General features: G+C 71.5%; 55 protein-coding genes (2 of these 55 only partly in view). 28 read left to right on the top strand and 27 right to left on the bottom strand.

Translation table 11 applies throughout. The features are described from left to right. On the top strand, window positions 1-350 hold the 3' portion of the coding sequence (locus H577_RS0102830; protein ID WP_029144668.1) for a YbaK/EbsC family protein. 127 nt of this gene lie to the left of the window's left edge; the window shows 350 of its 477 coding nt (coding positions 128-477); its start codon lies beyond the left edge, outside the window; its stop codon occupies window positions 348-350. 205 nt (window positions 351-555) lie between these two features. Here the strand turns inward: H577_RS0102830 and H577_RS0102825 are convergent, their stop codons facing one another. Then, on the bottom strand, window positions 556-1,311 hold the full coding sequence (locus H577_RS0102825; RefSeq protein WP_036283324.1) for an IclR family transcriptional regulator: 756 nt from the start codon (window positions 1,309-1,311) through the stop codon (window positions 556-558). A 71-nt stretch (window positions 1,312-1,382) separates the two neighbouring features. Between H577_RS0102825 and hutH the strand changes: the two genes are divergently transcribed. From hutH to hutI, 3 genes are read left to right on the top strand one after another with little or no spacing between them, the layout of a single operon-like run. Continuing rightward, a complete protein-coding gene (gene hutH, locus H577_RS0102820) occupies window positions 1,383-2,921 on the top strand; it encodes a histidine ammonia-lyase (protein WP_029144666.1) in 1,539 nt (512 codons plus the stop codon). After that, the gene (gene hutU, locus H577_RS0102815) at window positions 2,921-4,570 is read left to right on the top strand and encodes a urocanate hydratase (RefSeq protein WP_029144665.1); all 1,650 of its coding nucleotides are present in this window, start codon (window positions 2,921-2,923) and stop codon (window positions 4,568-4,570) included. Before hutH ends, hutU begins: the two co-directional genes overlap by 1 nt. Next, window positions 4,567-5,739, top strand: coding sequence for an imidazolonepropionase (gene hutI / locus H577_RS0102810; protein ID WP_029144664.1), 1,173 nt, complete (start codon window positions 4,567-4,569; stop codon window positions 5,737-5,739). The genes hutU and hutI overlap by 4 nt, the downstream gene beginning before the upstream one ends. Here hutI and H577_RS0102805 read toward each other — a convergent pair. From H577_RS0102805 to H577_RS0102795, 3 genes are read right to left on the bottom strand one after another with little or no spacing between them, the layout of a single operon-like run. After that, window positions 5,726-6,355: a hypothetical protein gene (locus tag H577_RS0102805; RefSeq protein ID WP_029144663.1), complete on the bottom strand. Its 630-nt coding sequence runs from the start codon at window positions 6,353-6,355 to the stop codon at window positions 5,726-5,728. The genes hutI and H577_RS0102805 overlap by 14 nt on opposite strands. Continuing rightward, window positions 6,352-7,236 carry an agmatinase family protein gene (locus H577_RS0102800; RefSeq protein ID WP_029144662.1) on the bottom strand — a complete coding sequence of 295 codons (885 nt, stop codon included), beginning with the start codon at window positions 7,234-7,236 and terminating at the stop codon, window positions 6,352-6,354. Before H577_RS0102800 ends, H577_RS0102805 begins: the two co-directional genes overlap by 4 nt. A 14-nt stretch (window positions 7,237-7,250) precedes the next feature. Beyond that, window positions 7,251-8,522 carry a DUF445 domain-containing protein gene (locus tag H577_RS0102795; RefSeq protein WP_029144661.1) on the bottom strand — a complete coding sequence of 424 codons (1,272 nt, stop codon included), beginning with the start codon at window positions 8,520-8,522 and terminating at the stop codon, window positions 7,251-7,253. A 47-nt stretch (window positions 8,523-8,569) separates the two neighbouring features. Between H577_RS0102795 and H577_RS0102790 the strand changes: the two genes are divergently transcribed. Next, complete coding sequence (locus H577_RS0102790; RefSeq protein WP_029144660.1) at window positions 8,570-8,842, top strand: metal-sensitive transcriptional regulator; 273 nt, start codon at window positions 8,570-8,572, stop codon at window positions 8,840-8,842. A 15-nt stretch (window positions 8,843-8,857) separates the two neighbouring features. On the opposite strand, the gene H577_RS0102785 is transcribed toward H577_RS0102790, so the two are convergent. Beyond that, entirely contained in the window at window positions 8,858-10,066 is a 1,209-nt protein-coding gene (locus tag H577_RS0102785) for an MFS transporter (RefSeq protein WP_029144659.1), read from the bottom strand. Window positions 10,067-10,533: 467 nt separating this feature from the next. Between H577_RS0102785 and nrdH the strand changes: the two genes are divergently transcribed. Genes nrdH through nrdF form a run of 4 tightly spaced genes read left to right on the top strand, consistent with a single transcriptional unit; the run spans window position 10,534 to window position 14,395 of the window. Next, window positions 10,534-10,767, top strand: coding sequence for a glutaredoxin-like protein NrdH (gene nrdH, locus H577_RS0102780; RefSeq protein WP_029144658.1), 234 nt, complete (start codon window positions 10,534-10,536; stop codon window positions 10,765-10,767). Between the two features lie 33 nt (window positions 10,768-10,800). After that, window positions 10,801-11,244, top strand: coding sequence for a class Ib ribonucleoside-diphosphate reductase assembly flavoprotein NrdI (gene nrdI, locus H577_RS0102775; protein ID WP_029144657.1), 444 nt, complete (start codon window positions 10,801-10,803; stop codon window positions 11,242-11,244). Continuing rightward, window positions 11,226-13,385 carry a class 1b ribonucleoside-diphosphate reductase subunit alpha gene (gene nrdE, locus H577_RS0102770; protein WP_029144656.1) on the top strand — a complete coding sequence of 720 codons (2,160 nt, stop codon included), beginning with the start codon at window positions 11,226-11,228 and terminating at the stop codon, window positions 13,383-13,385. The genes nrdI and nrdE overlap by 19 nt, the downstream gene beginning before the upstream one ends. A 32-nt stretch (window positions 13,386-13,417) precedes the next feature. Continuing rightward, window positions 13,418-14,395 (top strand): class 1b ribonucleoside-diphosphate reductase subunit beta, encoded by a 978-nt coding sequence (nrdF, locus tag H577_RS0102765; RefSeq protein WP_029144655.1) that lies wholly within the window; start codon window positions 13,418-13,420, stop codon window positions 14,393-14,395. Between the two features lie 290 nt (window positions 14,396-14,685). Here nrdF and H577_RS0102760 read toward each other — a convergent pair whose 3' ends face one another. After that, a complete protein-coding gene (locus H577_RS0102760) occupies window positions 14,686-15,198 on the bottom strand; it encodes a DUF2087 domain-containing protein (RefSeq protein WP_029144654.1) in 513 nt (170 codons plus the stop codon). An 89-nt stretch (window positions 15,199-15,287) separates the two neighbouring features. On the opposite strand from H577_RS0102760, the gene H577_RS0102755 reads away from it, so the two are divergent. Together H577_RS0102755 and H577_RS0102750 are read left to right on the top strand one after the other, a co-directional pair. Further along, on the top strand, window positions 15,288-15,716 hold the full coding sequence (locus H577_RS0102755; RefSeq protein ID WP_029144653.1) for a MarR family winged helix-turn-helix transcriptional regulator: 429 nt from the start codon (window positions 15,288-15,290) through the stop codon (window positions 15,714-15,716). A 24-nt stretch (window positions 15,717-15,740) separates the two neighbouring features. After that, on the top strand, window positions 15,741-16,205 hold the full coding sequence (locus tag H577_RS0102750; RefSeq protein WP_029144652.1) for a DUF3817 domain-containing protein: 465 nt from the start codon (window positions 15,741-15,743) through the stop codon (window positions 16,203-16,205). Here the strand turns inward: H577_RS0102750 and H577_RS14855 are convergent, their stop codons facing one another. Then, window positions 16,206-17,294 (bottom strand): tellurite resistance/C4-dicarboxylate transporter family protein, encoded by a 1,089-nt coding sequence (locus H577_RS14855; RefSeq protein ID WP_036283546.1) that lies wholly within the window; start codon window positions 17,292-17,294, stop codon window positions 16,206-16,208. 55 nt (window positions 17,295-17,349) lie between these two features. Here H577_RS14855 and H577_RS14850 point away from each other — a divergent pair, with 55 nt between their 5' ends. Together H577_RS14850 and H577_RS0102735 are read left to right on the top strand one after the other, a co-directional pair. After that, the gene (locus tag H577_RS14850) at window positions 17,350-18,195 is read left to right on the top strand and encodes a hypothetical protein (RefSeq protein WP_036283319.1); all 846 of its coding nucleotides are present in this window, start codon (window positions 17,350-17,352) and stop codon (window positions 18,193-18,195) included. Window positions 18,196-18,378: 183 nt separating this feature from the next. Next, window positions 18,379-20,946 (top strand): ATP-dependent Clp protease ATP-binding subunit, encoded by a 2,568-nt coding sequence (locus H577_RS0102735; RefSeq protein WP_029144651.1) that lies wholly within the window; start codon window positions 18,379-18,381, stop codon window positions 20,944-20,946. Between the two features lie 6 nt (window positions 20,947-20,952). Here the strand turns inward: H577_RS0102735 and H577_RS0102730 are convergent, their stop codons facing one another. From H577_RS0102730 to H577_RS14845, 3 genes are read right to left on the bottom strand one after another with little or no spacing between them, the layout of a single operon-like run. Continuing rightward, window positions 20,953-21,711, bottom strand: coding sequence for a carbon-nitrogen hydrolase family protein (locus tag H577_RS0102730; protein ID WP_029144650.1), 759 nt, complete (start codon window positions 21,709-21,711; stop codon window positions 20,953-20,955). Between the two features lie 51 nt (window positions 21,712-21,762). Continuing rightward, window positions 21,763-23,133 (bottom strand): APC family permease, encoded by a 1,371-nt coding sequence (locus H577_RS0102725; protein WP_029144649.1) that lies wholly within the window; start codon window positions 23,131-23,133, stop codon window positions 21,763-21,765. 11 nt (window positions 23,134-23,144) lie between these two features. Continuing rightward, window positions 23,145-24,038, bottom strand: coding sequence for a carbon-nitrogen hydrolase family protein (locus H577_RS14845; protein ID WP_245570312.1), 894 nt, complete (start codon window positions 24,036-24,038; stop codon window positions 23,145-23,147). A gap of 100 nt (window positions 24,039-24,138) precedes the next feature. On the opposite strand from H577_RS14845, the gene H577_RS14840 reads away from it, so the two are divergent. From H577_RS14840 to H577_RS0102695, 5 genes are read left to right on the top strand one after another with little or no spacing between them, the layout of a single operon-like run. Further along, entirely contained in the window at window positions 24,139-24,897 is a 759-nt protein-coding gene (locus H577_RS14840) for a FadR/GntR family transcriptional regulator (RefSeq protein WP_211217876.1), read from the top strand. A gap of 4 nt (window positions 24,898-24,901) precedes the next feature. Further along, window positions 24,902-25,672, top strand: coding sequence for an LLM class flavin-dependent oxidoreductase (locus H577_RS0102710; RefSeq protein ID WP_029144648.1), 771 nt, complete (start codon window positions 24,902-24,904; stop codon window positions 25,670-25,672). Window positions 25,673-25,707: 35 nt separating this feature from the next. After that, entirely contained in the window at window positions 25,708-25,956 is a 249-nt protein-coding gene (locus H577_RS0102705) for a type II toxin-antitoxin system Phd/YefM family antitoxin (protein WP_029144647.1), read from the top strand. Between the two features lie 23 nt (window positions 25,957-25,979). Then, entirely contained in the window at window positions 25,980-26,333 is a 354-nt protein-coding gene (locus H577_RS0102700; RefSeq protein WP_245570311.1) for a type II toxin-antitoxin system VapC family toxin, read from the top strand. A gap of 14 nt (window positions 26,334-26,347) precedes the next feature. Beyond that, on the top strand, window positions 26,348-27,331 hold the full coding sequence (locus tag H577_RS0102695; RefSeq protein ID WP_029144645.1) for an epimerase: 984 nt from the start codon (window positions 26,348-26,350) through the stop codon (window positions 27,329-27,331). A 21-nt stretch (window positions 27,332-27,352) separates the two neighbouring features. Here H577_RS0102695 and H577_RS14835 read toward each other — a convergent pair whose 3' ends face one another. After that, a complete protein-coding gene (locus tag H577_RS14835) occupies window positions 27,353-28,762 on the bottom strand; it encodes an MFS transporter (protein WP_051191630.1) in 1,410 nt (469 codons plus the stop codon). A 63-nt stretch (window positions 28,763-28,825) separates the two neighbouring features. Further along, a complete protein-coding gene (locus H577_RS0102685) occupies window positions 28,826-29,695 on the bottom strand; it encodes an NYN domain-containing protein (protein ID WP_036283315.1) in 870 nt (289 codons plus the stop codon). 37 nt (window positions 29,696-29,732) lie between these two features. On the opposite strand from H577_RS0102685, the gene H577_RS0102680 reads away from it, so the two are divergent. Further along, window positions 29,733-30,098: a PLDc N-terminal domain-containing protein gene (locus tag H577_RS0102680; protein ID WP_029144643.1), complete on the top strand. Its 366-nt coding sequence runs from the start codon at window positions 29,733-29,735 to the stop codon at window positions 30,096-30,098. Here H577_RS0102680 and H577_RS0102675 read toward each other — a convergent pair. Together H577_RS0102675 and H577_RS0102670 are read right to left on the bottom strand one after the other, a co-directional pair. Continuing rightward, window positions 30,083-31,075, bottom strand: coding sequence for a Gfo/Idh/MocA family protein (locus H577_RS0102675; protein ID WP_029144642.1), 993 nt, complete (start codon window positions 31,073-31,075; stop codon window positions 30,083-30,085). The two genes, H577_RS0102680 and H577_RS0102675, sit on opposite strands and share 16 nt — an antisense overlap. A gap of 10 nt (window positions 31,076-31,085) precedes the next feature. Then, window positions 31,086-32,423, bottom strand: a complete 1,338-nt coding sequence (locus H577_RS0102670) for an O-acetylhomoserine aminocarboxypropyltransferase/cysteine synthase family protein (RefSeq protein ID WP_029144641.1) — start codon at window positions 32,421-32,423, stop codon at window positions 31,086-31,088. Between the two features lie 79 nt (window positions 32,424-32,502). On the opposite strand from H577_RS0102670, the gene H577_RS0102665 reads away from it, so the two are divergent. After that, window positions 32,503-33,354: a sulfurtransferase gene (locus tag H577_RS0102665; RefSeq protein ID WP_029144640.1), complete on the top strand. Its 852-nt coding sequence runs from the start codon at window positions 32,503-32,505 to the stop codon at window positions 33,352-33,354. Here the strand turns inward: H577_RS0102665 and H577_RS0102660 are convergent. The 6 genes from H577_RS0102660 to H577_RS17515 all read right to left on the bottom strand — a co-directional run bounded on the left by H577_RS0102660 (window position 33,338) and on the right by H577_RS17515 (window position 41,156). Then, on the bottom strand, window positions 33,338-34,279 hold the full coding sequence (locus H577_RS0102660; protein ID WP_029144639.1) for a quinone oxidoreductase family protein: 942 nt from the start codon (window positions 34,277-34,279) through the stop codon (window positions 33,338-33,340). The genes H577_RS0102665 and H577_RS0102660 overlap by 17 nt on opposite strands. A 12-nt stretch (window positions 34,280-34,291) precedes the next feature. After that, the gene (gene mctP, locus H577_RS14830) at window positions 34,292-35,989 is read right to left on the bottom strand and encodes a monocarboxylate uptake permease MctP (RefSeq protein WP_051191629.1); all 1,698 of its coding nucleotides are present in this window, start codon (window positions 35,987-35,989) and stop codon (window positions 34,292-34,294) included. Continuing rightward, window positions 35,989-36,258 (bottom strand): DUF3311 domain-containing protein, encoded by a 270-nt coding sequence (locus H577_RS0102650; protein ID WP_029144638.1) that lies wholly within the window; start codon window positions 36,256-36,258, stop codon window positions 35,989-35,991. Before H577_RS0102650 ends, mctP begins: the two co-directional genes overlap by 1 nt. A gap of 85 nt (window positions 36,259-36,343) precedes the next feature. Next, window positions 36,344-40,303 (bottom strand): ATP-dependent RNA helicase HrpA, encoded by a 3,960-nt coding sequence (gene hrpA, locus H577_RS0102645; RefSeq protein ID WP_029144637.1) that lies wholly within the window; start codon window positions 40,301-40,303, stop codon window positions 36,344-36,346. Between the two features lie 59 nt (window positions 40,304-40,362). Beyond that, window positions 40,363-40,998 carry a vitamin K epoxide reductase family protein gene (locus H577_RS0102640; protein ID WP_029144636.1) on the bottom strand — a complete coding sequence of 212 codons (636 nt, stop codon included), beginning with the start codon at window positions 40,996-40,998 and terminating at the stop codon, window positions 40,363-40,365. 5 nt (window positions 40,999-41,003) lie between these two features. Beyond that, window positions 41,004-41,156 carry a hypothetical protein gene (locus H577_RS17515; RefSeq protein ID WP_156876528.1) on the bottom strand — a complete coding sequence of 51 codons (153 nt, stop codon included), beginning with the start codon at window positions 41,154-41,156 and terminating at the stop codon, window positions 41,004-41,006. A 132-nt stretch (window positions 41,157-41,288) separates the two neighbouring features. Here H577_RS17515 and H577_RS0102630 point away from each other — a divergent pair, with 132 nt between their 5' ends. Then, a complete protein-coding gene (locus H577_RS0102630) occupies window positions 41,289-42,125 on the top strand; it encodes an aldo/keto reductase (RefSeq protein ID WP_029144635.1) in 837 nt (278 codons plus the stop codon). A gap of 16 nt (window positions 42,126-42,141) precedes the next feature. Beyond that, window positions 42,142-43,971 (top strand): thioredoxin domain-containing protein, encoded by a 1,830-nt coding sequence (locus H577_RS0102625; RefSeq protein WP_029144634.1) that lies wholly within the window; start codon window positions 42,142-42,144, stop codon window positions 43,969-43,971. Here the strand turns inward: H577_RS0102625 and H577_RS0102620 are convergent. From H577_RS0102620 to H577_RS0102610, 3 genes are read right to left on the bottom strand one after another with little or no spacing between them, the layout of a single operon-like run. Beyond that, window positions 43,946-45,139, bottom strand: coding sequence for a cation:proton antiporter (locus tag H577_RS0102620; protein WP_029144633.1), 1,194 nt, complete (start codon window positions 45,137-45,139; stop codon window positions 43,946-43,948). The genes H577_RS0102625 and H577_RS0102620 overlap by 26 nt on opposite strands. Window positions 45,140-45,155: 16 nt before the next feature. Then, on the bottom strand, window positions 45,156-45,650 hold the full coding sequence (locus H577_RS0102615; RefSeq protein ID WP_029144632.1) for a cation:proton antiporter regulatory subunit: 495 nt from the start codon (window positions 45,648-45,650) through the stop codon (window positions 45,156-45,158). A gap of 17 nt (window positions 45,651-45,667) precedes the next feature. Then, a complete protein-coding gene (locus H577_RS0102610) occupies window positions 45,668-47,230 on the bottom strand; it encodes a dolichyl-phosphate-mannose--protein mannosyltransferase (protein WP_029144631.1) in 1,563 nt (520 codons plus the stop codon). Window positions 47,231-47,252: 22 nt separating this feature from the next. Between H577_RS0102610 and rsmI the strand changes: the two genes are divergently transcribed. Beyond that, a complete protein-coding gene (gene rsmI, locus H577_RS0102605; protein WP_029144630.1) occupies window positions 47,253-48,071 on the top strand; it encodes a 16S rRNA (cytidine(1402)-2'-O)-methyltransferase in 819 nt (272 codons plus the stop codon). Between the two features lie 95 nt (window positions 48,072-48,166). On the opposite strand, the gene H577_RS0102600 is transcribed toward rsmI, so the two are convergent. After that, window positions 48,167-48,922, bottom strand: a complete 756-nt coding sequence (locus H577_RS0102600) for an SDR family NAD(P)-dependent oxidoreductase (protein WP_029144629.1) — start codon at window positions 48,920-48,922, stop codon at window positions 48,167-48,169. 1 nt (window position 48,923) lies between these two features. Then, window positions 48,924-49,790, bottom strand: a complete 867-nt coding sequence (locus tag H577_RS0102595; protein ID WP_029144628.1) for a fumarylacetoacetate hydrolase family protein — start codon at window positions 49,788-49,790, stop codon at window positions 48,924-48,926. 136 nt (window positions 49,791-49,926) lie between these two features. Here H577_RS0102595 and H577_RS0102590 point away from each other — a divergent pair, with 136 nt between their 5' ends. The 5 genes from H577_RS0102590 to H577_RS0102570 all read left to right on the top strand — a co-directional run bounded on the left by H577_RS0102590 (window position 49,927) and on the right by H577_RS0102570 (window position 55,805). After that, window positions 49,927-51,234: an enolase C-terminal domain-like protein gene (locus tag H577_RS0102590; RefSeq protein WP_029144627.1), complete on the top strand. Its 1,308-nt coding sequence runs from the start codon at window positions 49,927-49,929 to the stop codon at window positions 51,232-51,234. Next, window positions 51,231-52,202, top strand: coding sequence for an aldo/keto reductase (locus H577_RS0102585; RefSeq protein ID WP_051191627.1), 972 nt, complete (start codon window positions 51,231-51,233; stop codon window positions 52,200-52,202). The genes H577_RS0102590 and H577_RS0102585 overlap by 4 nt, the downstream gene beginning before the upstream one ends. Further along, complete coding sequence (locus H577_RS0102580; RefSeq protein WP_029144625.1) at window positions 52,199-53,716, top strand: sugar ABC transporter ATP-binding protein; 1,518 nt, start codon at window positions 52,199-52,201, stop codon at window positions 53,714-53,716. Before H577_RS0102585 ends, H577_RS0102580 begins: the two co-directional genes overlap by 4 nt. Continuing rightward, the gene (locus tag H577_RS0102575; protein WP_029144624.1) at window positions 53,716-54,747 is read left to right on the top strand and encodes an ABC transporter permease; all 1,032 of its coding nucleotides are present in this window, start codon (window positions 53,716-53,718) and stop codon (window positions 54,745-54,747) included. Before H577_RS0102580 ends, H577_RS0102575 begins: the two co-directional genes overlap by 1 nt. A gap of 65 nt (window positions 54,748-54,812) precedes the next feature. Next, complete coding sequence (locus H577_RS0102570; protein ID WP_029144623.1) at window positions 54,813-55,805, top strand: ABC transporter substrate-binding protein; 993 nt, start codon at window positions 54,813-54,815, stop codon at window positions 55,803-55,805. A 100-nt stretch (window positions 55,806-55,905) separates the two neighbouring features. Here the strand turns inward: H577_RS0102570 and H577_RS14825 are convergent, their stop codons facing one another. Together H577_RS14825 and H577_RS0102560 are read right to left on the bottom strand one after the other, a co-directional pair. Next, entirely contained in the window at window positions 55,906-56,751 is an 846-nt protein-coding gene (locus H577_RS14825) for an amidohydrolase family protein (protein ID WP_051191626.1), read from the bottom strand. Next, window positions 56,748-56,777 carry the final stretch of an L-rhamnose mutarotase gene (locus H577_RS0102560; RefSeq protein WP_029144622.1) on the bottom strand. The gene runs 300 nt beyond the window's last position, so only the last 30 of its 330 coding nucleotides appear in the window; its start codon lies beyond the right edge, outside the window; its stop codon occupies window positions 56,748-56,750. Before H577_RS0102560 ends, H577_RS14825 begins: the two co-directional genes overlap by 4 nt.

Here is a 56,777-nt window from a genome sequence, read left to right as displayed (position 1 = left end):
GCGTCGAGGTCGGGGCGATCGCGAACAGCCTGGTGTTCTGGTGCGACGACGAGCCGCTGCTGGTGATGACCAGCGGCGCCCACCGGGTCGACACCGCCGCGCTCGCGCAGCGCCTGGGCCGCGGCACGATCCGGCGGGCCACCCCCGAGCAGGTGCGGGATGCGACCGGTCAGGCGATCGGCGGGGTCGCCCCGGCCGGCCACCCGCGGCCGCTGACCACCGTGGTCGATCCTGCGCTCGCCGAGTTCCCGCAGCTGTGGGCGGCCGGCGGCACCCCGCACACGGTGTTCCCGCTCACCTTCGCGGAACTCGTGCACCTCACCGGCGGCACCGTCGAAAAGGTTGATTGAGCGCCACCGCCACCGTGCCGCTCACCCCGCGCATCCGCCGCCCTCGCCGCGGCGCCCTCGCCCCGCGTGCCCCGCGCCCTCGCCCCGTGCGCCCGGCCCCTTGTCGCCGAGAGAACATCTGACCGCCGAGAATGCGGGTAATACCCGCTCTCTCGTCCGGCAGATGTTCTCTCGCGGGTTCGAGTGGGTGCGGGGGAGGGGGTGGTCACCGGCCCGAGATGCGCCGCGACAGTTCCGCGGCAGCGCCGGTCACCAGCGGGACGAGGGATGCCGCATCCCGCCCGGCCTCGTCGGGCCAGGTCACCGCGATGGCCGCGGCCGGCCAGCCGGCGTGGTCGGTGACGGCGACGCCGACCGACCGGGTGCCGAGCGTCACCTCGCCGTCCTCGGTGGCGTAGCCGGCCGCGCGCGCCTGCCGCAGCAGCTCCCGCAGCTCGGACGGCCGGGCAGGACCGCGCCCGGTGCGGTCGGCGAAGGCCGAGGCATCCGGATACAGCGCCCGCACCTGCTCGCGCGGCAGCGCTGCGAGCATCGCCCGGCCGGTCGCGGTCAGGTGCGCGGGCAGCCGCACGCCGACGTCGGTGACGAGCGCGGGGCGACGCGGCGCCCGCTCCTCGACGATGTACAGCACGTCGCGCCCGGTCATCACCGCCAGGTGCGCGCTCTCGCCGGCCCGGTCCACGAGCGCGGCCACCAGCGGGCGGCCCAGGCGCGCCAGCGGCTCCTGCCGGGCGTAGCCGCCCGCCAGCTCGAACGCCGCCGTGCCCAGCCCCCAGCGGTGCTCGCGCTCCAGGTGCACGGCGAACCCGTGCGCGGCCAGCGTCCGCAGCAGGAAGTACACCGTCGACCGCGGCAGCGAGAGCTGGTCGGCGATGGTGCGCGCGGCCACCGGTCCGCGCTGCCGGGCCAGGAACGCCAGCATCCGCAGCGTCTGGTCGGCCGCGGGCACCTGGCCACGCATGTCTGGGATCACAGACACAGGATGCCACGGCCGCCTCCCGCACGGAAGCGGGACGGTGTGGAATCGGGAGCATGAGCCACCCCGCATCCGTCGTCGTCGGCGCCGCCGCGCTGACCGCCGCCGAGGTCGTCGCCGTCGCCCGGCACGGCGCCCGCGTCGACATCGACCCCGCCGCACTGCAGGCCGTCGCCGCCTCCCGCGCCCTCATCGAGCGGCTCGCCGACGATCCGGTGCCGCACTACGGCGTCTCCACAGGGTTCGGGGCGCTCGCGACCACGTTCATCGCGCCCGACCGGCGCCGGCAGCTGCAGCAGAGCCTCATCCGCTCGCACGCGGCCGGAACCGGCGCCGAGGTCGAGGCCGAGGTGGTGCGCGCGCTGCAGGTGCTGCGGCTGCAGACCCTCGCCACCGGCCGCACCGGGGTGCGGCCCGAGGTCGTCGCCACCTACGCCGACCTGCTCAACGCCGGCATCGTGCCGATCGTGCGCGAGTACGGCTCGCTCGGCTGCTCGGGCGATCTCGCCCCGCTCGCCCACGTCGCGCTGGCCGCCATGGGCGAGGGCGAGGTGCGGGTGCACGGCGAGGCGATGGATGCCGCCGATGCCCTGGCCGCGGCATCCATCGCCCCGCTCGTGCTCGCCGAGAAGGAGGGGCTGGCCCTCATCAACGGCACCGACGGCATGCTGGGGATGCTGCTGCTGGCGCTGGCCGACCTCGAGGTGCTGCTGGATTCCGCCGATGCCGCCGCCGCACTGTCGATCGAGAGCCAGCTGGGCACCGACGCGGTGTTCGCCGCCGACCTGATGGCACTGCGCCCCCAGGTCGGGCAGGCCCGATCGGCCAAGAACCTGCGCGCTCTGCTGAACCCGTCGCCGATGGTCGCCAGCCACGCCGGACCCGAGGACGGCCGCGTGCAGGACGCCTACTCGCTGCGCTGCTCGCCGCAGGTGCACGGCGCCGCCCGCGACACCGCCGACCACGCCCGCACCGTCGCCGAGCGCGAACTGCAGGCCGCCGTCGACAACCCGGTGGTCACCGTGGACGGCCGGGTGGAGTCCAACGGCAACTTCCACGGCGCACCGGTCGGGTACGTGCTCGACTTCCTCGCGATCGCCGTCGCCGATCTCGCCTCGATCTCGGAGCGGCGCACCGACCGGGCGCTGGACCCGGCCCGCAGCCACGGGCTGCCGCCGTTCCTGGCCGACGAGGCCGGGGTCGATTCCGGGCTGATGATCGCCCAGTACGCGGCGGCCGGGATCGTCTCGGAACTCAAGCGCCTGGCGGTGCCGGCGTCGGTGGACTCGATCCCGTCGTCGGCCATGCAGGAGGACCACGTCTCGATGGGGTGGGCGGCCGCCCGCAAGCTGCGCCGCGCCGTCGACGGGCTGGCCCGGGTGCTCGCCGTGGAGGTCATCACCGGCACCCGCGCGCTCGACCTGCGGGCGCCGCTGCAGCCGGGGCCGGGCACCGGTGCGGTGCGCGACCTGCTGCGCGCGCACGGGGTCGCAGGCCCCGGCCACGACCGGTTCGTCAGCCCCGACATCGAGACCGTGACAGAACTGGTGATCAGCGGCGCCGTGCGTGCCGCCGCGTTCGAAGGAGGCAAGTGATGCAGGGAGCACGAGAGGTGCGCGCCCCACGGGGCCCCGAGCGCACCGCGAAGAGCTGGGGCGCCGAGGCCGCCAAGCGCATGCTCATGAACAACCTCGACCCCGAGGTCGCCGAGCACCCCGACGACCTGGTCGTCTACGGCGGCAGCGGCCGCGCCGCCCGCAGCTGGGAGGCGTACGACGCCATCGTGCGCACCCTCGACGAGCTCGAGCCCGACGAGACCCTGCTGGTGCAGTCGGGCAAGCCGGTGGGCGTGTTCCGCACCCACGAATGGGCGCCGCGGGTGCTGATCGCCAACTCGAACCTCGTGGGGGACTGGGCCACCTGGCCCGAGTTCCGCCGCCTCGAATCGCTCGGGCTGACCATGTACGGGCAGATGACCGCGGGATCGTGGATCTACATCGGCACGCAGGGCATCCTGCAGGGCACCTACGAGACCTTCGCCGAGGTCGCCCGCTCGCTCGGCCGTGACTCGCTGGCCGGCACCCTGACGCTGACGGCGGGATGCGGCGGCATGGGCGGCGCGCAGCCGCTGGCGGTCACCATGAACGACGGCGCCGTGCTCATCGTCGACGTCGACGAGTCGCGGCTGGCCCGCCGCGTCGAGCACGGCTACCTGGACGAGTACACCACCGACCTCGACGACGCCGTCGCCCGGGCCGTCTCCGCCAAGGTCGAGGGCCGGGCGCTCTCGGTCGGCGTCGTCGGCAACGCCGCCGAGGTGTTTCCCGAGCTGCTGCGCCGCGGCACCGAGATCGACATCGTCACCGACCAGACCAGCGCCCACGACCCGCTCGCGTACCTGCCGATCGGCGTGGCCTTCGCCGATTGGAAGGCCGAGGCATCCCGCGACCCGGAGGACTTCACCCGCCGCGCCCGCGAGTCGATGGCCGCGCACGTGGGCGCCATGGTCGGATTCCAGGATGCCGGTGCCGCGGTGTTCGACTACGGCAACTCCATCCGCGCCGAAGCGCAGCTGGGCGGCTGCGAGCGGGCGTTCGCGTTCCCCGGGTTCGTGCCCGCGTACATCCGGCCGCTGTTCTGCGAGGGCAAGGGACCGTTCCGCTGGGCGGCGCTGTCCGGCGACCCCGAAGACATCCGCAAGACCGACCGGGCGATCGCCGAGCTGTTCCCCGACGACGTCGCCCTGCACCGGTGGCTGGCCAAGGCCGGCGAGAAGGTCCACTTCGAGGGGCTGCCGGCGCGCATCTGCTGGCTGGGCTACCAGGAGCGTCACCTGGCCGGGCTGAAGTTCAACGAGATGGTCGCCTCGGGAGAACTGAGCGCGCCGATCGTGATCGGCCGCGACCACCTCGACGCCGGGTCGGTGGCCTCGCCGTACCGTGAGACCGAGGCGATGGCCGACGGGTCGGACGCCATCGCCGACTGGCCGCTGCTGAACGCGCTGCTGAACACCGCGTCGGGGGCGAGCTGGGTCTCGATCCACCACGGCGGCGGCGTCGGCATCGGCCGCTCGATCCACGCCGGGCAGGTGACCGTCGCTGACGGTTCGGACCTGGCCGCGCAGAAGATCGCGCGCGTGCTGGTGAACGACCCGGGCACCGGGGTGATGCGACATGTGGACGCCGGGTACGAGCGGGCCCGCGAGGTGGCCGTCGAGCGCGGCCTGACGGTGCCGATGCTGTGACCGCCGTGCTGCTGACGAACATCGGCGAGCTGACCACCAACGTCGGCACGCCCGATGATCCGTGCGGCACGCTGCACGACGCCGCGGTGCTGGTCGAGGGCGGCCGCATCGGCTGGGTCGGTCCGGCGTCGCGCGCGGCCGGCCACGCCGGTGCCTCGAGAGTCGACGTCGGCGGGCGCGCCGTGATCCCGGGGTTCGTCGACAGTCACACCCATCTGGTGTTCGGCGGCGATCGTGCCGACGAATTCGCCGCGCGCATGGCCGGGCAGCCGTATGCCGCCGGCGGCATACGCACCACGGTCACGGCGACCCGGGCCGCGAGCGACGACGCGTTGCGCCGCCGGCTCGCCGGGTTCGTCGCCGAGTGTCGCGCGCAGGGCACGACCACCCTCGAGATCAAGACCGGGTACGGGCTCACCGTGCACGACGAGGCACGTCTGGCGCGGCTGGCCGCCGAGGTCACGCCCGAGGTCACCTATCTGGGCGCGCACGTGGTGCCCGCCGAATACGCCGACCGCCGCGCCGAGTATGTCGAGCTCGTGTGCGGCGACATGCTGCGCGCGGTCGCGCCCCACGCGCGGTGGATCGACGTGTTCTGCGAGACCGGGGCGTTCACCCCCGACGAGGCCCGCCGGGTGCTCGAGGCCGGTGTGCGCCACGGCCTGGTGCCGCGGGTGCACGGCAACCAGCTCACGCCCGGCGAGGGCGTACGCCTCGCGGTCGCGCTGGGGGCGGCATCCGTCGACCACTGCACGTACCTGACCGATGACGACGTCGCCGCGCTCGCCGCATCCGACACGGTCGCGACCCTGCTGCCCGGTGTGGAGTTCTGCACCCGGCACCCGTATCCCGATGCGCGGCGGCTCATCGACGCGGGCGTGAGGGTGGCACTGGCCAGCGACTGCAACCCGGGCACGAGCTTCACGAGCTCGATGCCGTTCGTGATCGCGCTGGCCGTACGCGAGATGGGCATGACCGTCCCCGAGGCGGTGTGGGCGGCCACCGCCGGGGGTGCGGCGGCGTTGCGGCGCGACGACATCGGCCGACTGGCGCCCGGCGCCCGGGCCGACCTGGTGGTGCTCGACGCGCCCAGCCGCACGCACCTGGCGTACCGCCCGGGCGTACCGCTCGTGCACGCCGTCTACGCAGGCGGCGTCAGCTCAGGATGAGCGCCGCGGTCGAACGGTCCGGCCAGCGCACGTCGATGCGGTGACCGGCGCCGTACGGCGCGATCTCGACCTGGGGGATCGACGACCCGGTCTGCCAGATCCGGATCGGGCGGCCGTTCGCGTCCCGCGGCTTCTCGTCGACCTGCGGGATCGCCGGTGGTTCGGCCCCGCGGCGCACCGCCACCACGACCGGGTACCCCGCCGGCACGTCCCGCACGCTCGCCCGCGGCACCCCGGTGACCCGGCCCTCGTCGTCGCGGCTGCGCACCTCGTCGACGACCGCGTCGTAGGGGATGAGGATCCGCAGTTCGCTGTGGTCCTCGACGAACCCGTCGCCTTCGGGACGGGCCACGCATAGGTCGACGCCCTGCTCGAGCCGGGTCAGCAGCAACGGGTCGTGCGGCGCGGTGGTCACCGCCTGGCCGGTCAGGCGCAGACCGGGCAGTGTGCCCGAGTCGGCGCGCACGGCGCGCACCTGCCACGGGCCGTTCTCGACCACCCCGCACGACAACGCCTGCCCGTCCAGTTCGAGCGGTCCGGTGCCGATCGGGCCCCACGCCCGCGGTTCACCGAGCGCGTCGAGCACCGCGACGGCGTCGGGCATGGCGGCGGTCATGCGCCGCGCCCCGCGTAGCCGGCCAGCAGTTCCAACACGCACAGCGCCGCCAGCCGCACGGTGCGCCCGTCCGGGGCGTCGGCGGTGGCGTCGACCTCGGCGATGTCGGCCGAGGCCACCTGGCCGGCTGTCGCGATCCGCCGCACCAGCGCCCGCAGCTCCCAGGCGGCAAGGCCTCCGGGCACCGAGGCGGGGCAGCCGGGCGCGACCGAGCGGTCGCACACGTCCACGTCGATGTCCAGGTGCACCGGCCCGGTGCCTGAGACCTCGACCGCCTGCGCCACCACGTCGTCGATGCCGCGGCGGCGTACCTCGTCGACGGTGATCACGGTGATGCCGTACGAGAGGGCACGGCGCGCGTAGGCTGCGGAGTTCGCGAAGTCCGAGATGCCGATCTGCACGATGCGCCGCCCGTCCAGCCCGTCGTCGACCAGACGGCGCACGGGCGAGCCGTTCGACGCGCCGTCGCGCAGGTCGTAGTGCGCGTCGAGCGTGATCAGACCGCCCGCCAAGGCGCCCTGGGCCACCGGATAGGTGAGGGAGTTGTCGCCGCCCAGGGCCACGACGAGGCCCGTGGATGCCGCCAGCTCGCGCACCCGCGCACGGACACGCTTCTCGCCGTCCGGGCCGTCCGGGTCGGCCACGTCGCCGGCGTCGACGATGCGCAGCGCCGTGTCGAGGTCGACCGCCTCGCCCGAGACGAGGGTGGGGCTGAACCGGCGCAGCGCCTCGCGGACGGCGGCGGGTGTGGCATCCGCCCCCGTCGGCGACAGCGAGCTCAGATGCGTGGGAACGCCGATCAGGGCGACGTCGGAACGGGAGCCGTCGAACGCCGGCCAGGAGCCCGCGCGCGGCCAGAGGGGGTCGTGTGAAAGAGCCACCTTCGCACCGTATCTCACCCCAGCAGCAGCTGGGCGACGGTGTAGATGCCCAGGCCCGCCAGCGCGCCGATGACGGTGCCGTTCAGGCGGATGTACTGCAGGTCGCGGCCGACCATGAGCTCGATCTTCTCGGTGGTCTCGGCGCCATCCCAGCGGGCCACGGTGTCGGTGATGATCGAGGCGATGTCGTGCCGGTAGCGGTCCACGGCGAACACCGCCGCGTCGGTGACCCACGCGTCCACACGGTGCTGCAGCGCCGGTTCGTGCTGCAGCCGCTGACCGATCTCGGCCACCGCCGCCGCGGCGCGCCGGCGCAGCCCGCTGCCCGGGTCGGCGAGGGATGCCAACAGCCCCGCCTTGACGCCCTCCCAGGCGTGTGCGGCCAGCTCGCGCAGCCGCGGCGAGTCGAACACCGAGGCCTTGGCGTGTTCGAACCGGTCGATCATCGCCGGATCGTGCTGCAGCCGGTCGGCGAGACGCACGAGGTAGTCGTCGAGGGCGCGGCGGGCCGGATGCTGCGGGTCGGCCTGCACGGCCTGCACGAACTTCACCGCCTCGCTGTAGACGGTGTCGTCCACGAACCGGTGCGCGATGCGCGGCACCCATCCGGGCAGTCGCCTGGAGACCAGCCCCTCGAACGCGGCGTGGTTCGCATCCAGCCACCCGGCCAGGCTGTCGACGGCCAGGTCCACCGCGCCGGTGTGCGCCCCGGCATCCACCACCCGCGCCAGCCACGCGCCCGCCGGCGGGGCCCACGGCGGGGCGAGCAGATGCTCACGGGCCAGCGACTCGAGCACCTGCTGCACGTCGGCGTCTGAGAGGGCGCGCAGCACACCCGTCGCCGCCGCTGCGGCCTCGGCGCTCACCCGCTCGGCGTGGGCGGGCTGGGCCAGCCAGGCGCCTGCCCGGGCGGCGATCGCGGTGGACTGGAGTTTGGTGCGCACCACCGGTCCCGACAGGAACTCGGTCTCGACGAACTCGCCCAGGGTGCGGCCGATCTCGTCCTTGCGGGTCGGGATGATGGCGGTGTGCGGGATGGGGATGCCCAGCGGGTGGCGGAACAGCGCGGTCACGGCGAACCAGTCCGCGAGCGCGCCGACCATGCCGCCCTCGGCCGCGGCGCGCACGTACGACAGCCACGGCCGATCGTGCTCGAACACGAACGCCACCGCGAAGACGGCGGCCAGGGCCACGAGCGCACCCAGGGCGATGGCCTTCATGGTGCGAAGCGCCCGGCGGCGCTGCTGATCGGCCGGGCTGAGCAGGGCGGTCGGGGTGCGCACCATGCGCTCATCCTTCCACGCGCGCCCGGTCGGGCGGGTACCCTGGCCGCGTGATCGATGACATCAAGAAGCGCGCCCTGCACCGCACGGCGATCCTCGAGGGGCAGCTGCGCGGGCTCGCGAAGATGATCGAGAACGAGGACTACTGCATGGACATCCTCGGTCAGTCCCGTGCGATCCAGAAGGCGCTCGCCTCGCTCGACAAGCTGCTGTTGGAGAACCACCTGCGCACGCATGTGACGCACATGTTCGAGCACGGCGGCGACCAGCGCGAGCAGGCGGTGAGCGAGTTGCTCAAGGCCTACGACGTCGGCACCCGCTGACGGCGCCGGGTCGGTTCACGAGGTGATGGTCTGCACCGGCTCGGTGTCGGGCAGCGGGCTGGCGTCGCGGAACCGCAGGTCGGGGAAGCCCCGCACGAACAGCACCGCCACGAGCACCCCGACCACGGCGAACCCGGTGGCCGTCCAGTACGCGCCGGCCGGGCCGAGTCCGTCGATGAGGAACCCGGCGACCGCCGAGCCGGCGGCGGCGCCGATGAGCTGACCGGTGTTCAGCCAGCCGAACGCCTCGGCGGTGTCGCTGAACTTGACGCTGGCGGTGGTCATCGCGGCCATCACCGCGAACGCCGGCGCCACGCCGATGCCGGCCACCAGCAGCGACCCGCCGATCCACCACACCGACAGGAACAGGGTGCTCAGCACCAGTCCGATCGCGACGATCGCCATGCGGCGGGCCATGGCCCAACGGCTCATCGCGATGCGGCCCGACAGCAGACCCCCGGCCAGGCTGCCGAACGAGAAGACCGCCAGCACGAGCCCCGCCTCCAGGCCGCCCTCGCTGAAGGTGGCGACCACGCCCGCCTCGACGGCGGCACACGCGCCCACCAGCAGCAGGCCGGTGACGGTCGCCAGCACCACGGGCGGGCGGGCGAGCACCGTGCCCAGGCGCCGGCGGCTGCGCGGGATGCGCACCCGGCCGAGCTCCGGTGAGGCGATGAACCAGGTGCCGCCGCCCAGCAGGATCACCACGATCAACAGCAGCCCGACGACGGTGCTGATCTGGATGGACACGAACGTGACCACCACCGGCGCGAGGATCCAGATGATCTCCTGCAGTGAAGCGTCCAGCGAGAACAGCGGGGTCAGCTGGCGGGAGTTGACCATCTTCGGGTAGATGGTGCGCACCGCCGCCTGCACCGGCGGGGTGGACACCCCGGCGATCAGCCCGAGCACCATGTAGGCGGGCACCGGCAGCGTGAACAGGGCGATGCCGGTGACGGATGCCGCGCACACGAGCATCGTGAGGATCAGGACGCGACGCATGCCCCACATGCCCATCCACCGGCTGGTGACCGGGCCGGCCACGGCCTGGCCGATCGAGGCGGCGGCCAGCACGAGCCCGGCCGCCGAGTACATCCCGGTGGCGTGCTCGACATGCAGCAGGATCGCCAGGCTCGTCATGCCGGAGGGGAACCGCGCCGTCAGCTGTGCGGCGATGATGCGCCCGACTCCGGGCGTGCGCAGAAGGTCCCGGTATCCCGTCACGACTCCACGTTACCGACCCGCGCCCGGGCGCGGCGACCCGCCCGGGCCGGACAAGATCGTCCCGCCGTGCCGACAGGGCACGTGGACGCGTGGCCGACGTGTGCCCGGCACGTGGCCGACACGCTGTGGACACTCCGCGGACACTCCGCGACACGCCGACGGGCGTTCTCCACAGCGAATCCGATGTCGGAACCGGCTCGTATCGTCTCGGCTGTGGACAGCCGCGCGGGTGCGTGCCCGCGGGCCGCGTGTTCCGGCCGTTGCCGGGGTGTGCGACACGCCGGGAGGCTGTGGATGAAACGGTGGAGAACCTGTGTTGTACCAGGGGAGAGCGGTGGAAAACTACATCCGTGTAACTACTACCCCTTGTGGTGCTTCCCGATGTCGGCACCCATATGTAGTATTGGGTGACCGGCACGGGGGATGGCCGGACCCAGACGGATTCGAATGAGAGGGGAGTGGTCGAGATGGCGATCACGGTCTACACGAAGCCTTCCTGCGTGCAGTGCAACGCGACCTACCGGGCGCTGGACGCGAAGGGCATCGACTACGAGGTGCACGACCTCACCGAGGACCCGGCGGCCCTCGAGCAGGTGAAGGCCCTGGGCTACCTGCAGGCCCCGGTCGTGATCACCGACGAGGACCACTGGTCGGGCTTCCGTCCCGACAAGATCGACGAACTGGCCGCCCGCCTGGGCTGAGCCGCCGCTCGCGATCTGATCAGGGGGGCGATCATGCCGTTGGCAACCGCCGCGCCGCTGTTGGTGTACTTCTCCAGCGTGTCGGGCAACACCGCGCGCTTCGTCGAGAAGCTCGCGCTGCCGGCCGTGCGCATCCCGCTGCACAACGGGCCGCGCACCTCCGAACCGCCGTTGCGCATCGACGAGCCGTACGTGCTGGTCACCCCCACCTACGGGGGCGGCCAGGGCCGGGGTGAAGAGAAGGGTGCGGTCCCCAAGCAGGTCATCCGGTTCCTCAACGATGAGCAGAACCGCAGGTGGATCCGCGGAGTCATCTCTGCGGGGAACACGAACTTCGGCGAGGCGTTCTGCCTGGCCGGCGAGATCATCAGCCGCAAGTGCCACGTGCCGCACCTGTACCGGCTCGAACTGTTCGGCACGCCCGAGGACGTCGCCCGTGTGAGCGACGGATTGGAACAATGGTGGAAGCTGCACTGACCGACCAGGCGTCGTTCAAGACCGACTCTCGCTTCGACGGGATGGACTATCACGCGCTGAACGCGATGCTGAACCTGTACGGCCCGAACGGTGAGATCCAGTTCGACGCCGACAAGCGCGCCGCGCGCGAGTACTTCCTGCAGCACGTGAACCAGAACACGGTGTTCTTCCACTCGCTGCGCGAGCGCTTGGACTACCTGGTCGAGAAGCAGTACTACGAGCCCGAGGTGCTCGCGAAGTACCCGTTCGAGTTCATCCAGGAACTGAACGACCGCGCCTACGCGGCGAAGTTCCGGTTCTCCACGTTCCTGGGCGCGTTCAAGTACTACACCAGCTACACGCTGAAGACCTTCGACGGCAAGCGCTACCTCGAGCGCTTCGAAGACCGTGTGGTGATGACCGCGTTGGGCCTGGCCGACGGCGACCAGGACCTGGCCCGCAGCCTGGTCGACGAGATCATCTCGGGCCGGTTCCAGCCGGCGACCCCGACGTTCCTGAACACCGGCAAGGCGCAGCGCGGCGAGCTGGTCAGCTGCTTCCTGCTGCGCATCGAAGACAACATGGAGTCGATCGCGCGGGGCATCAACTCGGCGCTGCAGCTGTCCAAGCGCGGCGGCGGCGTGGCGCTGCTGCTGAGCAACATCCGTGAGGCGGGCGCCCCGATCAAGCAGATCGAGAACCAGTCCTCCGGCATCATCCCGGTGATGAAGCTGCTCGAGGACTCGTTCTCGTACGCCAACCAGCTGGGCGCGCGTCAGGGCGCCGGCGCGGTGTACCTGTCGGCGCACCACCCCGACATCATGCGGTTCCTCGACACCAAGCGTGAGAACGCCGACGAGAAGATCCGTATCAAGACGCTGTCGCTGGGCGTGGTCATCCCCGACATCACGTTCGAGCTTGCGCGGAACGACGAGGACATGTACCTGTTCTCGCCGTATGACGTGGAGCGGGTGTACGGCGTCCCGTTCGGCGATGTGTCGGTGACCGAGAAGTACCGCGAGATGGTCGACGACCCGCGCATCCACAAGACGAAGATCAACGCGCGCGAGTTCTTCCAGACCCTCGCCGAGATCCAGTTCGAGTCCGGCTACCCGTACATCATGTTCGAAGACACCGTGAACCGGGCCAACCCCATCAAGGGCCGGGTCAACATGTCGAACCTGTGCAGCGAGATCCTGCAGGTGAACACGCCGACCACGTACCACGACGACCTGTCGTACGACCGGATCGGCAAGGACATCTCGTGCAACCTCGGCTCGATGAACATCGCGCTGGCGATGGACGGGGGCGACCTCGGTGCCAGCGTCGAGACGGCGATCCGGGCGCTGACCGCGGTGAGCAACCAGAGCCACATCTCGTCGGTGCGCTCCATCGAGGACGGCAACGACCGCTCGCACGCGATCGGGCTCGGGCAGATGAACCTGCACGGCTTCCTCGCCCGTGAGCACGTGCACTACGGCTCCGAAGAGGCGCTGGACTTCACGAACATCTACTTCTACACCGTGCTGTACCACGCGCTGCGTGCGTCGAACCGGATCGCGATCGAGCGAGGGGAGACCTTCGACGGGTTCGAGGACTCGACGTATGCGAGCGGCGAGTTCTTCGACAAGTACATCGAGCAGGAGTGGGTGCCGACCACCGCGCGGGCCGCCGAGCTGTTCGCCGGTCACCACATCCCGACGCAGGACGACTGGCGGGCGCTGAAGGCGTCGATCCAAGAGCACGGCATCTACAACCAGAACCTGCAGGCCGTGCCGCCCACCGGGTCGATCTCGTACATCAACAACTCGACCAGCTCGATCCACCCGATCGTGTCGAAGATCGAGATCCGCAAGGAGGGCAAGCTCGGTCGCGTGTACTACCCGGCGCCGTTCATGACCAACGAGAACCTGGAGTACTACCAGGACGCGTACGAGATCGGCCCCGAGAAGATCATCGACACCTACGCGGTGGCCACCCAGCACGTGGACCAGGGGCTGAGCCTGACGTTGTTCTTCAAAGACACCGCCACCACCCGTGACGTCAACCGGGCGCAGATCTACGCCTGGCGCAAGGGCATCAAGACGCTGTACTACATCCGCGTGCGCCAGATGGCGCTGGAGGGCACGGAGCTCGAGGGCTGCGTCAGCTGCATGCTCTGACCCCGGCATCCATTCGAACAGGACCAAAGGACATGACACCCGAATCGCTCAAACTCCTGCACCAGGTGCAGGCCATCAACTGGAACCGCATCGAGGACGAGAAGGACCTCGAGGTGTGGCACCGGCTCACCGGCAACTTCTGGCTGCCTGAGAAGGTGCCGCTGTCCAACGACATCCAGTCGTGGAACACGCTCACCCGTGACGAACAGGTGCTCACCATGCGGGTGTTCACCGGCCTGACGCTGCTGGACACGATCCAGGGAACCGTCGGGGCGGTGTCGCTGATCCCGGATGCGGTCACGCCGCACGAAGAGGCGGTGTACACCAACATCGCGTTCATGGAGTCGGTGCACGCCAAGAGCTACTCGTCGATCTTCTCGACGCTGTGCTCGACCAAAGACATCGACGACGCGTTCCGGTGGTCGACCGAGAACGAGAACCTGCAGCGCAAGGCCCAGATCGTCCTGGACTACTACTGCGGCGACGAGCCCCTGAAGCGCAAGGTGGCGTCGACGCTGCTGGAATCGTTCCTGTTCTACTCGGGCTTCTACCTGCCGATGCACTGGTCGAGCCGAGCCAAGCTCACCAACACCGCCGACCTGATCCGGCTGATCATCCGCGACGAGGCCGTGCACGGGTACTACATCGGGTACAAGTACCAGAAGGGTCTCGAGAAGCTCGACCAGTCGCGGCGTGACGAGCTGAAGGACTACACGTTCTCGCTGCTGTACGAGCTGTACGACAACGAGGTGCAGTACACGCAGGACCTCTACGACGCGGTCGGGCTGACCGAGGACGTCAAGAAGTTCCTGCACTACAACGCGAACAAGGCGCTGATGAACCTCGGCTACGAGGCGATGTTCCCGGCGACGGTCACCGACGTGAACCCGGCGATCCTGTCGGCCCTGTCGCCCAACGCCGACGAGAACCACGACTTCTTCAGCGGGTCGGGCTCGTCGTACGTGATGGGCAAGGCCGAGGCCACCGAAGACGAGGACTGGGCCTTCTGAGAAGATGATGGCGAGCAAGAGGGCATCACGCCCCCTACCGTTCTTCGTGTGGGCCGCAGTACTCATTGTCCTGGGTGCCGTCGTGGTCCTCGGGCTGACGGTCGGGACCAGCCAGGACTCTCCTCTGGCGGGCACGTGGATTCAGCAGACGGGTGTCTGCGTTTCGGTGTGCGCCGTGCTCGGTGGTGGTGTGCTGCTTGCGCTCGGGATCGTTGCGGCGAGGAGATCGGCAAGCGCTCCTTCGCCTCGCTGATGGCATCGGTGGTCGTCGTGACGCCCTGGCGCACTCGCTACGCCAGGGCGTACTCGGTGCCGTCGCGCCGGCGCTCCACCAGCTCGGCGTCGACGAGGTAGCGGCGCAACGCCGCGACATCCGCGGTGAACCGGCCGAGCCGTTCGTTCATCTCACGCTCGTGCACCACCTCGCCGGCGGTGAGCACACGGGCGGCCACCCAGCGCAGCAGTTCGCCCCGCTCGGCCGGCGAGGCCGGATAGCTCTCGATCCGGCCATCCCGCATGAAGCGCTCCACACCGACGAGCCTGGTCGGCGCGTCCTCGGCCAGCAGGCGGCGGAACACATCCGCATCCAGCGTCAGCGCGCCGGTCTGGTCACGGTGCGCCACACCCGAGCCCACCAGTGCGTTCTCGATGTGCGCCCGGCGCGAAGGGGAGTAGCGCTGCAGACGATCGCGCACGTCCTCGCCCAGGATCAGCCGCGCCAGGATGCGCGCGGTGTGCTCGTTCGCCAGCAGTGCGACCACCCGCCGCCACTGCGCCGACGACCCGCCCACAGGTGCTGTCACGGTGATCTCCCTTCGATCCGCGCCCCGCACGCCGCACGGCGTCGGGCACCCAGACGAGGGTAGAACATGCCGAAGACTACGATGGACGCATGCCCGAGCCGCGCCGCTTCAGCCCCGTCATCTCGCTGCTGACCGTCGGCAGCATCTGGGACGGTCAGCTCGGCACGCAGCTGAAGGATCTGGGACTGACCACCCGCAAGTACGGGCTGCTCGCGCACATCCAGGGCACCCCGGGCATCTCGTTCTCGGAACTCGCCCGCCGCTCGCAGATCACGGTGCAGACCGCGCACACCGCGGTGCGGGCGCTCGTCGACGACGGGCTGGTGGCGGATGCCACCGCCCACGCCGGCGCGGCCTCCAACCTGCGTGTCACCGAGGCCGGCGCCCGCGCGCTCGCCGAAGCCGACGCCCGCCTGGCCCGGCTCGACATCGCCTTCGCGTCAGCCGCGCCCGCCCTCAGTGCGGCCCTGGAAGGGCTGCACGAGGAGCCGTTCGGAGAAGACCTTCAGGAACACTGAAACATCTTCAGTTAGACTGAAGGAGTGTTCCAGACTCCCTCCCGACTCTTCCGCGTGTTCGCGGTCGCCGAAGCCATCACCTGGACCCTGCTGATCGCCGGCCTCATCCTCCGGCAGGCCGCAGGCCTGTCGGTCGCGGTGCTCGTGGGCGGTGGCATCCACGGTTTCGTCTTCCTCTGCTACGGCGCCACCGTCATCCTCGTCGCCAAGAACAACCGCTGGCGGCCGCTGCCGGTCGTGCTGGCCCTGGCATCCGCCATCGTGCCCTACGCCACCGTCCCGGCCGAGATCTGGCTGCACCGCACCGGGCGACTCGCCGGCTCCTGGCGGCTGCACGCCACCGATGACCCGCGGGATGCCACGTGGCACGACCGTCTGCTGCGGTTCTTCCTCGGCCGGCCCGTGCTGCTGGGCGGGATCGCGGTCGTCGCAGTGGCCGCGCTGTTCACCGTGCTGCTGGTCATCGGCCCGCCCGGCGGGCGCGCCTGATCAACGCGCCGCCGTCGGCGTCGCGTCGACGGCCTCGCGCGGCCGGCGCAGCACCGTGCGCCAGATGTTCACGATCATCGCGACGAACGTGGCGATCCACGCCGCCAGGGCCACCCAGCTCTCCACGTAGCCGATGGTGTGCACGATCGGCAGACTGTCGACGTCGCCGAGGAACTGCGAGCCCACCCCGTACATGCCCAGCGGAAAGATGATGCTCCACAGCGTCGCCTCGTACCGGAACGGGATGCGGTGCAGCACGTGCCGCCACAGTCCCGCCAGGATCAACGGGGGGATCAGCCACGTGCCGAAGGCCCAGAAGAACACCGCGGCGCCCGCGATCAGACCCCGGGTGGCGTCCACCATCGGCGCGTCGGCCATCATCACGATGCGCGCCCCGGCCACCACGGTGATCGCGGTGGCCCCCATCGCCACCCAGTAGGGCGGTGTCAGATCCGTCGGCCGGAACGGCACCGACAGCATCCGTACCCCGACGAACACGCCCACCGCGCAGTACAGGAACGTGCCCACCGACCACGAGAACACCGCCAGCAGCGCCAGCCCCGCCCGGTACGGCACGAACTCGATCTCAAGCGTCGCCGCCAACACGGCGATCGACTGGCTGGCCACCGCCCAGATGAACCAGGTGCCGTTCGCGGTGGCGATGGGCTGCGTCGTCGTGCGCGGCCCGAGCACCGCCGTCCACGGCACCGTGTAGCCGAGCACGATCCACGCCAGCGACGCGATCAGCAGCAGCACCATCGCGACGTTGTGGAAGTGGTCCTCCAGGCTCAGCCGGCTGCCCAGCACGCAGGTCGCGGCCACGAACGTGAAGAAGCCGAACGCCCGCGCCGGGTCGGCGAAGTCCTCGGCCAGCTGCGCCCGGTGCCGCACCGCCCGCACGATGTTCAGTGCGACCAGCACCACGTAGGCGACGGCGGCCAGGACCAGCAGCACGACGGATGCCGCGACCCAGTGGTTGGTGCGCATCCCGATCGAGACGATGCCGGTCGCCATCACCAGGGCGAAATACCCCGGGGTCAGCGCGGCGACTCCGGCGTCGGCGCGGCCGAGAAGGGTGGACGTCCTCATCACGCGTTCAGGGTAGCGGGCGCGGATGTCGGCCGCCGGGTGCAGGATCGTGAATATGCGAACCGGCACGACATCGACCCAGCGCACCTACCGCTATCTGCGCATCGGGATCGTCGGCGCGGTCGGCGTGATGGCGCTCTCGTTGCTCGTCGTGACGGTCGCGCTCGGCCCGGTCACCTCGCTGAGCGCGCTGTTCTACACGCCCGCACGCACGCTGTTCACCGGGGTGCTGTTCGCCATCGCACTCGCGCTGCTGGCGCTGTCGGGCCACAGCCTCGAGCAGCTGCTGCTGGATCTGGCGGCGGTGTTCGCCCCGCTGATCGCGCTGCTGCCCACCCCGATCGCGCCCGGGGACGTGCCGGGGGTCGGCGGCGGGTGCGCGGGTGCCTCACCCTGCGTGCCGGCGCTGTTCGGCCCCGAGGTGCGGATCGGGGTCACCACCTACGCGATCTGCGTGCTCGCCGGCGCCGTGGTCGCCGTGGTGCTGACCCGCCTGCAGGGGACCCTGAGCCGCGGGGTGGCCGTGGCGATCGGCGCCGCAGTGTTCGTGGCCGCGGGCGCACTGGCCTGGGTGCTCGCCGATCCGGCGTCGCTGATGCGCGTCGGGCACCTGGTGGCCACCGGCGTCTTCTTCACGCTGATGATCGCCGTCGCGGTCATCGCCGCGATCACCTCACCCGCGGCATGGCGCCGGTTGTACGCCGCCGTGGCGATCGGCATGGGTGCATCCCTCGTCTACCTGGGCGGGGTGGTGATCGCCCGACTCGCCGGCGCTGACCAGACCGGCCGGCCGTGGGTGCTGGTGGGGGAGGCGGCGCTCATCGTGCTGTTCGCGGTGTACTGGCTCGCGCAGACCGTGCAGAAGTGGGGCGAGGTCGACCCGTCGCTTCTGCCCCGCTGAGAACGCCGCCGGAGAGCACCCCGCTGAGCGCCCCGCTGAGCACGCCGCCGGAGAGCACCCGCTGAGCATCCGGCTGAGCACCGTGCGGGAATAGCCGGCAGCGCCGCGCGTTGAAGTTGATACAGGTATGCTCAAGTTCGTAAGCTTGATGCATCACGACTCAACTTCAAGGAGTATCAGCGAATGTTCGACGACGGCACACCCCCGGTCGAGGGCGCCCCTGGCGGCGCGAGCGCGTTCGACGACTTCCTCGCGCGCTACCTCGCCGGTGAGCGCGCGCGTCAGCAGCGATCGGTCGACCTCGGCCGCTTCATGACCTCGCGCACCCAGGCGTTGCTGCAGAACGCCGCCGAGTTCGCGCTGCGCCGTGGCCAGCGCGAGGTCGACACTCTGCACGTACTGCAGGTGTTGATGCAGACCGGGCCCGCCCAAGAGGCGGTGCGCCGCATCGGCGCCGATCCGGCCGCCATCGCGCGCGAGGCCGAGAACCGGCTGCCCGCGCCGGTCGGAACCCCCGGCCCGGTCGACGGCGCCGTGGTGACCCCGGCGCTGCAGCGGTCGCTGTTCCACAGCTTCCAGGTGGCGCGGTCCTCCGGCGCGACCTACATCGACCCCGAGCACCTGTTCTTCGCGCTCGTGCTCGCGCAAGACACCCCCGCCGGCCAGGTGCTGGCATCCGCCGGCGTCACCGCCGAGGCGCTCACCCAGAGCGCGCACGAGACCGTCCCGGCGCCGGGCGCCCAGGGCGCCGAGGGCGGTCAGACCGCGCCCGACACGCCGATGCTCGCACAGTTCGGCACCGACCTGACGGCCTTGGCCGAGGCCGGCGCGCTCGACCCGGTGATCGGGCGGGCCGACGAGATCGAGCAGACCATCGAGATCCTCTCGCGCCGCACCAAGAACAACCCGGTGCTGGTCGGTGAGGCCGGTGTCGGCAAGACCGCGATCGTCGAGGGCCTGGCCCGCGCGATCATCGCGAACGAGGTGCCCGACCAGCTGCGCGGCAAACGGGTGATCGCGCTGGATCTGCCCGCGATGGTCGCCGGCACCCGCTACCGCGGTGACTTCGAGGAGCGCCTCACCAAGACCATGGACGAGATCGCCGCGCACAACGACGAGGTGATCGTGTTCATCGACGAGGTGCACACCGTCGTCGGCGCCGGCGGCGGCGGGGATGCCGGTGGCATGGACGCCGGCAACATCCTCAAGCCGCGGCTTGCTCGCGGTCAGCTGCACCTGATCGGCGCGACGACCCTCGACGAGTACCGACGCATCGAGAAGGACGCCGCCCTGGAACGCCGGTTCCAGCCGGTCAAGGTCGGCGAGCCGAGCGTCGACGACGCGGTGAAGATCCTGCATGGGCTGAAGGATGCCTACGAGCAGCACCACCACATCACGTACACCGACGACGCGCTGCGCGCGGCGGTCGAGCTGAGCGACCGGTACCTGCCCGACCGGGTGCTGCCCGACAAGGCCATCGACCTGATCGACCAGGCCGGTGCCCGGCTGCGGCTGCGCCTGGGACTGCAGGCCGACGCCGCGGCGCTGCTGCAGCGCCTGGGAGAGCTGGAGGCGCAGAAGAACGCCGCCGTGGCCGCCGAGCACTACGAAGAGGCCTCGCGGCTGCGCGACGAGATCGCCACGGTACAGGTCTCGCTCGACGAGATCGCGACAGGTGCGGGCGGGCCGCGCTCGGATGCGGTCGTGGACGAGCCCGAGATCGCCGGTGTGATCAGCCGGGCCACCGGCATCCCGGTCTCTCGACTCACCTCCACCGAGCGGGAGCGCCTCGCCGGCCTCGAAGACGAACTGCACCGGCGCGTGATCGGTCAGGACGACGCGGTCACCGCGGTCGCCAAGGCGGTGCGACGCAACCGCACCGGCATGGGCGACGCGCACCGGCCGATCGGCTCGTTCCTGTTCCTCGGCCCGACCGGCGTGGGCAAGACCGAGCTGGCGAAAGCCCTGGCCCAGTCGCTGTTCGACGATGAGGGCGCGGTGATCCGGTTCGACATGAGCGAGTTCGGCGAACGGCACACCGCTGCACGGCTGGTCGGCGCCCCTCCGGGATACGTGGGTTACGACGAGGCCGGGCAGCTCACCGAGCGGGTGCGGCGCAATCCGTACTCGGTGGTGCTGTTCGACGAGATCGAGAAGGCGCACCCCGACGTGTTCAACCTGCTGCTGCAGGTGCTCGACGACGGGCGCCTCACCGACGGCCAGGGCCGCACCGTCGACTTCCGCAACACCGTGGTGGTGATGACCTCGAACCTCGGCAGCGAGTTCCTCGCGTCGCGGGCGGGCGCCATCGGCTTCCTCGCCGACGGCGGCGGCGAGACCGGGTTCGGGTCGGAGAAGGACCTGCGCGACCGGGTCTTCGCCAAGCTGCGCGAGGCGATGCGTCCGGAGTTCCTCAACCGCATCGACGAGATCGTGCTGTTCCGCAAGCTCGATCGCGAGCAGTTGCGGCAGATCGTGCGGCTGCTGCTGGATGCCACCGGCGCCCGGCTGCACGGGCGCGATGTGCGCATCGACGTCACCGACGCCGCGGTGTCGTGGCTGGCCGACCACGGCTACGAGCCCGAGTACGGCGCCCGCCCGCTGCGCCGGCTCATCCAGCGCGAGGTCGACGACCGCATCGCCGACCTGTTCGTGGCAGGAGATCTGGTGGACGGTTCGGCGGTGCTGGTGGATGCCGCGGGCGACGCACTCAGCGTGCGTGCTGCGCCGGTGGCCGCCCGCCGCGCCTGACGCCGCTCAACGGGCCGCGTCGACCCGGATCGCGTCGAGCCGGTCGGGGTCGACGTCGGCGAGCAGGAGGTCCTCGTCCGCCCCGAGAGCGCCGATCACCTGCCCGAGTGGGTCGACGACAAGGCTCTGGCCGATCGACACCGGCGGGCACTGACAGACGCCGGCGACGTAGCAGACGTTCTCGACGGCGCGGGCGCGGTTCAGCACCCGCCACTGGTCGGTCTTGGTCGGCCCGGGCACCCAGGACGCCGCGGTGAGCAGCAGCTGCGCGCCGGCGTCGGCCAGCCGGGCCGCGGGCCCGGGCACGCGCAGGTCGCTGCAGATCATCAGGCCCACGCGTACGCCGGCGAGCGTCAGGACGACGTCCTCGGGCGCCGGCGTCGAGATCCAGGCTGATTCGCGGAAGCCGTACGCGTCGAACAGATGCTGCTTGCGGTAGCGGCCGGCGAGCCGTCCATCGGCGTGGAACGCGACGAGCGTGTTGTACGGATGACCCCCGCCGGGCCGGCTCTCGACCATGCCCGCCACGAGCGCGACGCCCGCGGTCGCCGCGATGCCCGAGAGCTCGCGGGCGAACGATCCGTCGATCGGCTGCGCCGCGGGGGGAAAGCTCGCGTCCACGGTCTTCTTCTCGTACATCGTGTACTCGGGGAAGCAGACCAGGTCCGCGTTCCGCGCTGCGGCCCGCCCGGCGAGCACGCGCACCCGTTCCAGGTTGGCCGCGACATCCGTCGTCGAGCCCATCTGCGCCAGTGCCAGCCGCACTCTGCCTCCTTAGCACTGCCTCCTCAGCACCGCCTCCTCGGCACCGGCTCCTCAGCCGCCGACGGCGACGGCCGCCGCGTCGTCCTGCTCGTAGGTCAGCTCCGGGGGGAGCTGTCGGAACCCGCGCGTCACGATCGCCAGCACGATGATACCCAGGCACAGCCAGCTGACGCCGAGGACGATCGCGGCGATGTCGAGCTTGGTCAGCAGATACCCGGTGATGATCGCCCCGATCCCCGGCACCACGAGGTACAGCACGGGATTGGGCCGGCGGCCCTGGCGGCGCTCCTTGACGAAGTGCACGATGACGCAGATGTTCACCATCGTGAAGGCCGTGAACGCGCCGAAGTTGATGAACGACGTCGAGGTCGCGACATCCAGGAACACCGCCAGCATCCCGACCACGCCGATGATGACGATGTTGACGACCGGCGAGCGGAACCGGCGGCTCAGCTCGCCGAACACGCGCCGGGGGAGCGCACCGTCCCGGCCCATCGCGTACAACAGTCGCGCCGCGGCCGCCTGGGCGGCCAGGCCCGAGGCGAACTGCGCGATCACCAGGCCTGCCAGGAAGATCGCCCCGAACACGTTTCCGCCGATCGTCAGCGCGATGTCGAACGCCGCGGACGACGAATCGGTGAAGACGCCGCCAGGGTGCACCAGCTGGGTGGTGTAGGCGACCAGGATGAAGATCGCGCCGCCGATGAGGGCGATCAGCATGATGGCCCGCGGCATGGTGCGGTGCGGGTCCTTGGTCTCTTCGGTGAACGTGGTGACCGCGTCGAAGCCGAGGAACGAGTATGCCGCGATGGCCGCCCCCGCTGTCACCGCCGAGAACGATGACGTCGCGTTGGCGAAGGGGGCGAGGCTCACCAGACCGCCGCCGCCGTGGTGCGCGATCACCGACCCGATCGAGAGGGCGACGAAGACCGCGATGACCAGCAGCTGGAACGCCATCATGATGTAGTTGGTGCGGTCGGCGACCTTGATGCCCAGGATGTTGAGCATCGAGGTGACGATGACGAACCCGACGATCCACACCCAGCCGGGGACGGCGGGGAACTCTGCCTTCAGATATGCGGCGCCGATGAGCCAGATGACCATCGGCAGGAACAGGTAGTCCAGGAGCACGGCCCACCCCACCAGGAAGCCCAGGCGCGGGTCGATCGTGCGTCGCACGTAGGTGTACGCCGATCCGGCGACGGGATGGACGGCCGCCATGCGTCCGTAACTGGACGCGGTGAACAGCATCGCCACCAGCGCGATGAGGTAGGCGGACGCGCTGGCGCCGCCGGTCGTCTCGGCGACGACGCCGAAGATGCCGAGCACGATCAGCGGTGTCATGTAGGCCAGCCCGAACAGCACCAGGGACGTGAGCCCCAGGGAGCGTGCGAGCGTGGGCGTGGGGGTGGGTGCGGACATGGCGGTTTCTCCTAGGGTCGGGTGGCGGAGTCGGCGGCGGGATGCCGGGGCCGCCAGCGCGCCGGGTCGATGCGGCCCTCGTACAACGGCAGGGCCAGCGGACGGTCGGTGGGCAGGAACTGTTCCCACATCCGGTTGGAGCCGGCGGTGCCGTGCTCCCGGGTGCGGGCGACCGCATCCAGGTCGAGATCGTGGCGCAGCACGCACGGCGCGGCGTCGTCGGAGGATGCGAGCACCGCGCCCTCGGCATCGACGATGAGACTCTGACCGCGGCCGACCGGACCGGCGCAGTTCACGCTGATCGTGACGTTCTGGTTCACGATGGCGTTCGCGCGGGCCAGGACCACCTCCTGGGCGCGATCCGGCGTCGTCGTCTTGACGATGTTCAGCACCGCCTCGGCTCCCATCCAGGCGAGGTGGCGCGTGACCTCCGGAAACCAGGCGTCGTAGCAGATCGAGAGCCCGAATCGCCCGGTGCCGGGGATGTCGAAGACCGTGAACCGGTCTCCCGGATCGTAGGGCTCGTACGGCCGCCAGGGGAAGACCTTTCGATACGTGGCGACGAGGGCGCCCTGCGGATCGAAGACCACCGCGGTGTTGAACAGCTCGCCGTTCCCGCCGCGCTCGCAGATGCTTCCCGGTACGAGCCAGCACGAGGCATCCCGTGCGACGGTGCCCAGTGTGGCGATGAGCGGATCGGCCAGGTCGACGGCCGATGCGCGCAGCAGCGCGTTGCGTTCGCCGTCCGGCGCGGCATCGGCGCCGAACAGGTGCAGCTCGGGATAGACCACCAGCCGCGCCCCGGCGGCGGCCTCGGCGGCGACCTCGGCGCGGAACGCGCCCAGGTCTGCCCCGATGGGCACCGGGGGCGCCTGCATGCAGGAGATCGGCATCGTGCGTGTCACGGGTTTCCCTTCGTTGGGTGGAACCGCCGGCTGGGCCTTCGTGGAACTAAAATAGATCAAGATGATCACTTTTGTCTACCCGTTTCGCTAGAGTCGTCACATGTCCACCTCGCCGGTCACTTCCGACGGCGCCGGGCCGATGCTGGCCGGGCCCGAGTTGAACGGCATCACGCGGCTCTCGGCATCCGACACCGTGCGCGCGCGCATCGCGCTCGCCGTCGACCTGGAACTGATCGGCCCCGACGAGCGGCTCCCCCCCGACGCCGAGATCGCGCAGGCGCTCGACGTCAGCGAGATGACCGTGCGGCGCGCGCTCGAGGCGATGGCCGAGGACGGTCTCGTCGAGCGCCGCCGGGGGCGCAACGGCGGCACCTTCGCGACGGGGCGGCGGATGCGGCTGCCCGACGCCGCCGTCGAGGCGTACCGCGCCGACGCGGCGACCGTGCACCGGCTGATCGATGAGCGCACCCTGTACGAGTGCGCGCTCGCGCACCACGCCGCGCTGGCGGCCACGCCGCAGCAGCTGGGGTCGCTGCGCGCGCACGTCGACGAGGCGGCGCGGGCTCAGGACTGGACGGCCTACCATCACGCCGACGAGCGGTTCCACCGCGCGGTGGCGCAGGCGAGCGGCCTGGACTGGGCGGCGCCGCTGTACGCGGGCGTGCTGGAGCGCCTGTACCGCTACTTCATCCCGTACCCGATCGACCGGCTGCGCGCCGCCAACGAGGACCACGCGCAGATCGTCGCCGCGTTCGCCGATCGCGATCCGGTGCGGGCGGTCGAGGTGATGCGCGCCCACGTGCAGGAACTGCACCACACCATGTTCATCGGCGACCGGTTCGCCCCGCGAGAAGGCTGATCCGATGTCGCACGCACTCGTCTCGATCGGCGTGGCCGGCACGCTCGGGCCCGACGCGATCGCACGGATCGCCGTCGGGGTCGAGGATGCCGGCCTGCACGCGCTGTGGGTGAACGACACCCCCGGCGGCGACGCCCTGGCCGGACTGCGCGCTGCGGCCGCGGTGACCGGGCGGCTGACGCTCGGCACCGGCGTCGTGCCGCTGGACCGCCGCACGCCGGAGCAGATCCTCGCAGCCGTCGCGGACCTGCCCGCGGATCGGCTGGTGCTTGGGATCGGGTCGGGTCAGGCATCCGGCCCCGTGCTCGCCGCGACGCGCGACGCTGTGCACACGCTGCGCGAAGGCACCACGGCGCGCATCGTGGTGGGGGCGCTGGGTCCGAAGATGCGGGCGCTGGCCGCATCGGACGCCGACGGGATGCTGCTGAACTGGCTGACGCCCGACGCCGCCGCGGCGCAGACCGCGCAGGCGCACGCGGTCTCGCCGTCCGCGTACGTCGCGCTGTACGTGCGCACCGCCCTCGACGACGGCGGGATGCCCCGGCTGCGCGCCGAGGCCGGCAGGTACGCGACGTTCCCGAAGTACGCGGCCAACTTCGCCCGGCTGGGCATCGCCGCCGACGACACCGTGCTCACCCCCGACGACGCAGCCGACCGGCTGCCGGCCTACCGCGCCGCCGTCGACGAGGTCGTGCTGCGCGCCATGACCGCATCGGACGACGTGGCCGCGTACGTGCGGTTCGCCGATCGCGCCGCGGAGCTTGCGGCGGTATGACCTGCTCAGGGTAGCACTTGTGCTACTCTGAAGCCATGACCACGGTGGGACTGCGCGAGTTGCGCCAGAGTGCCTCTGACCTCGTGCGACGGGTCGAGGAGGGTGAGGAGATCACGATCACCGTCGCCGGGCGACCCAGTGCACGTCTGGTTGCGGCAGCGCCTCGACCATGGCGCGGTTTCACGGCGATCGCGGCCCTGTACACCGGTGTCGACGACACCGAGTGGGACGACGATCGTGATCGCATCGATCAGGCGCTGCGCGATCCGTGGGCGGCGGTGTGAGAGCCGTCCTCGACACAAGTGTCGTGACCGCGCCCGCGGTGGCACCGCTCGAGGGAGAGTTGGCCATCAGCGCGGTGACGCTTGCGGAGCTGCACTTCGGCGTTCTCGTCGCCAGGCGTCCCGAGATCCGGGCGGAGAGACTGCGGCGGCTGTCCATCCTGCAGCACGAGTTCGACGCCCTTCCGCTCGATGAGGCTGTTGCTGCGGGCTACGGGCAATTGGCGGCCGCCCTGGTCGACATCGGGCGTCAGCCACGAGCGCGCACGATGGACCTGCTGATCGCGGCCACGGCTCTTGCCCACTCCGCGTGCCTGTACACACGGAACCCCCGCGACTTCGTCGGGGTCGACGGTCTCGTCGAGATCGTCGCCGTCTGACGTAGGCTCGCCGTGTGTCCGCTCCGATCGCCGTCGTCGCCGGCGGCTCAGGATTCGTCGGGCGGGCGATCACCACCGCGCTGCGCGAGGACGGATACACCGTGCGCCTCATCGGCCGCGCAGGACCCGATGCGCGCTGGGATGACCCCGCGTCGGTGCGGCGCGCGGTGGACGGCGCCGACCTGCTCGTGAATCTCGCCGGAAAGTCCGTGGACTGCCGCTACAACGATCCCAACCGCGACGAGATCCTGCGCTCCCGCGTCGAGACCACCCGGGCGCTGCACGACGCGGTGGCCGCGGCATCCCGACCTCCCACGGTGTGGCTGAACGCGAGCACCGCGACGATCTACCGTTACGCGATCGACCGCCCGCAGCGCGAGCAGGACGGCGAGTACGGCACCGGGTTCTCGGTCGACGTCGCCCGCGCCTGGGAGGACGAGTTCTTCCGCGGCGATCTACCCGCCACCCGGCGCGTCGCGCTGCGGATGGCGATCGTGCTCGGCGACGGGCCCGCCACCGGCATGCTGTTCCGGCTCGCGCGCGTCGGACTGGGCGGACCGCAGTACGACGGCCGCTGGGTGCCGCACCGCCGATACCGTGGCATCGGACCGCACCCGACCGGCGACGGGCGCGCGCCCTGGCACCGATCGGGCGGCCGGCAGCGGTTCAGCTGGATCCATATCGACGACGTCGTCGGCGCGGTGCGGTTGCTGCGCGACACTCCCGGGCTCGACGGCCCGGTGAACCTCGCCTCGCCCGGTCCGCGCGACAATCGCACCCTCATGGCGATGCTGCGCCACACGGTGCGGATGCCGGTGGGTCTGCCCGCGCCGCGGTGGATGCTGGAACCGGCGATGTGGGCGCTGCGCACCGAACCCGAGCTCGTACTCAAGAGCCGGTGGGTGCTGCCCGGGCGGCTCACCGAGGCCGGCTATGCGTTCTCGCATCCGCACCTCGACGCCGCGCTCGCCGACGTCTGGCGGCGGATGCGCGAATAGCGCGGGTGCGCGGGCCCACGCTCAGCCGGTCGGCTGCTCGTCGGCGATCGCCACGTGCGGGATCACCAGCGTGCACGCCACCAGCAGCACCGCCGAGACCGCCACGCCCACGAACACGGCGGTCGAGCCCGCCTGGACGGCGGCGGGATGCGCCGACCCCCCGCCGGCGAGGATCACCGCGTTCGCGATCGCCCCGTACACCGCCACGCCCACCGAGCTGCCCACCGACCGGGCGAGCATGTTCGTGCCCGACACGACGCCGCGCCGGCGCAGCGGCACCGACGACTGCGCGGCGATCAGCGACGGGTTCGCGACCAGTCCCAGGCCCAGCCCGACCACGAAGCAGCCGAGCGCCGTGAGCCACAGCGACGGGGCCGCCGCGAACACCAGCAGCAGCACGGCACCGGTCACCGCCAGCGTCGACCCGATCACCGCGGTGGAACGGAACCCGATGCGCAGGTAGAACCGGCCCGCGAGCGACCCGCTGATCGGCCAGCCGAGGCTCAGTGCGGCCACCGCGAGCCCGGCGAGCAGGGGAGTGGCGCCAGCGGTCGACTCCAGGAACGTCGGCACGAACGAGGTGAGCCCGATCATCACCGCCCCGACGCCGAGCGCGGCCAGCGACGTGGTCACCACGACCCGGCTCGTGAACACCCACGGCGCCAGCACCGGGTCGGCCGCCCGCCGCTCGACCACGGCGAACAGCACCAGCAGGCCGGCGCCGGCGGCGAAGCATCCGATCGACTGCCAGCTGTTCCACGCCCAGCCCTGCCCGCCCTCGAGCACGCCCAGCACCAGCAGCACCAGCGCGACGATCAGCAGGGCGGAGCCGGCCACGTCGATGCGCCGCCGGTGGCGGGTGAAGTCCTCGTGGTAGCTGCGCACCAGCATGAACAGCGCGAGGATACCGAGCGGCACGTTGACCCAGAAGATCCACCGCCACGACAGGAACTGCGCGAACAGGCCGCCCAGGGTGGGGCCGACGACCGACGAGATCGCCCACACGCTGGCCAGGTACGCCTGCGCCGTGGCGCGCTCGCGCACCGTGTAGATGTCGCCCGCGATCGTCATCGCCGTCGGCGTGATCGCCCCGGCCCCCAGGCCCTGCACGGCACGGAACACGATGAGCGCGGTCATGTTCCACGCCAGCGCACTGGCGACCGACCCGGCCAGGAACAGCCCGATGCCCACGATCATGATCGGCTTGCGGCCGAGCGTGTCGCACAGCTTCGCATACACCGGCACCGACGCGGCCTGCGCGAGCAGGTACACCGAGAACAGCCACGGGAACTGGCTGAACCCGCCCAGCTCGCCGACGATCGTCGGCACCGCGGTGGCGAGGATCGTGGAGTCGATCGCGATGAGGAACGTCGACAGCATCAGCGACAGCAGGATCGGGCCGCGCTCGGTCCGCAATCCCACACCCGCCATGTCAACAGCCAACCACGCACACGCCCCGCGACATTCCCGCGTGGCGCCTGCCGCACCCGCGGATCAGGCGCGTGAGGGCGACAGGCGCACCGTGACGATGTTCGTCGACTCGTCGAGCTCGGCCACCTCGGGGTGCGCCTTCACGAAGTCCGAGAACGACCGGTGGCCGAGGGCCTTCTCACTGAACGACGGATCCATCCGGCGCATGAGGTTCTTCACCGCCGACAGGTGCATCCACTCGTCGTCGGTGCGCACGTGTTCGAGCGTGAGCGCACGCTCGAGCAGCTCGGCGGCGACGTCCGGCTCCTTCTTCTTGCGCCGGCGGGTGGGTGTGGCATCCGTCTGCTCGGTCTTCTTCGCCGGGACCGGGGTGGGGACCCCGGGCAGCGAGTCGTAGCTGTCGAACTGGTCACAGGCCGCCGCGAGCGACTTGGCCGTGGACCCGGCCACGCCCACCCCGACGACGATGCGCCCCAGCCGCTTGCAGCGCTGGGCGAGCGGCACATAGTCGGAATCGCCAGCGACGATCACCACATGGCTGAGGTCGGGCAGGCGGAACATGTCCTCGACGGTGTCGACGGCCAGCCGGATGTCGGCACCGTTCTTCGCATACGCGGCGGCGGGGAACAGCTGCACCAGGTCGACCGCGCGGGCCACCAGCTGGGTGCGGTACTCGGCGTTGACCGGGTTCGACCAGTCCGCGTACGCACGGGTGAGCACGAGCGTGCCGAACGAGGCGGCGTAGTCGATGATCGCGCCCACGTCGACCGTCGCCTCGGCCAGGCGGGCGGCGATCTCGGGCTCGGACGGGTCGGCGGCGATGCGCTGCCGGTCGCGGGAATAGGCGTTGCGGCCGTGCACCCGGTCGTACCACGACATCACGATGTTGTCGAAATCGAGATAGACGGCGACGCGGGCATCCTGTGCTGACATGCTCACCAGTGTGGCAGGTCCGCCTATGCTCGTGTCCATGCCGTACCTGTTCTCGCTGCTGGTCGTGGCCGCGACCGTGTTCGCGGTGGTCGACATCATCACCCGTGACGAGGGCCAGGTGCGGCACATGCCCAAGGTGGTGTGGCTGCTGCTGGTGATCCTGCTGCCGCTTCTGGGGGTCGTGCTGTGGTTCACGATCGGGCGGGAGTATCCCGAACGTGACCGGCCGGTGCGCAGCCCCCGCGGGTACGCCGACCCACCGCCGGCGCCGTCGGCGCCGATGCCACCGCGCGACACCCGCACCACCGAGCAGCAGCTGGCCGACCTGGAACGCGAGATCGAGCAGGAGCGGCGCCGGGCCGAGGCGCGACGCCGCGCGCAGGACGGTCAGTCGGCCGAGTAGGCGACGCCGATGCGCGCCCGTACCTCGTCCAGGCACGCCATGATCGCCACGGTCTGGTCGATCGGCTGCACGTCGCCGTCGCGCCGGCCCGAGGCGATGATCCGCTCGGCCTCGAGCGCTTCGAACTGCATGCCGCGGCCGTCGATGCGCGAGACGTACTCCTCGCGCACGGTGCCGTCGGGCCCGATCAACCGGAACGAGGTCGGCGTGTACCAGACCCGGTCGATGTCGATGCGGCCTTCGGTGCCCACGATGTATGCCACGTTGGGGCCGGCGGCACGCGACGACGACAGCGTCGTCGAGATCGCCCCGCCCGCGTGGCCGAACACGGTGGCCACCTCGGTGTCGGCACCCGTGTCGCCCAGCCGGGCCTGCGCGTCGATGCGCACCGGTGCGCCGAGGATGTCCCACGCGAACGAGATCGGGTAGATCCCGAGATCCAGCAGCGCGCCGCCGCCGAGTTCCAGCGCGTTCAGGCGATGTGTCGGGTCGGTCGGCAGCGACTGGGTGTGGTCGGCATGCAGGACCCGCACCTCGCCGATCGCGCCCGAAGCGACGAGCTCGCGCACCCGCCGCATGTGCGGCAGATAGCGGGTCCACATCGCCTCCATCGCCAGCAGCCCGTGCGCGGCCGCGGCATCGCGCACCGCCGCCGCCTGCCGGGCGTTGAGCGTGAACGCCTTCTCGACGAGCACGTGCTTGCGGTGCCGCAGGCACAGCAGGGCGTCGTCGGCGTGCATCGGGTGCGGTGTGGCGATGTAGACGATGTCGACCTCGTCGTCGGCGGCGAGGGCCTCGTAAGAGCCGTGCGCGCGCGGAATGTCGAATGCGCGGGCGAACCGCTCGGCCGACGCGGCGTTGCGTGAGCCGACGGCGCGCACGTCGAGACCTGCCGTGCGCAGGTCCGCGGTGAACGCGTGGGCGATGCCGCCGGTGGCGAGGATGCCCCACCGCAGGCCGGGTGCCGGTGTGCTCATGCCCCTCAGACTACGGCCGCAGCCCGCCGGTCAGTGCGCCGGTCAGCGCGCCGTCGAGGTCGGCGATCAGGTCGTCGGGGTCCTCGAGGCCGATCGAGAGACGCACCGTGGTCGGCGAGATGCCCGCCTCGGCCAGCTGCCGTGCCGACAGGTGGCTGTGCGTCATCGACGCCGGGTGGGTGACGATGCTGCGTGCGTCACCGATGTTCGCCAGCAGCCGCAGCACCCGCAGCCGGTCCACGAACCGTTCGACGAGCGCGAAATCGGCGTCGGCGTCGCCGGTGCCGGGCAGGTCGATCGAGAACACCGACGGCACCCCGCGGGGCAGGTAGATGCGGGATGCCGCGTGCCACGGGCTGGCCGGCAGTCCGGGGTGGTGTACCCGGGCGACACCGCGGTGGCCGGCCAGATGCTGGGCCACGCGCTGCGCGGATGCCGCGTGCCGCTGCATGCGCAGATCGAGGGTCTCCAGTCCCTGCAGCAGCGTGAACGCGGCCGAGGCGCCGAGCGTCGGGCCGAGGTCGTGCAGGTACTTCGTCCTGATCAGGGCGACCAGCGGCGAGGCGAAGTGCTCGGCGAGGCTGCGCTCGTGGCCGAGTCGGCGCGACGGTGCGGTCAGCGCCGGCCAACGGCCCGGATCGGCCGTGAAATCGAACGTGCCCAGGTCGACCACCACTCCGCCGAGCACCGACCCGTGACCGCCGATGAACTTCGTCGCCGAGTGCACCGAGACATCCGCCCCCCACTGCCGGGGCTGCTGCAGGTACGGGGTGGCCACGGTGTTGTCGACCACCAGCGGCACCCCGGCCGCGTGGGCGGCGTCGGCGACCGCGCGCACGTCGAGCACCTGGGCGATCGGGTTCGCGACCGTCTCGGCGAAGAAGGCGCGGGTCTCGGGGCGTACCGCGCCGCGCCAGGCGGCGATGTCGTCCTGGTCGACGAACGAGGTCTGTATGCCCCAGTCGGGCAGGGTGTCTTCGAGCAGGTCGACGGTGCCGCCGTACAGCTGCCGGGCGGCGACGATGTGACCGCCGCGGCCGGCGAGGGCCAGCAGGGTGAGGGCGACCGCGGCCTGCCCCGACGCGAGCGCCACCGCGGCGATTCCGCCCTCCAGTGCGGCGACCCGCTGTTCGAGCACGGTCACGGTGGGGTTCGCGGTGCGCGAGTAGACGTCGCCGTCACAGCGGTGCGCGAACAGGTCGCGGGCGTGCGAGAGCGAAGCCGGCTCGAACGCAGTGGACTGGTGGATGGGCGGGACCGCCGACCGCACCGCGGTGGCGGCGGAGAACCCGGCCTGCACCTGGGTGGTGGCGAAGCCCCGGGTGGGACAGTCGGAGGCGTCGGACATGCGTCCATTGTCCGGGCCGGGGCCGTGCGCGAGTGTGGCGTGTGTCGAACTGTTGCGTCCGACGCGGCACGATGGAACCATGAACCCGCTGATCAGCGCCGCCGACCTGTCCGACCTGCTCGCCACGGGCGCCCCGGTGCGCCTGTTGGATGTGCGCTACCGCCTCGACGAGCCGGACGGCCGGCCCGCGTACCTGGCCGGACATCTGCCCGGCGCGGTGTATGTCGACATGGACACCGAGCTCGCGCACATCGGCGCCCCCGCGCAGGGCCGGCACCCTCTGCCACCGGTCGATGACCTGCAGGCCTCGGCGCGGCGGTGGGGTCTGAACCCCGGCGAGGTCGTGGTCGCCTACGACGACTGGAACATGATGGGCGCCGCGCGGGCATGGTTCCTGCTGCGTGGGTGCGGCATCGACGACGTGCGGGTGCTGGACGGCGGCCTTCGCGCGTGGCGCGACGCCGGCGGGAAGCTTGAGACCGGCGAGGTGCGGCCCGCACCCGGCACCGTGGTGCTGCACGAGATCACGCAGGGCGTGGCCTCCATCGACGAGGCCGCCGCGTGGCCGGCGCGCGGCGTGCTGCTGGACGTGCGGGCCCCGGAGCGGTACCGCGGCGAGAGCGAGCCGCTCGACCCGGTGGCCGGACACATCCCGGGCGCCGTCAACCTGCCGAGCACCGTGCATCTGCGCGACGGCAGGTTCGCGGATGCCGCGGCCATCCGCGATGCGTTCGCCGCAGCCGGCGCGACCGACGCCGTGCCGGTGGCCGCCTACTGCGGATCGGGGGTGACCGCCGCGCACACCGCGCTGGCCGGAGCGGTCGCCGGGATCGACGTGACCGTGTATCCGGGCTCGTGGAGCCAGTGGTCGAACACGCCCGGACGCGACGTGGCGACCGGAACCGAGAGCGCGGCTACGGGATCAGCGTGATCTTGCCGTCCACGCCCGCGGCGAGCGCCCGGTGCGCCTCGGCGGCCTCGGCGAGCGGAAAGCTCGGCCCGAGCTCCACCGAGAACCGGCCGGCCGCCATCAGCGCCAGGGTGACCGGCATCGCCTCGGCGCGCAGCTGCTGCTGGCGGGGCGTCAGCGGCTCGGGAGAGCCGCCCAGGAACGCGCGGATGCCCAGGGCCGCAGCATCCGCGCCCCGCACCAGCGTCGCCACCCGAGCGCGGTCCGGTGCCAGCCGCAGAGAGACGTCGATCGCCTCGTCGGTGCCGGCGACATCGACCACCGCGGTGATGCCCGCCGGCGCCGCGGCGCGCACCCGCTGCTCGAGCCCGTCGCCGTAGGCGACCGGGATCGCGCCCAGTTCGCGCAGCCGATCGTGCCGGCGGCCGGATGCGGTGGCCACCACGGCCGCACCCCACAGCGTCGCGAACTGCACGAGGGCCTGCCCCACCGCTCCCGAGCCGCCGTGCACCAGCACCGTGTCGCCGGCGCGCACGCTCAGCGAGCGCAGCGTCTGGTAGGCCGTCCCTGCCGGCACCCCCAGGGCCGCACCCTCGGCGGCCGACACCTGCGGCGGCCGCGGCTGCACGCACCCGGTCGGCACGGTGATCTCGGTGGCGTAGGTACCGGTCGCACCGAACACGATCACGTCCTGACCCACCGCCACGTCCTCGACGTCGGGCCCGACCGCGATCACGGTGCCCGCCCCGTCGCCGCCGATGCGTCGCGGGGCGGTGATCGCGCCGGTGGGGCGCAGCCCCGAGCGGATCTTCGCGTCGATCGGGTTGACGCCGGCGGCGTCGATGCGCACGGTGACCTCCCCGGCACCGGGTGCCGGGGAGGTCACCTCCGCACGCGTCAGGACCTCCGGTCCACCGAACTGGATGTACTCGATCGCCTGTGCCATCTCACCAGCATCTCACCCGGCCAGCGGGTTGCCGGGCTCGGCGGCCGCCTCCTTCTCGATCTCGATCACCTTCGGGTCGTGCTCGTCGGCACCGTAGTCCGACGCGCGCGTGCTGTCGGTGGCATCCACGACCTTGGCCAGGCGCAGGATGAGGGTGAGCACCGTGGCCACGACCGCGTTGATCACGAACGCCGACACGCCGATGTACACCGGGATGTCGGTGAACGGGAACGCCGCGATCGACCCGCCGAAGTGCTTGTGCGTGGCCGGGTTCACGACGTTGTAGGCGGCGACCGTGCCGTACACGATGCCCGTGGCCCAGCCGACCAGCAGTGCCCACTTGTTGAACCAGCGGGTGTACAGGCCCGCGACGATCGCCGGGAACGTCTGCAGGATCCAGATGCCGCCCAGCAGCTGCAGGTTGATCGCCGAGGACTGGTCCATGCCCAGCACGAACACCAGCGCACCGACCTTGACGATCAGCGACACCAGCTTCGAGACCTTCGCCTCCTGCTGCGGGGTGGCGTCCTTCTTGAAGAAGTCCCGGTACACGTTGCGGGTGAACAGGTTCGACGCCGCGATCGACATGATCGCCGCCGGCACCAGCGCCCCGATCGCGATGGCCGCCAGCGCGACGCCCGCGAACCACTTCGGGAACGCGTCGCTGAACAGCTGCGGCACCACCAGCTGCGCGTTCACCGCCCCGTTCACGTCGACCGGCGCCGTGCCCGCCTTGATCGCCACATAGCCCAGGAGCGCCAGACCGCCGAGCATCAGCGAGTACAGCGGCAGGATCATCGCGTTGCGGCGGATGGTGTTGCGGCTCTTGGTGGCCAGCACGCCGGTGATCGAGTGCGGGTACATGAACAGCGCCATCGCCGAGCCCAGAGCCAGCGTCCAGTACGCGTTGAACGACGCCGCGCCCGGGATCACGGCGCCGAACGGGGCGCCGGTGGCGGGGTTGGTGGCACTGAGCTTGTCGTCGGCGGCCGAGAAGATGTTCTCCCACCCGCCGAACTTGGTCGGCAGGTAGATGATCGCCACCACGATGGCCACGTAGATGAGGATGTCTTTGACCACCGCGATGAGCGCCGGCGCCCGCAGCCCCGCCGTGTAGGTGTAGGCGGCCAGCACGACGAACGCGATGATCAGCGGCAGGTCGGCCATGAACCAGTTCGTGTTCGAGCCCAGGCCCAGCACCGTCAGCACCGACTTGATGCCCACCAGCTGCAGGGCGATGTACGGCATCGTCGCGATGATGCCGGTGACGGCCACCGCCAGCGACAGGCTGCGGCTGCCGTACCGGCCGCCGATGAAGTCGGCCGGGGTGACGTAGCCGTGCCGATGCGACACCGACCACAGCCGCGACATCAGCAGGAACACGATCGGGTAGAGCACGATCGTGTACGGCACGGCGAAGAAGCCGCTCACCGCACCCGAGGCCCACATCGCGGCCGGCACGGCCACGAACGTGTAGGCGGTGTACAGGTCGCCGCCCAGCAGGAACCAGGTGACCCAGGTGCCGAACCCGCGGCCGCCCAGGCCCCACTCGTCCAGCGAGTGCAGGCCGCGCTCGGCCGGCGCGGTACGCCACCGCGAGGCGAGGAAGCCGATCACCGCCACCACCACGAACAGCACGACGACGATGACCAGCGGCACCCAGTCGACCGGGCGCTGCGGGGGGACCGGGTCTGCGAACAGCACAGGCATCAGGCATCCCTCCGGCCACGGACCTCGGCGCGACGGCGCCGGTCCTCATTGCGCATGATCACGTAGGCGACGGCCAGCAGGCCCGAGGCGATGAACACCCACAGCAGCTGGTACCAGTAGAAGAACGGGATGCCCCACAGGGCGGGGTCCCAGCTCGCGTACATCGGCACGAGCAGGGGCATCACGATCGCGAGCGCGATGAGGATGCCGGAGATGACATACGGTCCGGGCCGTGCCGGACCGCGCGTCGGAGTGTCGGGGGAGGTCATCGTCGTTCCTTCCGCATTCAGTTGTCGTCCGGGTCGGATTCCATCCGACCCGGGAAGACACTTTTCACCCGGCGGGGCGGTCGCGTCAAGTCCCCGACAGCGCCTTGTGGATGCGCGGCAACGACACCGAACCGGCGGTGCCCAGCGCCTGGGCGAACAGGCTCACCCGGTACTCCTCGAGCATCCAGCGCACCGTCACCAGCCGTGCCGCCTCGTCGGAGGCGGGCGGGATGGTGCCGCCGGCGTCGGCGTACGCGGCGGCGGCGCGCTCGTATTCGGTCTGCCGCTGCCGGTCACGGCCGGGCGCGTCGGGCAGCTCGCGCACCCGCTGCAGCGCGGCCTGCAGGTAGCGGGGCAGGTGCACGAGCCGGTCCAGGCCGGTGCGCGAGACGAATCCGGGGTGGACCAGGCCCGCGAGCTGGCCCTTCACATCGTTCAGCGCCGCCAGCAGGGTGAGCGCGTTGGTGCCCTTGACGGCGCGTTCCACGTCGCGGGCGGCGACCAGGATGCGCGCCAGCAACGAGACCGCGGCGAACAGCTCGTCGACCACGGCGGCCGAGAACGCCTCGCGCACGCGGTCGAAGTCGGCGGCGGTGCGGACGACGCCGTCGGGCTGCACGCGGCCGATGACGGCGTCGGCGACGGCGACACGGCAGTCCTCGACCGCGGCGCGGGCCGACGGGTACGGCGAGGCGGCCAGCGCCAGCTTCTCGGCGGCGGTGAGGTGGTCGAGCACGTACTCGGCCGGACTGGGCGTCGAGCACAGCACCAGCCGGCGCACCCCGGCGCGGGTGCTCGCCTCGGCCTGCTCGGGTGTGGCCATGATGCGCAGGTCGACGGCCGCACCGGTGTCGACCAGGGCGGGGTAGCCGCGCACGACGCCGCCGGGGACGGTGGTGTCGACGACCTCGGGAAGCGTGCCGAGATCCCACGTGGTCATGCCCGCTCGTTCGGCCGCGGCGGCGCCCTGCGGCGGGCGGGGCGCGTCGGAACGGCCGCCGGCGGCACCGCGGCGGGTGGGGGTCGGGCGCGGAGTGTCGCCCAGCGACCTGGCCACGGCATCCCGCGATCTGTCGGCGAGCCGGGCCTGCAGCACCGCCAGGTCACGGTCGGAGCCGACCGTGCGGCCCCGGCCGTCGACGGCGCGGAACGAGACCTGCAGGTGGCCGGGCACGCGTGTCATGTCGAAGTCGTCGACGCCCACCGGCAGGCTCGCCACCCGCCGGATGCGGTCGGCCAGCGCCTGACGCAGCGTCGCGGCGGGCAGGCCCTCATGGTGCTCGGGCCCCTGCCCGGCCAGTTCGTCGGCGAAGCGGGACGCCCAATCGGATGCCGGCACCACATGTCGGCGGATCGCCTTGGGCAGCGCCTTGATGAGCGCGGCGATCAGCTCGTCGCGCAGACCCGGCACCTGCCAGTCGAACCCGTCCGGACGCAACTGTGGCAGCAGCGCCAGCGGCACGACGGCGGTGACCCCGTCGTCGGGCGCGCCCGGCTCGAAGCGATACGCCAGCGTCAGCTGCTGGTCGCCCTGCCGCCACCGCGTGGGGAAGTCGCGTTCGTCGGCGCGGGATGCCTCGTCGACGAGGTCGGCCTCGGTCATCTCGAGCAGCCGCGGGGTGCGCGCCTGCGCCTCGCGCCACCACGACTGGAACGAGCGCACGTCGAACACGTCGCGGGGCACACGGGCGTCGTAGAACGCGTACACCGCCTCGTCGCCGGCGAGGATGTCGCGTCGGCGCTCGCGCTCTTCGAGCTTCTCGAGGCGGCGGCGCAGCTCGCGGTTGCGCCGGTCGAACGCGGTCAGCCCCGTGCCGAGCGCGGTCGTGTCCCATTCGCCGTCGACCAGGGCGTGTCGCAGGAACAGCTCGCGCGCCATCGGCCGGTCGATGCGGGCCAGCTGCACGGTGCGGCGGGGGATGATCGGCACCCCGAACAGGGTGACCTTCTCGTCGGCGACGGCGGCACCGGCGTCCTTCGACCAGTGCGGGTCGGACAGCGACCGCTTGGCGAGGTCGCCGGCCGGGGCCTCGGCCCAAGCCGGGTCGATGACGGCGACCGTGCGCGCGAACAGCCGACTGGTCTCGACGAGCTCGGCGGCCATGACCGCCTGCGGGCGGGATGTGCGCAGCCCCGAGCCCGGGAAGATCGCGAACCGCGCGCCGCGGGCACCGAGGTACTCGGCACGGGGCTTGCCGCGCGTACCGCCGGGCTGACGACGGTCGCCGGCTGCCGCGAGCGACCGGGTGTCGAGCACGCCGATGTGCGAGAGCAGCCCCGACAGGATCGCCTGGTGGATCGCGTCGGGGTCGGCCGTGCCCCGGTCGCCGGGCCCACCCCGGTCGTGGGTTGAGGGCCTCAGCAGCGAGCCGAGCTGCCGGTGCACGTCGAACCACTCGCGCACCCGCACATAGTTCAGATACTCCGCGCGGCAGGTGCGCCGGAAGGCGCTCGAGCCGAGGTCGCGCTGCAGCTGCTGCAGGTGGTTCCACAGGTTCAGCAGGGTGAGGAAGTCGCTGGTCGGATCGGTGAACCGGGCGTGCAGCCGGTCGGCCTGGTCGCGGTGCTCGTCGGGCCGCTCGCGCACGTCGGGGATCGACAGTCCGGCGACGATCGCCTGCACCTCGGGCAGCACCCCGGTGCGGCGCGCCTGCAGCAGCATGCGCGCGAACCGCGGGTCGATGGGCAGACGCGCCAGCTCTCGGCCGATGTCGGTGAGCACCCGGCGACGCGTCGACCCGCCGCGCTCGCGGTGCGGCCGGGCGTCGTCGCGCTCGCGGGGCGGCCGGGTCGTCACCGCGCCCAGTTCGACGAGCAGGTCGAACGCCGCCTTCACGCCGCGCGAGTCGGGAGGGGTCAGGAACGGGAAGTCGGCGATGTCGCCGAACCCGAGTGCCAGCATCTGCAGCACCACCGATGCGAGGCTGGTGCGCAGGATCTCGGGCTCGGTGAACTCCGGACGCGACGCGAAGTCCTCGGCGGAGTACATCCGGATCGCCACGCCGGGCGCCGTACGCCCGGCGCGGCCGGAGCGCTGCTGGGCCGATGCCTGCGAGATCGGCTCGATCGGCAGCCGCTGCACCTTGCTGCGGGTGCTGTACCGCGAGATGCGGGCGGTGCCGGAATCCACCACGTACCGGATGCCCGGGACGGTCAGGCTCGTCTCGGCGACGTTGGTGGCGAGGATGACGCGTCGGCGCACGCCGGGGACCGCCGAGGGTTCGAACACCCGATGCTGGTCGGCGGCCGACAGTCGGCCGTACAGCGGCAGCACCTCGGTGGGGGCGGCATCCTTCGCGTACATGCCGCGGACGGCATCCATCGCATCACGGATCTCGGCCTCACCCGGCAGGAACACCAGCACGTCACCGGCCGGCTCCCGGTCGAGCTCGCGCAGCGCCGCCAGCAGCGGGTCGATGTCGTCGTCGGCGTCGTCGGTGCGCGCGCGGTACCGGATCTCGACCGGGTGGGTGCGGCCCGACACCTCGATGATCGGGGCGGGCACCCCCTGCGCGTCGGCGAAGTGCGCGGCGAAACTGGCGGGGTCGATCGTCGCCGAGGTGATGACCACCTTCAGATCCGGCCGGCGCGGCAGGATGCGGCGCAGATAGCCGATCAGGAAGTCGACGTTGAGCGAGCGCTCGTGCGCCTCGTCGACGATGATCGCGTCGTAGCGGGTCAGGAGCCGGTCGCGGTGGATCTCGTTGAGCAGGATGCCGTCGGTCATCAGTGCGATGCGGGTCTGGTCCGAGACCTTGTCGGTGAACCGCACCTTGTACCCGACCGTGGTGCCCACCGGCACCTGCAGCTCGCCCGCGATCCGCTCGGCGATGGAACGGGCGGCGATCCGCCGTGGCTGGGTGTGCGCGATGCGGCCGGCCCCGGCTTCGAGCAGGATCTTCGGCAGCTGGGTGGTCTTGCCCGACCCGGTCGCGCCGGCGACGATCACGACCTGGTGCGCGGCCACGGCGCGCGCGATCTCGTCCCGCGCCGCGCTGACGGGCAGCTCGGGCGGGTAGACGATCACGGGTTCGGGCGCAGACACAGCCTGCCATCGTACCGCCCGGCGGTGCGCTCAGGCGTGGATGTGCACGTCAGGTTTTCTCAGCCGAAGAAGGTGTGCCAGATGTTCACGACGGCGCCCAGCCGCACCTGGGCGACGAGCACGATCACGCCGTACAGCACGATGGTCGCCGGCGGCACCCAGGCCATCAGGTGCGCCGCCGCGCGCCGCACGCCCGCGCCGGCCGGCAGGTGCCCGGCACGCAGCACGTGCACGGTGACGGCCAGGAACATCGGGATCGTCACGGCCCAGGTGAGCATGCACCAGGGGCACAGCGCGTGCAGCACGAACACGCTCTGCACGACGAACCAGCACACGAACGCGAACGCCCCCGCCGTGCCCAGCCACACCGGCAGCCAGAACCACCGGGCGAAGCGAGCCCCGGCCAGGATCGCGGCGCCGACGATGACCGGCACCACCCAGAACGCGACGCCGAGCAGGGCGTTGCTGAACCCGAACACGCTGCCCTGCGGCGAGTCGAGGGCATCGCCGCACTGCACCAGCACGCTGATGTCGCAGCCGAGCACGGCACCCGGATGCTCGAGCGCGTGCAGATGCTCCAGGGTGAGCCGGAACGCGGCCCACCACCCGAGCGCACCGGCCGCCACCAGCAGCACCGCGAGGCCGATCGGCCGGTCGGCGGGCGCGGGCACGTCCCCGGCGGTCGGGCTGCTCATGCCGGTCACCGGATGCCGGCGGACGCCGGGGCGGTGGCACCCGGCGGCGGCTCCCACGGTCCGAGTGTGCACGCCGCCGCGACGCCGGATGCCGCGACCAGAGCGAGGACGGCGAACAGCGGCGCGAGGGCGCGGAACAGTCGACCGGCAACCGCCATCCGAGCATCCTCCCTCCGGCACGCACCCTGCGCACCGGATTCCATCCAAACCCCGGTGTGGATCGTGGCGGTAGGGGCACCGCCGTGAAAAACGCCGGTCCGGCACGACGCACAGCCTCGTAGGCTGGGAGGATGAGCGTTCCCGAGATCACCCTCAACGACGGCACCCGCATCCCCCAGCTCGGCTACGGCACCTTCAAGGTGCCCGCCGACGACGCGCAACGCGCGGTGAGCGAGGCGCTCGAGCTCGGGTACCGGCACATCGACACCGCCGCCGTCTACGGCAACGAGCAGGGCGTGGGCGCGGCGATCGCGGCCAGCGGCATCCCGCGCGACGAGCTGTTCGTCACGACCAAGCTGTGGAACGACCGGCACGACGGCGACCAGCCGCGGGCGGCCCTCGGCGAGAGCCTGGAGCGGCTCGGACTCGAACAGGTCGACCTGTATCTCATCCACTGGCCGACGCCCGCCAAAGACGACTACCTGCACGCGTGGCAGAGGCTGATCGAGCTGCGCGCCGACGGTCTTGCCCGCAGCATCGGCGTGTCGAACTTCTTGGTGCCGCACCTGGAGAAGATCGTCACCGCCACCGGGGTGGTCCCCGCCGTCGACCAGATCGAGCTGCACCCCGCCCACCAGCAGCCCGCCGTCACCGCCTGGGCGGCCGCCCACGACGTGCGCATCGAGTCGTGGGGTCCGCTGGGCCAGGGCAAGTATGACCTGTTCGGCACCCCCGCGGTCGCCGGTGCCGCCGCCGCGCACGGCAAGACGCCCGCGCAGGTGGTGATCCGCTGGCATCTGCAGCACGGGTACATCCTGTTCCCCAAGTCGGTGCACCGCGAGCGTCTGGCCGAGAACATCGACGTGTTCGACTTCGTCCTCACCGACGACGAGGTCGCCGCGATCGACGCGCTCGAGCCCGGCGACGGGTCGGGCCGGGTCTCGGCCCACCCCGACGAGGTCAACTGAGCGAGGGACGGGTTCGGTGACCTCGCGCCTGGCGGCCTCGGCGAGCCCGTACCTGCGGGCCCACGCCGACAATCCGGTGGCGTGGTATCCGTGGGGCGACGAGGCGTTCGCCCGGGCCCGCGAGCGCGACGTGCCGGTGCTCGTCTCGATCGGCTACTCCACCTGCCACTGGTGCCACGTCATGGCACGCGAGTCGTTCGCCGACCCCGACACCGCCCGTGAGCTGGGCGACGGGTTCGTGGCGATCAAGGTCGACCGGGAGGAGCATCCTGACGTCGACGCCGCCTACATGGCCGCGGCGTCGGCCTTCACCCGCAGCCTCGGCTGGCCGCTGACCGTGTTCACCACCCCCGACGGGCGCGCGTTCTACGCCGGCACGTACTTTCCGCCGCAGCCGCGGCCGGGGATGCCGTCGTTCCGGCAGGTGCTGGCGGCGGTGCGTGAGGCGTGGACCGTGCGCCGCGACGAGGTGGTGCAGACGGCCGACGCGGTCGTGGGCGCACTGCGCCGGGCGGCGGATGCCACCCCCGCACCGCTGCCGACCCTCGACGCGCTCGCCGCTGCGGCCCGGGCCGTCCTCGCCCGCGAGGACCGCGAGTACGGCGGCTTCGCTCCGCCGGGTGCGGGCATGGGCACGCCGAAGTTCCCCACCGTGCCGGTGCTGCGCTTTCTGCAGGCGCCCGCGCTCGCCGATGCCGTGCCCGAGGCGGCCGCCGCCGCCGGCCGTGCGCTGGCGGCGATGGCGGCCTCGCCGCTGCACGATGCGATCGACGGCGGCTTCTTCCGCTACGCCACCCGCCGCGACTGGACGGTGCCGCACTACGAGCGCATGCTCACCGACAACGCCGGGCTGCTCGAGGTCGCCGTCGACGCCGGTGACGAGGGCACCGTGCACGATGTGGCCCGGTTTCTGATCGACGTGCTGCAGCAGGGCACGGGCGGGTTCGCCGCCGCGCAGGACTCCGAGTCGTGGATCGACGGGGTGCGCAGCGAGGGCGGCTACTATGCGCGGGACGCGGCAGCCCGCGCCCGCCTCGCACCCCCGGCGCTCGACGGCAAGATCGTCACCGGCTGGAACGGCATGGCGATCGGCGCCCTGGCCCGCGCGGGGCTCCGCCGCGGTGAGCAGCGCCTGGTCGAGGCGGCGCGGTGGGCGGCCGACGCGGTGCTGACCACCGCCGTCGACGAGCAGGGCCGGTGGCACCGGGCGTGGCTCGACGAGGTGCTCTCGCCCGCACCGGCGACGCTCGAAGACCACGGCCTGATCGCCACCGGCCTGCTGGCGCTGTGCGCCGCCACCGGCGAGGTTGCGTACGCGGTCCGCGCCCGCGACCTGGTGGACGCCTGCCTGGCGGATGCGACCGCGCCGGCGGCGCCGGCCGGGCCCGACCCGGTGCTCGCGGCGGGCGGGGTGCCGGCCGACCCGTCGCCCGCCGACACCGACCATCCGTCCGGCCCGAGCGCGATCGCCGAAGCCGCCACGGCACTGTGGCTGCTCGGCGCGGGGGAGCGGTACCGTCAGGCCGCGGCATCCGTCGTCGCCGCGCACGCCGTGCGGGCGCTGGCCGAGCCGGTGGCCCACGGTGCGCTGCTGCGGGTCGCGGCCACCCTGACCGGTTCGCCCCGGCAGGTCGTGGTCATCGCCGAGGGCGGCGACCCGCTCGTGCGCGCGGCGGTCACGTTGCCGGCCGATCTGACGGCGGTGGCGACGCCGGCGCAGTCCGCGGCGTTGGCGGATGCCGGTTTCTCGCTGTTCGATCACCGGCAGCCGGACCGGGCCACCGTGTACGACTGCCGGGCGTTCGCCTGCGCGCTGCCGGTCACCGACCCGGCTGCGCTGGACTGACCGCCTTCTTCTTGCGCGTGGTCACCTTGCGGAACCAGGCGGTGTCGCTGAGCCGGCCGAGCAGGGTCGCGCCGATCACCGTGAAGAACACGTAGATCGCCGCCAGCGGGGCCAGCATCGGCACCGTCCCGGCGGCGATGCCGGCGATCACGATCGAGAACTCGCCGCGTGGGGTCAGTGCGATCCCCGCACGCCACCGGCCCGGCACGCCGATGCCCGCCCGCCGCGCCGCCAGATAGCCGGTGAGGATCTTGGTGCCCATGGTCAGCGCCGTCAGGATCAGCCCGGGCACGATCACCTGGGGCAGCTGCGAGGCATCGGTCGCCAAGCCGAAGAACACGAAGAACACCGCTGCGAACAGGTCGCGCAGCGGCGAGAGCACCTCGCGGGCCGATTCGGCGACCCGCCCCGACAGGGCGATGCCCACCAGGAACGCGCCCACCGCGGCCGAGACGTTCACCTCGTCGGCCAGTCCCGCCACGAGCATCGTCAACCCGAGCACCCCGAGCACCAGCGGCTCGGTCAGATCGGGCGTGAACAGCCGCGAGACCGCCGGACCGAACCGCAGCGCGATGAACAGGATCAGCAGCACCACCGCCACCGCGATCGCCACCCGGATCGCGCCCTGCAGCAGGCTCACCCCGATCACCAGCGCCGACGCGGTCGGCAGGTAGAACGCCATCGCCAGGTCTTCGATCACCAGGACCGACAGCACGACGGGGGTCTCCCGGTTCCCGATGCGGCCGAGGTCGCGCAGCAGCTTCGCGGTGACCCCCGACGAGGTGACCCAGGTGATGCCGGCCACCGCGACCGCCGCGGGGATCGGCCAGCCCAGGATCAGCGCGAACACGAACCCGGGCAGGGCGTTCAGCGCCGCATCGAGCAGACCGGCCACCTTCGACCGGCGCAGCCCGTGCAGCAGCTCGGCCGCCGAGTACTCCAGTCCCAGCAGCGCGAGCAGCAGGATCACGCCGATCTCGGCGCCGATCTGGAAGAAGCTGGCGCTGGCGTCCATCGGCAGCAGGCCGCCGGTGCCGAACACCAGCCCGGCGATCAGGTACAGCGGGATCGGCGACAGCCCGATCCGGGCGGCGAGCCGGCCGAGCAGGCTCATCCCGAACAGCAGGGCGCCGACTTCGATCAGGACGAGGACGGGGTCTTCGTTCATCGGCGGCGCCCGGGGATCATTCCGGTCCGTCGGTGATCAGGTGCGTGGCGGCATCCAGCCCGGCGCGCGTTCCCACCGTGACGATCACATCCCCCGCCCGCAGCACCTCGGACGGTGTGGGGGAGGGGATCACGCGACGGTCGCGGATGATCGCCACCACCGACACGTGCGTGCGGGTGCGGGTCTTGGTGTCGCCGAGGGTCTTGTCCACGAACGGGGAGCCCTCGGGCAGCACGATCTTCTCGGTGTACAGGCCGTCGGTCTCGTCGGTGAGCTTGGTGAGCCGGCTGACCGCCAGCGAGGCACTGAACAGCTCCGCCAGCGCCTCGGCCTCGTCTTCGGTGATGCGCAGCGACTCGCGGCACTCGTCGGGGTCGTCGGCGTCGTACACGCCCAGTTCGCGCTCGCCGTCGCGGTAGCGGACCACGGCGAGCCGTCGCCCGCTCTCGGTCACCAGATCATGGCGCACGCCGATGCCGGGCAGATCGACCTTCTCGATGCGGACAGTCACGGTACGAGGGTACCGGCTCAGATCCAGGTGGGGATCCAGTTGTGCAGCCGCCAGAACGCGTAGGGAACCGGCATCCCGACCCACACCGGGTACCAGAAGGCCGACAGCGCCACGACGACCGCCAGGAACACCCACACCACCCGCTGACCGGCACGCCGCCGGCGGGGATCGGCGTGGCGGCCGCCGGCCACCTCCTGCAGCGCGAAGGTCAGCGCCAGCACCGTGAACGGCAGCATCGCGATCGTGTAGAACTGGAAGATCGTGCGCTCGGGGAACAGCAGCCACGGGACGTAGGTGGAGGCCACGCCGGTCAGAACGATCGCGTGGCGCCAGTCGCGCCGGCGCACCACGGCCACCACCAGGTAGACGGTCGCGGCGATGCCCGCCCACCAGATGACCGGGTTGGGGATCGACGAGATCGCCTGCACGCAGCTGCTGGTCCAGGTGCACCCGGCCTGGCCGAACGCGTCCTGATGCCAGTACATCGAGGTGGGGCGGATCAGCAGGGGCCACTGCCACGCCGGGCTGGCGTAGCTGTGCGGTGTGGTGAGCCCGACGTGGAACGCGTAGATCGCCTGGTGGTAGATCCACAGGCTCTGCAGCGGCCCGGCCGCGGCGTGCCGGTCGTAACCGTCGGCGCTGACGAACCACCCGGTCCACGACGCCAGGTACACCGCGAGCGCCACCGGCACCAGCAGCACGAAGGATGCCACGCCCTGCCGCAGCGCCCCCCACGGCCACAGCGGCACCCCGGCGCGGCGACGGGTGAGCGCGTCGCTGACCACCGCGTACAGTCCGAGCGCCGCCAGCACGTACAGGCCCGACCACTTCACGGCCGTCGCCGCCCCCGCGGCGGCGCCGGCCGCGACCAGCCACGGCCGGTTCCACAGCAGCGGGCCGAGGCCGCCCGTGCCGTCGGCCGGGGCGCCGTCGGCACGGGCGGCGAGCGCGGCGCCGAGCCGGTCGAGATGGCGGCCGCGGTCGATCACCGCGAACAGGAACGCGAGCACCGTGAAGAAGGTGAGGAACACATCCAGCAGCGCCACCCGGCTGAGCACGATGGCCAGCCCGTCGATCGCCATGAGCAGGCCGGCGACGGTGGCGAACGCGGTCGAGCCGGTCAGCCGCTTGCCGAGCAGATACACCAGCAGCACGGTGGCGGTGCCGAACAGCGCCGCCGCGATCCGCCAGCCCACGGACGAGTCCGGGCCGAAGATCCACATGCCCAGCCCGATCAACCATTTGCCCAGCGGCGGGTGCACCACGAAGCTGCCGGTGCTCAGGTATGTGCCGGTGTCACCGGCGACGAAACCCTTGTCGGCGTCCGACGGCCAGTCGCCGGGGGCGCCGAGGTTCCACTGGCTCCAGGCATCCTTCACGTAGTAGGTCTCGTCGAAGACCAGCTGGTGCGGATGGCCGAGGTCCCACAGCCGCAGCACGGCGGCCAGCAGCGTCACCGCGATCGGGGCGGCGACATCGACGCGGCGGCGCAGCGGTGCCGAGGCGCGCACCCGCGCACGCCACCTCTCGAAGCGGGACGGGTCGGCGCCCGGCAGCAGCGCATCCACCGTCGCAGTCACCGTCCCAGCCTATGCTGGGGCGGTGATCATCCTCGCGGCCACGCCCATCGGAAACCTGGGCGATGCGACCCGCCGGCTCGTCGAGGCGCTCGAGACGGTCACCGTGGTGGCCGCCGAAGACACCCGTACCGCCGCACGGCTGCTGCAGGCGCTGGGCGTGGCCAACCGGCCGCGGCTGGTTGCGCTGCACGACCACAACGAGAAGGAGCGGGCGGGACAGCTGGTCGAACTGGCACGCGAGCGCGATGTGCTGGTGGTCAGCGACGCGGGCATGCCCACCGTCAGCGACCCGGGGTATTCGCTGGTGGCCGCCGCCGCAGCGGCCGGGGTCGCAGTGACCGCGCTGCCGGGGCCGTCGGCGGTGCTGACCGCCCTGGCGGTGTCGGGGCTTCCCACCGACCGGTTCGCGTTCGAGGGGTTCCTGCCGCGCAAGCCGGCCGAGCGCGCACAGGCGCTGTCCGCGCTGGCCGCCGAGCCGCGCACGCTGGTGTTCTTCGAGGCGCCGTCGCGGATCGCACAGACCCTGGACGACATGGCGCACGCGTTCGGCGCCGACCGGGCCGCGGCGGTGTGCCGGGAGCTGACCAAGCTGCACGAACAGGTGCGCCGCGGGCCGCTGGGCGAGCTGGCGGCGTGGGCGGCTCAGGGGGTGCGCGGCGAGATCGTCGTGGTCGTGGCCGGGGCCGCACCCCGGCGTGTGCCGTTCGGCGACGCGGTCACCCAGGTGCTCGAGCTCACCCGTTCCGGCGAGCGGTTGAAGGATGCCGCGGCCGAGGTCGCCGAGGCCACCGGGCACTCGCGACGCGAGCTGTACCAGGCCGCGCTCGCCGTCAAGAACTGACCCGACCGGCACGCCGCGCCGGCGGGCACCCGGTCGGCCGCGCCGCCACCCGGCCGGCGGCGCAAGCGCACCCGCTCAGCCGCGCCGGCACCCGATCAGCCGCGCGGGCGCAGCCGCAGCTCCTGCATGCCGCCGTCGACGGCCAGGCCGATGCCGGTGGTCGACCCCGACGACGGGCTGACCAGGTAGGCGACCGCACCGGCGACCTCGTCGGGCGAGACGAGCCGGCCATGCGGCTGGCGCGCTTCGAGCGCCGCGCGCTCGGCGGCCGGGTCGTCGGCGCGGCTGAGCAGCCGGCCGATCCACGGGGTGTCGGCGGTCCCGGGGTTCACGGCGTTGAACCGGATGCCCTCGTGCAGGTGGTCGGCGGCCATCGCCTTGGTCATCGACAGCACGGCGCCCTTCGTGGCGCTGTACAGCACGCGCTGCGGCAGCCCGGCGGTCGCCGCGATCGACGAGGTGTTGCACACCGCCGCCGCCCGCGACGCGCGCAGGTGCGGCAACGCCGCCCGGGTGACACGGGCCATGCCCACGACGTTGATGTCCCACACGCGGTGCCACTCGTCGTCGTCGTTGGCGGTGACATCCCCCTGCGCACCGATGCCGGCGTTGTTCACGACGATGTCGATGCCGCCGAACTCGTCGACCACCCGGGCCACGCCCGCGCGCACCGAGGCGTCGTCGGTCACATCCACGGCCACCGCCAGGTCGGTCTCGGTCGCCGCGTCGGGGTTGAGGTCGAAGACCGCGACCCGTGCCCCGTCGGCGCGCAACCGGGCGGCGATCGCCGCGCCCAGGCCCGATGCGCCGCCGGTGACCACTGCGACCAGTCCGTTCAGCTCCTGTGCCATCTCAGTCCTCCTTCTGGCCGCGCACGGCCACGTACTGCTGACGCTGCCGGCCGAGCCCGTCGATCTCCATCTCGACGACGTCGCCGGCGCTCAGATACGGGAACCGCCCCGACAGGGCGACGCCTTCGGGCGTGCCGGTCAGGATGAGGTCCCCGGGCTCGAGGGTCAGGTACTGGCTGAGTTCCCACACGATGTGATCGATCGAGAAGATCAGGTCCGAGGTGCGCGAGTCCTGCCGGCTCTGCCCGTTCACCCACGAGCGCAGCCGCAGATCGGCCGCGTCGACCTCGTCGGGGGTGACCAGCCAGGGCCCGAGCGGCAGGAAGCCGGGGGCGGACTTGCCCTTCGACCACTGCCCGCCCGAGACCGCCATCTGCCAGTCCCGCTCCGAGAGGTCGTTGGCCACGGCGTAGCCGGCGATGTGCGCGGCGGCGTGCTCGGCCGAGCGCAGCCGGGTCGCGCGACGGCCGATCACGACGGCCAGCTCCACCTCCCAGTCGGTCTTCGTGCTGCCGGCGGGGATCTCGACGTCGTCGTCGGGGCCGACCACGGTGTTCGGCGCCTTCATGAACATCACCATGTGCTCCGGCGGTGCCGAGCCCGACTCGGCCGCGTGGGCGGCGTAGTTCATGCCGATGCAGTACACCGCCTGTGGGCGCGCGACGGGCGCGCCGATGCGGGCGGTGGCGGCATCCGTCATCACGGGCAGGGCATCGGATGCCACGGCCTGACGGGCGCGTTCGATTCCGCCGGCGGCGAAGAAGGCGCCGTCGATGTCGGCGGTGACGGGGGACAGGTCGAGGACACGGTCGTCCTCGACGATGACGGGCACCTCGTGGCCGAGGGGTCCGAGACGGGCGAAGCGCATGGGCAATCTCTCCGAAGGTCGGAACTCTTCGACGACCTTCACCGGTCGCCACCGCTGATTCTCGCACAGATGCCGGCACTTGACGAGTAGACATCCGACGTTTATTCTCGATTCTCGACAGTCCGGAAAGGAAGACATGGCCGTCATCACCGCCGTCGACACGGTCGACATCCGGTTCCCCACCTCGCTGAGCCTCGACGGCTCGGACGCGATGAACCCCGACCCGGACTACTCCGCCGCCTACCTGGTGCTGCGCACCGACGCCGGCGACGATCTCGAGGGCCACGGCTTCGTCTTCACGATCGGCCGCGGCAACGACGTGCAGACGGCCGCGTTGCACGCGCTGCGGCCCTACCTGATCGGGCAGGACGTCGACGCGCTGCTGGGCGACATGGGAGCGACCTCGCGCCGGCTGGTGGGCGACTCGCAGCTGCGCTGGCTGGGCCCCGAGAAGGGCGTCATGCACATGGCCATCGGCGCCGTGGTCAACGCGCTGTGGGACCTGCGCGCCAAGCGCGCCGGGCAGCCGCTGTGGCTGCACCTGTCGTCGCTGAGCCCCGAAGAGCTCGTGTCGCTGGTGGACTTCCGCTACCTGACCGACGCACTCACCCCCGACCAGGCGCTGCAGATCCTGCGCGACGCCGAACCGGGCCGCGCCGAGCGCATCGCGCGGCTGCGCGAGGTGGGCTACCCGGCCTACACCACCACCCCGGGGTGGCTGGGGTACTCCGACGAGAAGCTCGCGCGGCTGTGCCGCGAGGCCGTGGCCGACGGGTTCGGGCAGATCAAGCTGAAAGTCGGCGCCGACCTCGACGACGACATCCGGCGCATGCGCATCGCCCGCGAGTGCGTGGGCGAGCACTTTCCGATCGCGATCGACGCGAACCAGCGCTGGGACGTGCCGGATGCGGTCGCCTGGGTGCAGGCCCTGGCCGGGTTCGACCCGGCCTGGGTGGAGGAGCCGACCAGTCCCGACGACGTGCTCGGGCACGCGGCGATCGCCCGCCAGGTCGCGCCGGTGCGCATCGCGACCGGCGAGCACGCGCAGAACCGGGTGATCTTCAAACAGCTGCTGCAGGCCGAGGCGATCGGTGTCATGCAGATCGACGCCACCCGCGTGGGCGGGGTCAACGAGAACATCGCGAACCTGCTGTTGGCCGCGCGCTTCGGCGTGCCGGTGTGCCCGCACGCGGGCGGGGTGGGCCTGTGCGAGGTCGTGCAGCACCTGTCGATGTTCGACTTCGTCGCCGTGTCGGGCACGATGGAGGGGCGCTGCATCGAGTTCGTCGACCATCTGCATGAGCACTTCGTGACCCCGACCGTGGTGACCGCCGGTCGCTACCGCGCCCCCGAGGCGGCCGGCGCCGGCACGCAGATGCTGCCGGGTTCGATCGCGGCGTACACCTGGACCGCGCAGCAGACCGACCAGAAGGTGGACGCGTGACCGATCGCCTCGCGCTCGCAGACCTGAACCCGCTCGGGTTCGGCGCCGCCTCGATCGGCAACCTGTACCGGCAGGTGTCGGATCGGCAGGCGCACGAGGCGTTGCAGGCGGCCTGGGACGGCGGCATCCGGTATTTCGACACCGCACCGCACTACGGCCTGGGCCTGAGCGAACGCAGACTGGGCGCGTTCCTGCGCGAGCAGCCACGCGAGCGCTTCGTGCTTTCGACCAAGGTGGGCCGGCTGCTGGTGGAAAACCCGGACTTTCGCGGCGGCCGCGACCTGGCGCACGATTTCGACGTGCCCGACGACCTGGTGCGCGTGTTCGACCCCTCCGAGGCCGGCATCCGCCGGAGCATCGAGGAGTCGCTCGACCGACTGGGCCTCGACCGCATCGACATCGCCTACCTGCACGACCCCGACGTGTACGACCTCGAGCGGGGACTCGGCGAGGGGCTGCCCGCGCTGGCGCGGCTGCGCGACGAGGGCCTGGTGGGCCGGATCGGGGTCGGGGTCAACGACGCCGCCGTCGCGGCGCGGGCGGTGCGTGAGGCCGACCTCGACGTGGTCATGGTCGCCGGCCGGTGCAGCCTGCTGCGCCCGCACGGCTTCGACGAGCTCGCACCCGAGTGCGCCGCCCGCGGCACGCGCATCGTCGCGGCATCCCCGTTCAACTCCGGGCTGCTGGCGACCCGGCGCCCGGCGCCCGGTGCGCTCTACGACTACCGTCCCGCCGGGGCGGAGTTGATCGGGCGGGTGGAGAAGATCGCGCAGCTGTGCGAGTCGTTCGGCGTCGACCTGCCCACCGCCGCGCTGCAGTTCCCGCTGCAGATCCCGCAGGTGGTCTCGGTCACCGTCGGCACCGCCCGGGCCGAGGCCGTCGACGAGAACCTGGCGCGGATGGCGGCGGAGATCCCCGCACAGCTGTGGGAGCAGCTGCGCACCCTCGACGAGGAGGTCGTGTCGTGACCCAGACGTTGCTGCTCGAGGCCGAAGGGGTCTCCAAGGGCTTCCCCGGGGTGAAGGCCCTCGACGACGTGCGGTTCGACCTGCGGCACGGCGAGGTGCTCGCCCTGGTCGGCGAGAACGGCGCCGGCAAGTCCACCCTGATGAAGCTGCTCGCCGGCATCTACACGCCCGACGCGGGAACCTTCCGCCTGAACGGGCGCGAGCTGAAGGTCACCGGCCCGCGCGACGCGCAGGAGCAGGGCATCAGCATCATCCATCAGGAGTTCAACCTGATGCCCGATCTCACCGTCGCGCAGAACATCTTCATCGGCCGCGAGCCGCGGGCATCCGGGTTCTTCCTCAGCGACACGGCGCTGAACCGCAAGGCGCAGGCGCTGTTCGACGAACTCGGCCTGGCGCTCGACCCGGCAGAACCGGTGGAGCGGCTCACCGTGGCCCGTCAGCAGATGGTCGAGATCGCCAAGGCGCTCTCGTTCGACGCGAAGGTGCTCATCATGGACGAGCCCACCGCGGCGCTGAACGACGCCGAGGTCGACGTGCTGTTCGAGTTGATCGGGCGGTTCCGCACCCCCGAGCGCGGCGTCGTCTACATCTCGCACCGGATGCCCGAGCTCGAGCGCATCTCGGATCGCATCACCGTGCTGCGGGACGGACGATACGTGGGCACGGTAGAGACGGCCGCCACCGATCAGCGCGAGGTCATCTCGATGATGGTCGGACGCAAGATCGCCGGCGAGACCCGGCCGCGGCAGCTGCCCGCGGACGCGCAGACCGTCCTCGAGGTCGAGGGGCTGTCGACCAAGCATCTGCTGCGGGATGTCAGCTTCCAGGTGCGGCGGGGCGAGATCTTCGGATTCGCGGGGCTGATGGGCGCGGGACGCACCGAGGTCGCCCGTGCCATCGTCGGCGCCGACCGGCGCACCGCCGGCACCATCCGTCTGCACGGGGCACCGGTCGAGATCGCGAACCCCGCCGCAGCCGCGAGACTCGGCATCGGATACCTCTCGGAGGACCGCAAGCTGCTCGGGTGCCTGCTCGAACGCAGTGTGCGCGAGAACATCGCGCTCTCGTCGCTGTCGGGCGACTTCAGCCGTGCCGGGTTCGTGCGAGACCGCCGCATCGAGCAGGTCGGGCAGGAGTACATCGCCAAGCTGCGCATCAAGACGCCGTCCTCGGCGCAGCTGGTGCGCAACCTCTCCGGCGGCAACCAGCAGAAGGTCGTGATCGCCCGGTGGCTGGTCAAGGACTGCGACATCCTCATCTTCGACGAGCCCACCCGCGGCATCGACGTCGGCGCCAAGGAGGAGATCTACACGCTGCTGCGCGAGCTGGCCGATGCCGGCAAGGCCATCGTGATGATCTCGTCCGAACTGCCCGAGGTGCTGCGACTGTCCGACCGCATCGCCGTGATGGCCGAGGGGCGCCTCACCGCCGTCCTCGACAACGCCGACGCCACCCAGGAGAACCTCATGGAATACGCCACCCGCTTCAGTGCCGAAGGGACGGTCGCCTGATGACCACGACACCGCAGCTCGACCCCGACAAGGCCCCGTCGACCACCGCCTACCAGACCATGCAGGCCGGCGGGTCACGCTTCGTACGCCTGCGCGGCTCGCTGCAGCAGCTGCTGGCCGGGGTGAGCCTCATCCTGATCGTCGCGTTCTTCTCGTTCGCGAGCCCGTACTTCTTCACCGTCAACAACCTGATCTCGATCCTGACCGCGGCCACGGTCACCGGCATCCTGGCCCTGGGCACCACGTTCGTGATCATCACCGGCGGCATCGACCTGTCGATCGGCACCGGCATGATCCTGTGCGGGGTGATGGCGGGCGTGTTCCTCACCTACTGGGGCTGGCCGCTGTGGCTGGGCGTGATCGCCACGATCCTGTTCGGTGGCCTGATCGGGCTGGTCAACGGCGTGAACGTGTCGATCCTGGGCATCCCGTCGTTCATCGCCACCCTGGCGATGATGCTCGTGGCCAGCGGCCTGTCGCTGGTGATCTCGGGCACCAAGCCGATCTACTTCCCCGACCACCCGGCGTTCCAGTCGATCATGAACCTGTCGATCATCCCCGGCATCCGGTTCCCGCTGGGCGTGGTCATCTTCATCGTCGCGATCGTGATCGCCGCGATCGTGCTGTCGAAGACCGTGCTGGGTCGCTACACGTTCTCGATCGGCTCGAACCGCGCCGCCACGGCGCTGTCGGGCGTGAACGTGAAGCGCTGGGAGATCATCATCTACACGATGGCGGGCCTGTTCGTGGGCCTGGCCGGTGTGCTTTCGGCCTCGCGGCTGTCGTCGGCCCAGCCGACCGGCGGCATGGGGTTGGAGCTGCTGGCCATCGCCGCCGTCGTCATCGGGGGCACCTCGCTGCAGGGCGGCAAGGGCTCCATCGTCGGAACCGTCATCGGTTCTTTGATCATGGCCGTTCTCACCAACGGCCTCCGCATCATCTCAGTTCCGCAGGAGTGGCAGAACGTCGTCGTCGGCATCGTGGTGCTGATCGCGGTGTACCTCGACATGCTGCGCCGCAAGCGGGCCTGAGATCGCTCCGGGGCACCGGAGTCTCGTCCACACAATCACGCAACACACACGACAAAGGAGTTCCCATGTGGAAGAAGCGCATGGTCACAGCCGTCGTCGGCCTGACCGCGGCCGCGATCGCCCTGGCCGGCTGCGCCGGTGACGGCGGCAACGGCGGCAAGGACGGCGACAAGCCGGGCGGCGACAAGCCGTACGTCGCCCTGGTCTCGAAGGGCTTCCAGCACCAGTTCTGGCAGGCCGTGAAGAAGGGCGCCGAGCAGGCCGCCGACGAGTTCAACGTGAAGATCTCGTTCGAGGGCCCCGACAGCGAGTCGAACGTCGACCAGCAGATCCAGATGCTGCAGACCGCGCTCGACAAGCATCCGGCCGCGCTCGGCTTCGCCGCCCTCGACAGCCAGGCGGCCGCGCCGCTGCTGCAGCAGGCGAAAGACCAGAACATCCCGGTCATCGCGTTCGACTCCGGGGTGGACAGCGACATCCCGTTGACGACCGCCGCCACCGACAACAAGGCCGCCGCGGCCGACGCCGCCAAGCACATGGCCGAGGCGATCGGGCATGAGGGCAAGGTGGCGCTGGTCGTGCACGACCAGACGTCGGTCACCGGCAAGGAGCGCCGTGACGGCTTCGTGGACTACATGAAGCAGAACGAGCCCAAGATCGAGATCGTCGACATCCAGTACGGCGGCGGCGACCAGGCCAAGTCGGCCGACCTGACCAAGGCGATCCTGTCGGCACACCCCGACCTGAAGGGCATCTACGGGTCGAACGAGGGTTCGGCGATCGGCGTCGTGCAGGGCGTGAAAGAGCTCGGCATCTCGCCGGACAAGCTCGTCATCGTCGGGTTCGACTCGGGCAAGGCCCAGATCGACGCGATCAAGGACGGGCTCATGCTCGGGGCCATCACCCAGAACCCGATCGGCATCGGTTACGAGACCGTGAAGGCCGCGGTCGAGGCGATCGACGGCAAGCAGCTGCCGAAGACCATCGACACCGGCTTCTACTGGTACGACAAGAGCAACATCGACGACCCGAAGATCCAGGCCGTCCTGTACGAATGATCCGCTGACGTGAAGGGGGACGGCTGCGGCCGTCCCCCTTCACCCGTCTTCGGGCGGGCGCCCTCGTGCGCGCCGACGCGGGCGCAGCCGGGCGCGCCGATCAGTCCAGCCCGTAGAACCGGGCGGCGTTGCGTTCTGCCAGTTCGTCCCACTGCGCGCCGCTCGTGCCGCTGACCCGGCGCACCCGGTCGACCCAGTCGGCCAGGGTCATGCCGGCGCCGGTGCGCGCCGAGACCGGCCAGTCGCTGCCGATCATGCAGCGTGAGATGCCGAAGGCGTCGATCGCGGCGGCGATGAATCCGTCGGCGTGGCGGTCGAAGGATGCCGCATCCGACGCCTCGGCGGCAAGGCCCGACAGCTTCACCCAGACGTGGGGCAGGGCGGCGACCCGGTCGATCCCGGCGCGCCAGGCACGGCCCGGGGCGGAGTCGATCCCGGCGTCCACCGGTGGCTTGCCGAGGTGGTCGAGCACGGTGGCGGTGCCGGGGGCGCGATCCAGAAGCTGCGCCAGGGCGTCCAGCTGACCGGCGCGCACGCACGCGTCGAAGACCAGGCCGCGCCGGCCGAGCTCACCCAGTCCGGCTGCGAACACGTCCGGACGCCAGGCGGCGGCATCCTCGCCCTGCAGCAGGTGTCGCACGCCCACCACCTGCGGTACGGCCTGCAGCGCATCGAGTGCGGCGGACAGATCCGCAGCGCGCAGGTCGGCGTGGGCGACGATCCCGGCCCGCTCCGGCCAGTCGAGCCCGGCCACCCAGCGTGCCTCGGCGAGTGCCTGGCCGGCGAGCGCATCGGCCTCGACGAACACCATGCGGGTGCTCTGGCCGTCGGCCCGGTCGATGTCGGCGGGCAGGAACCGGGGACCGGGGCCGGTGGCATCCGTCAACCACGGGTAGTCGAGCACGGCGGTGTCCCACACGTGCACGTGCGCGTCGATCAGCGTCATGGGCCCACCTGCTGCGCCAGCGACCA

The sequence above is a fragment of the Microbacterium luticocti DSM 19459 genome (genome assembly GCF_000422405.1).
In the GTDB taxonomy this organism is placed as follows: Bacteria; Actinomycetota; Actinomycetes; order Actinomycetales; family Microbacteriaceae; genus Microbacterium; species Microbacterium luticocti.
This window is presented reverse-complemented; position numbering and strand designations above follow the sequence as displayed.

Coding starts and splice junctions, on each gene's coding strand:
- H577_RS14850 (WP_036283319.1), top strand. CDS start 17,350: ATGCGAACCGGCACGACATCGACCCAGCGCACCTACCGCTATCTGCGC.
- nrdE (WP_029144656.1), top strand. CDS start 11,226: ATGGTGGAAGCTGCACTGACCGACCAGGCGTCGTTCAAGACCGACTCT.
- nrdI (WP_029144657.1), top strand. CDS start 10,801: ATGCCGTTGGCAACCGCCGCGCCGCTGTTGGTGTACTTCTCCAGCGTG.
- H577_RS0102650 (WP_029144638.1), bottom strand. CDS start 36,258: ATGACCTCCCCCGACACTCCGACGCGCGGTCCGGCACGGCCCGGACCG.
- nrdF (WP_029144655.1), top strand. CDS start 13,418: ATGACACCCGAATCGCTCAAACTCCTGCACCAGGTGCAGGCCATCAAC.
- H577_RS0102755 (WP_029144653.1), top strand. CDS start 15,288: ATGCCCGAGCCGCGCCGCTTCAGCCCCGTCATCTCGCTGCTGACCGTC.
- mctP (WP_051191629.1), bottom strand. CDS start 35,989: ATGCCTGTGCTGTTCGCAGACCCGGTCCCCCCGCAGCGCCCGGTCGAC.
- H577_RS0102630 (WP_029144635.1), top strand. CDS start 41,289: ATGAGCGTTCCCGAGATCACCCTCAACGACGGCACCCGCATCCCCCAG.
- H577_RS0102685 (WP_036283315.1), bottom strand. CDS start 29,695: ATGTCAGCACAGGATGCCCGCGTCGCCGTCTATCTCGATTTCGACAAC.
- H577_RS0102640 (WP_029144636.1), bottom strand. CDS start 40,998: ATGAGCAGCCCGACCGCCGGGGACGTGCCCGCGCCCGCCGACCGGCCG.
- hutH (WP_029144666.1), top strand. CDS start 1,383: ATGAGCCACCCCGCATCCGTCGTCGTCGGCGCCGCCGCGCTGACCGCC.
- H577_RS0102795 (WP_029144661.1), bottom strand. CDS start 8,522: ATGGTGCGCACCCCGACCGCCCTGCTCAGCCCGGCCGATCAGCAGCGC.
- H577_RS0102620 (WP_029144633.1), bottom strand. CDS start 45,139: ATGAACGAAGACCCCGTCCTCGTCCTGATCGAAGTCGGCGCCCTGCTG.
- H577_RS14835 (WP_051191630.1), bottom strand. CDS start 28,762: ATGGCGGGTGTGGGATTGCGGACCGAGCGCGGCCCGATCCTGCTGTCG.
- H577_RS0102735 (WP_029144651.1), top strand. CDS start 18,379: ATGTTCGACGACGGCACACCCCCGGTCGAGGGCGCCCCTGGCGGCGCG.
- H577_RS0102710 (WP_029144648.1), top strand. CDS start 24,902: ATGTCGCACGCACTCGTCTCGATCGGCGTGGCCGGCACGCTCGGGCCC.
- H577_RS0102660 (WP_029144639.1), bottom strand. CDS start 34,279: ATGGCACAGGCGATCGAGTACATCCAGTTCGGTGGACCGGAGGTCCTG.
- H577_RS0102590 (WP_029144627.1), top strand. CDS start 49,927: ATGGCCGTCATCACCGCCGTCGACACGGTCGACATCCGGTTCCCCACC.
- H577_RS0102705 (WP_029144647.1), top strand. CDS start 25,708: ATGACCACGGTGGGACTGCGCGAGTTGCGCCAGAGTGCCTCTGACCTC.
- H577_RS0102805 (WP_029144663.1), bottom strand. CDS start 6,355: ATGACCGCCGCCATGCCCGACGCCGTCGCGGTGCTCGACGCGCTCGGT.
- H577_RS0102675 (WP_029144642.1), bottom strand. CDS start 31,075: ATGAGCACACCGGCACCCGGCCTGCGGTGGGGCATCCTCGCCACCGGC.
- H577_RS14825 (WP_051191626.1), bottom strand. CDS start 56,751: ATGACGCTGATCGACGCGCACGTGCACGTGTGGGACACCGCCGTGCTC.
- H577_RS17515 (WP_156876528.1), bottom strand. CDS start 41,156: ATGGCGGTTGCCGGTCGACTGTTCCGCGCCCTCGCGCCGCTGTTCGCC.
- H577_RS0102725 (WP_029144649.1), bottom strand. CDS start 23,133: ATGTCCGCACCCACCCCCACGCCCACGCTCGCACGCTCCCTGGGGCTC.
- H577_RS0102825 (WP_036283324.1), bottom strand. CDS start 1,311: ATGCGTGGCCAGGTGCCCGCGGCCGACCAGACGCTGCGGATGCTGGCG.
- H577_RS0102600 (WP_029144629.1), bottom strand. CDS start 48,922: ATGGCACAGGAGCTGAACGGACTGGTCGCAGTGGTCACCGGCGGCGCA.
- H577_RS0102680 (WP_029144643.1), top strand. CDS start 29,733: ATGCCGTACCTGTTCTCGCTGCTGGTCGTGGCCGCGACCGTGTTCGCG.
- H577_RS0102595 (WP_029144628.1), bottom strand. CDS start 49,790: ATGCGCTTCGCCCGTCTCGGACCCCTCGGCCACGAGGTGCCCGTCATC.
- H577_RS0102670 (WP_029144641.1), bottom strand. CDS start 32,423: ATGTCCGACGCCTCCGACTGTCCCACCCGGGGCTTCGCCACCACCCAG.
- H577_RS0102665 (WP_029144640.1), top strand. CDS start 32,503: ATGAACCCGCTGATCAGCGCCGCCGACCTGTCCGACCTGCTCGCCACG.
- H577_RS14855 (WP_036283546.1), bottom strand. CDS start 17,294: ATGAGGACGTCCACCCTTCTCGGCCGCGCCGACGCCGGAGTCGCCGCG.
- H577_RS0102570 (WP_029144623.1), top strand. CDS start 54,813: ATGTGGAAGAAGCGCATGGTCACAGCCGTCGTCGGCCTGACCGCGGCC.
- nrdH (WP_029144658.1), top strand. CDS start 10,534: ATGGCGATCACGGTCTACACGAAGCCTTCCTGCGTGCAGTGCAACGCG.
- H577_RS0102575 (WP_029144624.1), top strand. CDS start 53,716: ATGACCACGACACCGCAGCTCGACCCCGACAAGGCCCCGTCGACCACC.
- H577_RS14840 (WP_211217876.1), top strand. CDS start 24,139: ATGTCCACCTCGCCGGTCACTTCCGACGGCGCCGGGCCGATGCTGGCC.
- hutU (WP_029144665.1), top strand. CDS start 2,921: ATGCAGGGAGCACGAGAGGTGCGCGCCCCACGGGGCCCCGAGCGCACC.